This is a genomic window from Chimaeribacter coloradensis, from assembly GCF_002858715.1.
In the GTDB taxonomy this organism is placed as follows: domain Bacteria; phylum Pseudomonadota; class Gammaproteobacteria; order Enterobacterales; family Enterobacteriaceae; genus Chimaeribacter; species Chimaeribacter coloradensis.
On record NZ_PJZH01000009.1, the window covers coordinates 1 to 57,671 of the forward strand.

The 57,671-nt window shown below is 59.1% G+C and carries 50 protein-coding genes (1 of these 50 running past the window's edge); 32 read left to right on the forward strand and 18 right to left on the reverse strand.

The genetic code is table 11. The annotated features are described in order from the left end of the window. The first annotated feature begins 415 nt into the window (after nucleotides 1–415). The gene (locus CYR32_RS10645) at nucleotides 416–1,105 is read left to right on the forward strand and encodes a FadR/GntR family transcriptional regulator (protein ID WP_101824384.1); all 690 of its coding nucleotides are present in this window, start codon (nucleotides 416–418) and stop codon (nucleotides 1,103–1,105) included. On the opposite strand, the gene rbsR is transcribed toward CYR32_RS10645, so the two are convergent. The 7 genes from rbsR to kup form a co-directional block, all read right to left on the reverse strand. Beyond that, nucleotides 1,106–2,107: a ribose operon transcriptional repressor RbsR gene (rbsR, locus tag CYR32_RS10650; protein ID WP_101824385.1), complete on the reverse strand. Its 1,002-nt coding sequence runs from the start codon at nucleotides 2,105–2,107 to the stop codon at nucleotides 1,106–1,108. Nucleotides 2,108–2,110: 3 nt separating this feature from the next. Beyond that, on the reverse strand, nucleotides 2,111–3,037 hold the full coding sequence (gene rbsK / locus CYR32_RS10655) for a ribokinase (RefSeq protein WP_101824386.1): 927 nt from the start codon (nucleotides 3,035–3,037) through the stop codon (nucleotides 2,111–2,113). Between the two features lie 79 nt (nucleotides 3,038–3,116). Then, entirely contained in the window at nucleotides 3,117–4,004 is an 888-nt protein-coding gene (rbsB, locus tag CYR32_RS10660; protein WP_101824387.1) for a ribose ABC transporter substrate-binding protein RbsB, read from the reverse strand. A 35-nt stretch (nucleotides 4,005–4,039) separates the two neighbouring features. After that, nucleotides 4,040–5,008, reverse strand: a complete 969-nt coding sequence (gene rbsC / locus CYR32_RS10665; RefSeq protein WP_101824388.1) for a ribose ABC transporter permease — start codon at nucleotides 5,006–5,008, stop codon at nucleotides 4,040–4,042. Next, nucleotides 5,001–6,518 (reverse strand): ribose ABC transporter ATP-binding protein RbsA, encoded by a 1,518-nt coding sequence (gene rbsA / locus CYR32_RS10670; protein ID WP_101824389.1) that lies wholly within the window; start codon nucleotides 6,516–6,518, stop codon nucleotides 5,001–5,003. The genes rbsC and rbsA overlap by 8 nt, the downstream gene beginning before the upstream one ends. A gap of 8 nt (nucleotides 6,519–6,526) precedes the next feature. Further along, the gene (gene rbsD, locus CYR32_RS10675; protein ID WP_101824390.1) at nucleotides 6,527–6,946 is read right to left on the reverse strand and encodes a D-ribose pyranase; all 420 of its coding nucleotides are present in this window, start codon (nucleotides 6,944–6,946) and stop codon (nucleotides 6,527–6,529) included. A 191-nt stretch (nucleotides 6,947–7,137) separates the two neighbouring features. After that, entirely contained in the window at nucleotides 7,138–9,006 is a 1,869-nt protein-coding gene (gene kup, locus CYR32_RS10680; protein WP_101824391.1) for a low affinity potassium transporter Kup, read from the reverse strand. A gap of 263 nt (nucleotides 9,007–9,269) precedes the next feature. Here kup and ravA point away from each other — a divergent pair, with 263 nt between their 5' ends. From ravA to glmS, 17 genes are all read left to right on the forward strand, one after another. Next, nucleotides 9,270–10,781 carry an ATPase RavA gene (gene ravA / locus CYR32_RS10685; RefSeq protein WP_101824392.1) on the forward strand — a complete coding sequence of 504 codons (1,512 nt, stop codon included), beginning with the start codon at nucleotides 9,270–9,272 and terminating at the stop codon, nucleotides 10,779–10,781. Between the two features lie 3 nt (nucleotides 10,782–10,784). Further along, nucleotides 10,785–12,245 (forward strand): ATPase RavA stimulator ViaA, encoded by a 1,461-nt coding sequence (gene viaA / locus CYR32_RS10690; protein WP_101824393.1) that lies wholly within the window; start codon nucleotides 10,785–10,787, stop codon nucleotides 12,243–12,245. Nucleotides 12,246–12,344: 99 nt separating this feature from the next. Beyond that, nucleotides 12,345–12,806, forward strand: a complete 462-nt coding sequence (asnC, locus tag CYR32_RS10695; RefSeq protein ID WP_072927924.1) for a transcriptional regulator AsnC — start codon at nucleotides 12,345–12,347, stop codon at nucleotides 12,804–12,806. 91 nt (nucleotides 12,807–12,897) lie between these two features. Continuing rightward, nucleotides 12,898–13,341 carry an FMN-binding protein MioC gene (gene mioC, locus CYR32_RS10700; protein WP_101824394.1) on the forward strand — a complete coding sequence of 148 codons (444 nt, stop codon included), beginning with the start codon at nucleotides 12,898–12,900 and terminating at the stop codon, nucleotides 13,339–13,341. Nucleotides 13,342–13,719: 378 nt separating this feature from the next. Then, entirely contained in the window at nucleotides 13,720–15,609 is a 1,890-nt protein-coding gene (gene mnmG / locus CYR32_RS10705; RefSeq protein WP_101824395.1) for a tRNA uridine-5-carboxymethylaminomethyl(34) synthesis enzyme MnmG, read from the forward strand. Nucleotides 15,610–15,719: 110 nt separating this feature from the next. Beyond that, entirely contained in the window at nucleotides 15,720–16,340 is a 621-nt protein-coding gene (gene rsmG, locus CYR32_RS10710) for a 16S rRNA (guanine(527)-N(7))-methyltransferase RsmG (protein WP_101824396.1), read from the forward strand. A 637-nt stretch (nucleotides 16,341–16,977) separates the two neighbouring features. Beyond that, nucleotides 16,978–17,361, forward strand: a complete 384-nt coding sequence (atpI, locus tag CYR32_RS10715; RefSeq protein ID WP_101824397.1) for a F0F1 ATP synthase subunit I — start codon at nucleotides 16,978–16,980, stop codon at nucleotides 17,359–17,361. Nucleotides 17,362–17,399: 38 nt separating this feature from the next. Beyond that, a complete protein-coding gene (gene atpB, locus CYR32_RS10720; protein WP_072927856.1) occupies nucleotides 17,400–18,182 on the forward strand; it encodes a F0F1 ATP synthase subunit A in 783 nt (260 codons plus the stop codon). Nucleotides 18,183–18,230: 48 nt separating this feature from the next. Continuing rightward, nucleotides 18,231–18,470, forward strand: coding sequence for a F0F1 ATP synthase subunit C (atpE, locus tag CYR32_RS10725; RefSeq protein ID WP_004093904.1), 240 nt, complete (start codon nucleotides 18,231–18,233; stop codon nucleotides 18,468–18,470). A gap of 61 nt (nucleotides 18,471–18,531) precedes the next feature. Then, a complete protein-coding gene (gene atpF / locus CYR32_RS10730; protein ID WP_072927854.1) occupies nucleotides 18,532–19,002 on the forward strand; it encodes a F0F1 ATP synthase subunit B in 471 nt (156 codons plus the stop codon). A gap of 14 nt (nucleotides 19,003–19,016) precedes the next feature. Next, the gene (gene atpH / locus CYR32_RS10735) at nucleotides 19,017–19,550 is read left to right on the forward strand and encodes a F0F1 ATP synthase subunit delta (RefSeq protein ID WP_101824398.1); all 534 of its coding nucleotides are present in this window, start codon (nucleotides 19,017–19,019) and stop codon (nucleotides 19,548–19,550) included. Between the two features lie 12 nt (nucleotides 19,551–19,562). Then, nucleotides 19,563–21,104, forward strand: coding sequence for a F0F1 ATP synthase subunit alpha (gene atpA / locus CYR32_RS10740; protein WP_072927851.1), 1,542 nt, complete (start codon nucleotides 19,563–19,565; stop codon nucleotides 21,102–21,104). A gap of 61 nt (nucleotides 21,105–21,165) precedes the next feature. Next, the gene (gene atpG / locus CYR32_RS10745; RefSeq protein WP_101824399.1) at nucleotides 21,166–22,029 is read left to right on the forward strand and encodes a F0F1 ATP synthase subunit gamma; all 864 of its coding nucleotides are present in this window, start codon (nucleotides 21,166–21,168) and stop codon (nucleotides 22,027–22,029) included. Between the two features lie 32 nt (nucleotides 22,030–22,061). Further along, nucleotides 22,062–23,444 (forward strand): F0F1 ATP synthase subunit beta, encoded by a 1,383-nt coding sequence (gene atpD, locus CYR32_RS10750; RefSeq protein WP_101824400.1) that lies wholly within the window; start codon nucleotides 22,062–22,064, stop codon nucleotides 23,442–23,444. 20 nt (nucleotides 23,445–23,464) lie between these two features. Further along, complete coding sequence (locus CYR32_RS10755) at nucleotides 23,465–23,887, forward strand: F0F1 ATP synthase subunit epsilon (protein WP_101815816.1); 423 nt, start codon at nucleotides 23,465–23,467, stop codon at nucleotides 23,885–23,887. A gap of 306 nt (nucleotides 23,888–24,193) precedes the next feature. After that, entirely contained in the window at nucleotides 24,194–25,564 is a 1,371-nt protein-coding gene (glmU, locus tag CYR32_RS10760) for a bifunctional UDP-N-acetylglucosamine diphosphorylase/glucosamine-1-phosphate N-acetyltransferase GlmU (protein ID WP_101824401.1), read from the forward strand. Between the two features lie 206 nt (nucleotides 25,565–25,770). Continuing rightward, the gene (gene glmS / locus CYR32_RS10765; protein WP_101824402.1) at nucleotides 25,771–27,600 is read left to right on the forward strand and encodes a glutamine--fructose-6-phosphate transaminase (isomerizing); all 1,830 of its coding nucleotides are present in this window, start codon (nucleotides 25,771–25,773) and stop codon (nucleotides 27,598–27,600) included. Nucleotides 27,601–27,669: 69 nt separating this feature from the next. Here glmS and CYR32_RS10770 read toward each other — a convergent pair whose 3' ends face one another. Continuing rightward, nucleotides 27,670–28,623 (reverse strand): GlxA family transcriptional regulator, encoded by a 954-nt coding sequence (locus CYR32_RS10770; protein WP_101824403.1) that lies wholly within the window; start codon nucleotides 28,621–28,623, stop codon nucleotides 27,670–27,672. 191 nt (nucleotides 28,624–28,814) lie between these two features. On the opposite strand from CYR32_RS10770, the gene CYR32_RS10775 reads away from it, so the two are divergent. Then, a complete protein-coding gene (locus tag CYR32_RS10775; protein WP_101824404.1) occupies nucleotides 28,815–29,618 on the forward strand; it encodes an SDR family NAD(P)-dependent oxidoreductase in 804 nt (267 codons plus the stop codon). Between the two features lie 29 nt (nucleotides 29,619–29,647). After that, on the forward strand, nucleotides 29,648–30,190 hold the full coding sequence (locus CYR32_RS10780) for a carboxymuconolactone decarboxylase family protein (RefSeq protein ID WP_101824405.1): 543 nt from the start codon (nucleotides 29,648–29,650) through the stop codon (nucleotides 30,188–30,190). A 16-nt stretch (nucleotides 30,191–30,206) separates the two neighbouring features. Here the strand turns inward: CYR32_RS10780 and CYR32_RS10785 are convergent, their stop codons facing one another. Continuing rightward, a complete protein-coding gene (locus tag CYR32_RS10785) occupies nucleotides 30,207–30,794 on the reverse strand; it encodes a TetR/AcrR family transcriptional regulator (protein WP_101824406.1) in 588 nt (195 codons plus the stop codon). Nucleotides 30,795–30,933: 139 nt separating this feature from the next. On the opposite strand from CYR32_RS10785, the gene CYR32_RS10790 reads away from it, so the two are divergent. After that, complete coding sequence (locus tag CYR32_RS10790; protein ID WP_101824407.1) at nucleotides 30,934–31,332, forward strand: RidA family protein; 399 nt, start codon at nucleotides 30,934–30,936, stop codon at nucleotides 31,330–31,332. Between the two features lie 39 nt (nucleotides 31,333–31,371). On the opposite strand, the gene CYR32_RS10795 is transcribed toward CYR32_RS10790, so the two are convergent. From CYR32_RS10795 to CYR32_RS10815, 5 genes are all read right to left on the reverse strand, one after another. Then, a complete protein-coding gene (locus CYR32_RS10795; RefSeq protein ID WP_165698223.1) occupies nucleotides 31,372–31,962 on the reverse strand; it encodes a molecular chaperone TorD family protein in 591 nt (196 codons plus the stop codon). 11 nt (nucleotides 31,963–31,973) lie between these two features. Next, complete coding sequence (locus tag CYR32_RS10800; protein WP_165698224.1) at nucleotides 31,974–32,552, reverse strand: DUF362 domain-containing protein; 579 nt, start codon at nucleotides 32,550–32,552, stop codon at nucleotides 31,974–31,976. Nucleotides 32,553–32,853: 301 nt separating this feature from the next. Beyond that, nucleotides 32,854–33,714, reverse strand: coding sequence for a DmsC/YnfH family molybdoenzyme membrane anchor subunit (locus CYR32_RS10805; RefSeq protein WP_101824410.1), 861 nt, complete (start codon nucleotides 33,712–33,714; stop codon nucleotides 32,854–32,856). Further along, entirely contained in the window at nucleotides 33,707–34,336 is a 630-nt protein-coding gene (locus CYR32_RS10810) for a DMSO/selenate family reductase complex B subunit (RefSeq protein WP_101824411.1), read from the reverse strand. The genes CYR32_RS10805 and CYR32_RS10810 overlap by 8 nt, the downstream gene beginning before the upstream one ends. Next, entirely contained in the window at nucleotides 34,333–36,723 is a 2,391-nt protein-coding gene (locus tag CYR32_RS10815) for a DMSO/selenate family reductase complex A subunit (protein ID WP_101824412.1), read from the reverse strand. The genes CYR32_RS10810 and CYR32_RS10815 overlap by 4 nt, the downstream gene beginning before the upstream one ends. A gap of 516 nt (nucleotides 36,724–37,239) precedes the next feature. Between CYR32_RS10815 and pstS the strand changes: the two genes are divergently transcribed. The 5 genes from pstS (at nucleotide 37,240) to phoU (ending at nucleotide 41,832) form a co-directional block, all read left to right on the forward strand. Next, nucleotides 37,240–38,280 carry a phosphate ABC transporter substrate-binding protein PstS gene (gene pstS, locus CYR32_RS10820; protein ID WP_101824413.1) on the forward strand — a complete coding sequence of 347 codons (1,041 nt, stop codon included), beginning with the start codon at nucleotides 37,240–37,242 and terminating at the stop codon, nucleotides 38,278–38,280. Nucleotides 38,281–38,360: 80 nt separating this feature from the next. Beyond that, nucleotides 38,361–39,317, forward strand: a complete 957-nt coding sequence (pstC, locus tag CYR32_RS10825; protein ID WP_101824414.1) for a phosphate ABC transporter permease PstC — start codon at nucleotides 38,361–38,363, stop codon at nucleotides 39,315–39,317. Between the two features lies 1 nt (nucleotide 39,318). Then, complete coding sequence (gene pstA / locus CYR32_RS10830; protein WP_101824415.1) at nucleotides 39,319–40,206, forward strand: phosphate ABC transporter permease PstA; 888 nt, start codon at nucleotides 39,319–39,321, stop codon at nucleotides 40,204–40,206. A gap of 60 nt (nucleotides 40,207–40,266) precedes the next feature. Continuing rightward, entirely contained in the window at nucleotides 40,267–41,043 is a 777-nt protein-coding gene (gene pstB / locus CYR32_RS10835) for a phosphate ABC transporter ATP-binding protein PstB (protein ID WP_101824493.1), read from the forward strand. A gap of 54 nt (nucleotides 41,044–41,097) precedes the next feature. Beyond that, entirely contained in the window at nucleotides 41,098–41,832 is a 735-nt protein-coding gene (phoU, locus tag CYR32_RS10840; protein ID WP_101824416.1) for a phosphate signaling complex protein PhoU, read from the forward strand. Nucleotides 41,833–41,859: 27 nt separating this feature from the next. Here phoU and CYR32_RS10845 read toward each other — a convergent pair whose 3' ends face one another. Then, the gene (locus CYR32_RS10845; protein ID WP_241523805.1) at nucleotides 41,860–42,489 is read right to left on the reverse strand and encodes a TetR/AcrR family transcriptional regulator; all 630 of its coding nucleotides are present in this window, start codon (nucleotides 42,487–42,489) and stop codon (nucleotides 41,860–41,862) included. Between the two features lie 263 nt (nucleotides 42,490–42,752). Between CYR32_RS10845 and CYR32_RS10850 the strand changes: the two genes are divergently transcribed. Next, nucleotides 42,753–44,627, forward strand: a complete 1,875-nt coding sequence (locus CYR32_RS10850; protein ID WP_101824418.1) for a bifunctional sugar phosphate isomerase/epimerase/4-hydroxyphenylpyruvate dioxygenase family protein — start codon at nucleotides 42,753–42,755, stop codon at nucleotides 44,625–44,627. A gap of 9 nt (nucleotides 44,628–44,636) precedes the next feature. Here the strand turns inward: CYR32_RS10850 and yieH are convergent, their stop codons facing one another. Further along, the gene (yieH, locus tag CYR32_RS10855) at nucleotides 44,637–45,314 is read right to left on the reverse strand and encodes a 6-phosphogluconate phosphatase (RefSeq protein WP_101824419.1); all 678 of its coding nucleotides are present in this window, start codon (nucleotides 45,312–45,314) and stop codon (nucleotides 44,637–44,639) included. Nucleotides 45,315–45,546: 232 nt separating this feature from the next. Here yieH and CYR32_RS10860 point away from each other — a divergent pair, with 232 nt between their 5' ends. Next, entirely contained in the window at nucleotides 45,547–46,884 is a 1,338-nt protein-coding gene (locus tag CYR32_RS10860; RefSeq protein WP_101824420.1) for an NCS2 family permease, read from the forward strand. A gap of 66 nt (nucleotides 46,885–46,950) precedes the next feature. Here the strand turns inward: CYR32_RS10860 and CYR32_RS10865 are convergent, their stop codons facing one another. Further along, entirely contained in the window at nucleotides 46,951–47,520 is a 570-nt protein-coding gene (locus CYR32_RS10865) for an NADPH-dependent FMN reductase (protein WP_101824421.1), read from the reverse strand. Between the two features lie 104 nt (nucleotides 47,521–47,624). Continuing rightward, the gene (locus CYR32_RS10870) at nucleotides 47,625–48,344 is read right to left on the reverse strand and encodes a 4'-phosphopantetheinyl transferase family protein (protein WP_101824422.1); all 720 of its coding nucleotides are present in this window, start codon (nucleotides 48,342–48,344) and stop codon (nucleotides 47,625–47,627) included. 329 nt (nucleotides 48,345–48,673) lie between these two features. On the opposite strand from CYR32_RS10870, the gene CYR32_RS10875 reads away from it, so the two are divergent. The 4 genes from CYR32_RS10875 to CYR32_RS10890 form a co-directional block, all read left to right on the forward strand. Further along, nucleotides 48,674–50,569 carry a methyl-accepting chemotaxis protein gene (locus CYR32_RS10875; RefSeq protein WP_101824423.1) on the forward strand — a complete coding sequence of 632 codons (1,896 nt, stop codon included), beginning with the start codon at nucleotides 48,674–48,676 and terminating at the stop codon, nucleotides 50,567–50,569. A 399-nt stretch (nucleotides 50,570–50,968) separates the two neighbouring features. Then, nucleotides 50,969–54,985, forward strand: coding sequence for an Ig-like domain-containing protein (locus CYR32_RS10880; protein WP_165698225.1), 4,017 nt, complete (start codon nucleotides 50,969–50,971; stop codon nucleotides 54,983–54,985). A gap of 450 nt (nucleotides 54,986–55,435) precedes the next feature. Next, nucleotides 55,436–56,422, forward strand: coding sequence for a rhamnose ABC transporter substrate-binding protein (gene rhaS, locus CYR32_RS10885; RefSeq protein WP_165698229.1), 987 nt, complete (start codon nucleotides 55,436–55,438; stop codon nucleotides 56,420–56,422). Between the two features lie 65 nt (nucleotides 56,423–56,487). After that, a protein-coding gene (locus CYR32_RS10890) for a sugar ABC transporter ATP-binding protein (RefSeq protein WP_101824494.1) crosses the window boundary here: on the forward strand, nucleotides 56,488–57,671 show its 5' portion. 328 nt of this gene lie beyond the right edge of the window; 1,184 of the gene's 1,512 nt are visible here — the first part of the coding sequence; its start codon is at nucleotides 56,488–56,490; its stop codon lies off the right edge, out of view.

Here is a 57,671-nt window from a genome sequence, read left to right on the forward strand (position 1 = left end):
TTTTGTGCATCCGAAGATGCTGGATATCGTCTTGTGAGTGCCCACACAGATTGTCTGATAAATTGTTAAAGAGCAGTCGTTACCGGTATGTTTCTCGGTAACGCGGGAGGTGCATATTACGCTTTCCCGCTGAAGAGTCAAGCTTTATTCTCAAAAGAATTTGGCGTTTCCGCCGGCTTATCTCTTCCTGACCCGGCGACGTGTTGGTCGTTGTTCCCGGTCAGTGGAGGCGCATTATAGGGAGTTCCGCGCAGGCTGCAACCCCTAAATTCAAAAAAACATTCAACCGGCTAACGTTTAAACAAAGTGCGGTTTAAACCGGCAATTTCATGCTTTTTCTTACTTTCCAGGGCCGGTTTTGCCCATAATCGGTAAAGTAGAGGCTGCTTCACAGACGTCATTCAGGATAACCATCATGCCGATTAATGCGCAGCAACAGGCTGCCCAGCGCAATCTTTCCTATCTCCTCGCAGAGAAAATCGCTCAGCTGCTGCTGTCCGGGCATTATAAAGAAGGAAGTATTCTGCCGGGTGAGATGGAGCTGGCCGGAATCTATGGCGTCAGCCGCACTGCAGTACGTGAAGCGGTGAAAACATTGGCTGCCAAAGGCATGGTATTGCCGCGCCCCCGTATTGGTACGCGGGTCATGCAGCAGGCTAACTGGAATTTTCTCGATCAGGATTTGCTGGCGTGGTGGATGAACCGGGAGAACAGTGATGAAGTGATGCGGCACTTCCTGATTATGCGCACCGCTCTGGAACCGCAGGCCTGCTTTCTGGCTGCCACCCAGGCCACCGCAGACCAGAAACACCGTCTTTCTTTATATATGGGGGAAATGCGCGCGCTGGATGCCCAATTTGATCGTGAACGCTGGATTACGGTCGATGGCCAGTTCCACCAGCTGATCTATGAAGCCAGCGCCAACCCGTTCCTGACCTCCTTTGCCAATCTGTTCAGCTCGGTCTATCACCGCTACTTCCAGACCATCACCGGCAATGAAGTGATTAAGCTGCGCCACCACCATGCCATTGTTTCTGCCATTCTGGCATCTGATGGCCCGGCGGCGCAGGCAGCCTGCCTGGCATTGCTGACAGACGCGGGCTGATCAGCGGGTGCTGACGGAATCACGCACACGTAGCTCCGGCGTTAATACCAGAACCTGAGGCCCGGCCGTGGGGTTGTTCAGCCGGTGCAGCAAGGTATCAATCGCCAGTTCCCCTAAGTCATCTTTTGGCTGATGCACCGTGGTTAAGGGCGGCGTCATATATTGGGCCAGCTCAATATCGTCATACCCAATGACAGCCATATCCGCGGGGATCGACAGGCCGTGCTGATAAAGCGCCTGATAGACGCCGACGGCCATCGCATCATTACTGGTAAAGACAGCCTCCGGTGGCTGCGGCAGCGCCAGAAGCCGGGACATCGCCGTCATGCCGCCCTGAAATTCAAAATCACTATAGATGATGTACTCTTCCGGCACCGGCAACCCCGCCTGATCCATAGCACGCTGGAAACCGGCCAGCCGCGCCCGCGCCGGGGTTTTATCCTGCGGCCCGGCGATGCAGGCGATACGGCGGTAGCCCTGGCTGAGCAGGTAGCGCGTCGCCAGCTCTCCCCCCAGCAGCGAGTTATCCTGAATGATGTCGTTGGCATCGCCAAAAGGTGCCCAGTCCATCATCACTATCGGCAGGGAAGGGTAGCGGCGCAGGGCATCCTGAGACGGGATATGGGTCTCCGTGCACATCAGCAGTAATCCATCCACGCGCTTTTGCAGCAGCATCTCCAGATTACGGTTCATGCGGTCCACATCCCCTTCGGTATTACAGATAATCAAACTGTAACCACGCTCATAGCAGCTGCGCTCCACACCGCGCACCAGCTCCGCATAGAAAGGGTTGCTGCTGGCGGTCAGCAGCATACCGATAGTATGGGTCTGATTGATTTTCAGGCTGCGCGCCAGGGCGGAAGGGGCATAGTTCAGCGTTTCAATCGCCACCAGCACCTTTTCACGGATGCTGTCACTGACAAACCGGTTGTTATTGATGACATGGGAGACGGTGGAGGTCGAAACACCCGCCAGCCGGGCGACATCTTTCATTGTGGCCAAACATCACCCCTGTTGTTGTAGGAACGCGTCGATCTCGTTACGCCATGGTACGGAGGGCTGAGCACCCGGCCGGGTCACGGCAATGGCCGCCGCGGCATGGGCGAACCGTACGGCACCGGCCATGGGCTGCTGGTCAAGCAAGGCGGTGATCAGCGCCCCATTAAAGGTATCACCCGCGGCAATGGTGTCCACGGCATTCACCCGGAAACCGGGAATAAGCTGACCCACACCGTTTTCGCTCAGCCAGACGCCGCGGCTGCCCAGGGTAATCAATACTGTCGCGATCCCTTTGTCATGTAACCAGGCGGCAGCGCGGGCGGCCTCATCATTATTACTGACCGCGATACCGGTGAGCGCTTCCGCTTCCGTTTCATTGGGCGTAATCATATCCACGCAGGCCAGCAGCGCATCGGGCAGGGCGCATGCCGGGGCCGGGTTGAGAATCACTTTAGTCTGGTGCGCTTTTGCCAGTGCGGCCGCGGCCATCACGGTCTCCAGCGGCGACTCCAGCTGCATCAGCAGGGCGGAGGCGTCGATAATCTCCTGATGATAACGGGAAAGGTGCGCGGGTGTCAGCGCGGCATTGGCCCCGGCGTGAATACCGATGACGTTCTCCCCCTCGGCGTTGACCATAATCAACGCCACCCCGGTCGTGGTGTCAGGCACTGCTTCCACCGGCCGGATATCAATATTGTCTGCCGCCAGTTGCCGGCGCACGCGTTCGCCGATGTCATCAGCGCCTACGCAGGCAATAAAGGTAATCTCTGCCCCGCTGCGCCCGGCGGCGACCGCCTGGTTCGCCCCTTTACCGCCAAAGGCCACCTGATACTGAGACCCGATCACCGTCTCGCCGGGGCGTGGGAAGTGTGCCGTGTTCAGAATATGATCGGCATTGATACTGCCGATGACCACTAACTTGCCTCTCTTCATCGCTGTTCTTCCTGATCCCGTCTCTGATAAAAGTACGCCGCCTCACAGGGGGCGGCGCATTGTCCTGGCTCCTGCCGGATTATTTCGTCACCAGCGACAGATCAACCGGGTTAACCGCGGCGACCTTTTCACCTTTCAATACCTTATCCGCCGTCTGCACGCCAATCACACCGATTTGGTCAGGACGCTGGGCGACGGTGGCCGCCAGTTTACCACCCTGTACCGCTTTGATGCCGTCTGCGGTGCCGTCAAAGCCGACGATTAACACATCGCTTTTGCCGGCGGTTTGCAGGGCGCGCAGTGCACCGAGGGCCATCTCATCGTTCTGGGCAAACACGGCCTGCACATCCGGGTGGGCCGTCAGCAGGTTCTGCATCACGTTCAGCCCTTTGGTGCGGTCGAAATCGGCCGGCTGGCTCGCCAGCAGGGCAAAGTGGTTCTTCTCCTGCGCCTGTTTGAAACCTTCGCCGCGCTCACGGGCGACAGAGGTCCCGGCGATACCCTCCAGTTCGATCACTTTTGCGCCGTTGCCCAGTTTTTTGGCAATAAACTCACCGGCCATCGCGCCGCCTGCACGGTTGTCAGAGGCGATATGGCTGACGACCGTACCGTGGGTCGCCACGCGGTCGAGGGTGATAACCGGGATATTGGCCTGGTTCGCCATCTTCACCGCATTACCGACAGCGTCAGAATCCGTCGGGTTAATCAGCATCAGCTTAGTGCCGCGGACGGTCAGGTCCTGCACGTTGGCCAGCTCTTTCGCCGGGTTGTTTTGCGAGTCCAGCACCACCAGGTTATAGCCCAGTTTATCGGCCTCTTTTTGCGCCCCCTCTTTCATCGAAACAAAGAAGGGGTTGTTCAGCGTGGAGACCACCAGCGCCAGGGTATCTTTTGCCAGTGCATTGGCGCTGAAGGTCGCCGTCAGGGCCACTGCTGAAACCAGCGTCGCCAATTTTTTCATCATCATGGTAAGCGTCCTGTGTAGAAAGGTAATCGGAAAAGTTATTTGCTGCTTTTGTTATCCACCAGCACCGCCAACAGAATCACCACAGCTTTGACGATCATCTGGTAGTAGGAAGAGACGCCGAGCAGGTTCAGCCCGTTATTCAGGAAGCCGAGGATCAGCGCGCCAATCAGCGTGCCGACAATCCGCCCTTTGCCGCCCGCCAGGCTGGTGCCGCCCAGTACCACGGCGGCAATCGCATCCAGCTCGTAGCCGGTCCCGGCGGTAGGCTGGGCCGAGGAGAGGCGCGCCACTTCAATCAGGCCCGCCAGCGCTGACAGCAAACCGCTCAGCCCGTAGACGATGATTTTGACTTTATTGACGCTGATGCCGGAGAGGCGGGTCGCGGCTTCATTGCCGCCCAGCGCATAGATGTAGCGGCCCAGGCGGGTGTGGTGGAGCATGTACCAGGCAGCGAGGAACACGATGGCCATCAGCCAGACCGGGGTCGGAATGCCGAGCGGGCGGCCGATGCCGAGCCAGCCGAAGGTATCGGCAACCTCAGAGAAGCCGGTATTGACCGGGCTGCCGTTGGTGTAGACCATCGTCACGCCGCGTAACAGCAACATCATCACCAGGGTGGCGATAAAGGCCTGCACTTTGCCTTTTGCCACAATCGCCCCGGTGCCGGCACCGATCAGCGCCCCCAGCCCCAGCGCGGCGGCCCCGGCCAGGAAGGCGTTGGTTTCCATGCCCACCAGCGACGCGGCGACCGCGCCGGTCAGCGCCAGCAGTGACCCGACAGAGAGGTCAATGCCGGAGGTCAGTATCACCAGCGTCATTCCCACGGCCATGATGGCGTTGACGGAAGTCTGTTGCAGGATGTTGAACAGGTTATTCAGGCTGAAAAAGTTCGGGCTCATTGATGACACCACCGCGATCAATACCGCCAGCGCAATCAGTGACTTCTGTTCCAGCCACCAGGCTTTGTTGAACCAGCGCTTGGCCGGCAATACGTGACTACTCATGAGTTAATTCCTGTGTTGCGCCATAGAGCTTGCCGACAGCCGCAGCCATCAGCACTTCCTGGGTCACTTGTTCGCGGGTGAATTCGCCACTGATGCGCCCTTCATGCATAACCAGAATGCGGTCGCTCATGCCCATCACTTCCGGCATATCGGAAGAGACAAGAATGATGCTGAGGCCATCCTGCTTAAACTGGTTGATCAGCTGGTAGATCTCTTTCTTGGCCCCCACATCGACACCGCGGGTCGGCTCATCCAGGATCAGGACTTTGGGCCGGGTCATCAGGCCGCGGGCAATGGCCACTTTCTGCTGGTTCCCGCCGGAGAGCAGGCCGATAGGCTGCTCCATCGACGGGGTTTTGATATTGAACAGGCGGATGAAGTCGCTGACCGCCTGCTGCTCATCGGCATGGCGCAACCGCCCGGCCTCTTTGCTGAAATAGCGCAGTGCCGTCAGGGACATGTTCTCTTTCACCGACATCCCCAGCACCAGCCCATCGTGTTTGCGGTCTTCCGAGATATAGACGATGCCGTTTGCCAGCCCCTCCTGGGGCGTACGGGCGGTGACGTCGCGCCCGTCGATCTCGACAGAACCGCTGCGGCGGGGCAGGGCACCGTAAAGGATCTTCATCAGTTCGGTGCGGCCGGCCCCCATCAGGCCGGAGATGCCGAGGATCTCACCACGATGCAGGGTAAAACTGACCTGCTCCACGCCCGGGCCGCTGAGGTTCGCCACCCGCAGGCGGCGCTCCCCTTGCGGCAACAGCAGGCGAGGGTACTGATCCTCCAGTTTCCGGCCGACCATCATCTCAATCAGCGTGTCTTCGTCCAGCGAGCTGACGGCACGCTCCGCGATAAACTGCCCGTCCCGGAAGACGGTAACGTCATCGCAAATATCGAAGATCTCTTTCATCCGGTGGGAGATGTAGACAATCCCACACCCCTGCGCACGCAGCTCACGGATCACGCTGAACAGGGAGGCGGTTTCGGTATCGGTCAGGGCATCGGTGGGCTCATCCATGATGATGACGCGCGAGTCAAAGCTGAGGACTTTGGCAATCTCCACCATCTGCTGATCGCCAATTGACAACTCGCCCACCAGCCGGTCACTGCGGTGGCGGACATTGAGCCGCGCCAGTAACTTGCCGGCTTCTGCGTGCATCTTCTTCCAGTCGATACAACCGAACCGGTTTACAAACTCGCGGCCCAAAAAGATGTTTTCCGCAATGGTGAGCTGCGGGATCAGGTTCAGCTCCTGATGAATGATGCCGATGCCCGCCTCCTGGGACGCTTTCGGCCCGGCAAAACTGGCCTCTTTCCCCAGAAACTTCAGGCTGCCCGCCTCTTTCTGGTAGATGCCGGTCAGCACCTTCATCATGGTGGACTTCCCGGCCCCGTTCTCCCCCACCAGCGCCATCACGCGGCCGGGGTAAACAGACAGCGCCGCGCCCGACAGGGCTTTGACGCCGGGGAAGGATTTCACAATGCCTTTAAGTTCCAGCAACGCTTGCATAAGGGGCCTCAGAAGGTCACGCCGGCACAGAGGATGACATTGGCGTAAGGCGAGCATTCGCCGGTACGCACAACGGCACGGCTCTGCCCGCTTTGTGCTTTGAATGCCTCATGAGGGATGTAGCCAACCTCAATGGCGTTGCCCTGCCGTTCGCCCAGCTGCGCCAGGTGTTCACACAGCTGCTGGTGGATGGCAGGGTTATGCGCTTTCAGCTCCTCAGCCAGGATGACGCGCTCTACCTGCATCTCCTGCGTCACCACGCTCAGCACCGCCATAAAACCGGGTACGCCATGGGTCAGCGCCAGGTCGATGCGCTGCGTGGTGGCAGGCACCGGCAACCCGGCATCAGCAATCACCACCTGATCGGTATGCCCGAGTTTGGCGATCACATAAGAGAGTTCAGCATTCAGTAAGGCGGCTTTTTTCATGGCTAGGCTCCGTCAGCGAAACGTTTCGCTGCCAGCAGTGTAAAAAAACCGGTTAAGAAGGCAAAAGGAAAGAGAGAGAAATGTGATCACCATCGAAACGTTTCGCTGGCAGATAAGAAAAGCGGGCCTGACGCGGGGCGAACAGCGCGGTACGCGCCATAAAAAAGGGCTTCCGGAGAAGCCCTTTGTCGTCAGATTTCGACCTGGGTGCCGAGTTCAATCACCCGGTTAGGCGGGATTTCAAACTGGTCAGGCGCGCGCAGGGCGTTACGGCTGAGCGTGACAAACAGCTTGCCGCGTAACCGGAGATACCAGGGGCGTTTGCCCACAATCAGCGATTCATGGGACATAAAGAAGGAGGTTTCCATCATCCGGCACGGCAGCCCCTCAAGGCCGCAGCGGTGGAAGATCTCCTCCACGTTAGGCGTCTCTTTAAAGCCATAGCTGGCGACCACGCGCCAGAAAGTCGGCGAAAGCTGTTCAATCGCCACCCGGCGGACGTTATGCACGAAAGGCGCATCTTCCGTGCGCAGGGTCAGCAGCACCACGCGCTCATGCAGCACTTTGTTGTGCTTGAGGTTGTGCAGCATGGCAAACGGGATCACGTTAATAGCGCGTGACATATAGACCGCCGTCCCCGGTACCCGCACCGGCGGGGATTTCTCCAGCGATGCGATCATCGCATCCAGGGAGTTACCGTGCTCATGCATGCGGCGCAGCAGGCGGAACCGCTCGCTTTTCCAGGTCGTCATGATGACGAACATCACCAGCCCCAGCACCAGCGGCAGCCAGCCACCGGAGAAGAGTTTGGTGGCGTTGGCCGCAAACATCGGCACATCAATAATCAGCAGGGCCGCCAGCAACGCGCCCACCAGCACCACATTCCAGTGCCAGTTTTTCAGCGCCACGGTGCAGGAGAGGATACTGGTCAGCACCATGGTGCCGGTCACGGCGATGCCGTAGGCCGCTGCCAGATTACTGGAGTGCTCAAAGCTGACAATCACGATCACGACCGCCACGTAGAGCGTCCAGTTGATCACCGGGATATAGATCTGGCCCGATTCCATCTCAGAGGTGTGGATGATGCGCATCGGCGGCAGGTAGCCCAGCCGCACGGCCTGGCGCGTCAGGGAGAAGACGCCGGAGATCACCGCCTGCGAGGCGATAACCGTGGCCAGCGTTGCCAGCAGCATCAGCGGAATCAACGCCCAGTCAGGCGCGAGCAGGAAGAACGGGTTCTTGATCGCTTCCGGGTTTTTCAGCAGCAGCGCGCCCTGGCCAAAGTAGTTCAGCACCAGCGAAGGCAGCACCACGCTGAACCACGCCAGCCGGATAGGGAACTTCCCGAAGTGGCCCATATCGGCATACAGCGCTTCGACCCCGGTAATCGACAGCACCACTGCGCCCAGCGCAAAGAAGGAGGCGGCTTTGTGGGTGACGAAGAAGTTAATCGCCCAGGCCGGGTTCAGGGCCTGCAACACTTCCGGGTTGTCCATGATGCTGCGCGCGCCCAGCAGTGCCAGCGCCAGGAACCAGACCAGCATCACCGGCGCGAACAGCTTACTGACGCTGCCGGTGCCGTGCTTCTGAATCATAAACAGCAGCGTCAGCACGGCGATGGAGCAGGGAACAATATAGGGATCGAGGGAAGGCGCGGCGATCTCCAGGCCTTCAATCGCTGACAACACCGACACCGCCGGGGTGATCACCACCTCGCCATAGAAGAAGCTGCCGCCAATCAACCCAAGGATCACCAGCACCGCGGTGGTCCGGGCGGACGTGTTGCGCCCCGCCAGCGACATTAATGTCAGAATCCCGCCTTCCCCGGCGTTATCTGCCCGCATCACATACGAGAGATATTTCAGGGAAACCACCAGGATCAGCATCCAGAAAATCAGGGAGAGAAACCCGAACACGACGTCGGGCTGAACATCAAAACCGTAATGGCCGGAAAAACACTCTCTTAAGGTATAGAGAGGGCTGGTACCAATATCACCATAGACAACCCCGATAGCGGCCAGGGTCATGGCTGACAATGACTGTTTATGCGCTGTGCTCATAACTCGTTTCTTTTGCTGGAACATCCATAAGCGATGCGTGCGCTGATTCCGTTACGCCCACCCAAAACCGCACAGTATGCATGATTTACCATGATTGCCTATCCTTATATTCCCGCGCAAACCCGGCAGCCGGGCGCGCTCCGGGATTTACTGAGAATAGAAAATTACTGAGAATCAACAAGCTAACGCAGTAAAAAATAAGTGTGGATTATTCTTATACCGCAAACCAGAATGCGGTAACTGAAAGAAAACGAAGAGTAATCATGGTGAACGCAACGGGGTTGGCTGACCGCATCGCACGGCTCAGCAATGCGCTTGAGAGTGGTCTTTATGAACGCCAGGATGCCATCCGGCTCTGCCTGCTGGCAGCGCTATGCGGTGAGAGTGTTTTTCTGCTGGGGCCGCCGGGCATTGCCAAGAGCCTGATCGCCCGCCGGCTGAAGTATGCGTTCCGCCATGCACGGGCGTTTGAATACCTGATGACCCGTTTCTCCACGCCGGAAGAGGTGTTCGGGCCGCTGTCGATCCAGGCGCTGAAAGATGAGGGGCGTTACCAGCGCCTGACGCGCGGCTACCTGCCGGAGGCGGAGATCGTCTTCCTGGATGAGATCTGGAAAGCCGGCCCGGCGATTCTGAATACCCTGCTGACCGCCATCAACGAGCGCCGTTTCCGCAATGGTGATGATGAGGCTGCCATCCCGCTGCGGCTGCTGGTGACCGCCTCCAACGAACTGCCGGAAGCGGACAGCAGCCTGGAAGCGCTGTATGACCGGATGCTGATCCGCCTGTGGCTGGATAAAGTGCAGGAAAAGCAGAATTTCCGCGCCCTGCTGACGCACCGCACCGCTGAAAATGAGAACCCGGTGCCGGAGAGCCTCAGCATCACCGACGAGGAGTTTCACCAGTGGCAGCACGACATCAATGCCGTTACCCTGCCGGATGCGTGCTTCGAACTGATTTTCCAGCTGCGTGAGCGGCTCGATGCGCAGGAAAGCGCGCCTTACGTCTCCGACCGGCGCTGGAAAAAAGCGCTGCGTCTGTTGCAGGCCAGCGCCTTCTTCAGCGGCCGCCGCGCCATCTCGCCGGTGGATCTGATCCTGCTCAAAGATTGCCTCTGGCACGACCTCAACACCTATACCCTGTTCCAGCAGCAGCTTGAGCAGGTGATCACCACCCAGGCCTATCAGCAGCAGAGCCTGATGCTGCAAATCCATCAGCTTCACCAGCAATGGCAGCGTGAACAGCAGCAGCTCAGCGACAGCCAGGCGATCAAAGTCAGCAAAAAGGCGGCCATGTTCAGCCGGACGCCCCATTACGTGCTGGTGCTGGAGAGCGAGGAGACCTCGCTGACGCTGCTGCTGCATACCCCGCTGCACCTGCATGAGATTCAGGTGACGCACCTGCTGGTGGAGAGGGCCGAGCTGGACAGCTGGCTGCAAAAAGGCGGCCCGATGCGGGCGAAGCTTAACGGCATCGGGTTTGCCCAGAATGTGGAGCTGGAGGTGGATGAAAAACTCCAGTTGTCGGTGCTGGACGTCAGCCGCCAGCGCTCGGTGCTTTCCCTGCCGGGGGAGCAGCAGCAGGCCACGGTCTCCCCTGAAATCAGCGCCCAGCTTGATACCCTGGCGGAAAAACTGGCCCAGCAGCGCCGGCTTTTCTCCTCGCACCAGCCCTGCCTGTTTGTGCCCGCCGCCTGGCTGGCCAAAATTGAAGCCAGCCTGATGCAGGTCGCGGAGCAGATAAAACAGCAGCAACAGACCTTCCGCGGTAAATAGATCATGATGAGCCTGCATACGCTGGATATGCTGCTGGCCATCAATCAGGGTGAGCTGATTGAGGAGATCATCATCAGCCTGCTGGCCACGCCGCAGCTGGTGGTGTTCTTTGAGAAATTCCCGCGGCTCAAGCGCGCCCTGCTGAAAGATCTACCCGCCTGGAAACAGACCCTCTCCCGGCGCATCAATGAGGCGACCGTTCCCCCGGCGTTGGCGAAAGAGTTCTACTTTTATCAGCGCAGCATGACGGAAAGCCCCACGGCATTTTACCAGCATCTGCCCGGCATCGTGCGCGATCTCAATGCCATGGACTCCCCCTTCGCCCCGGAAGCGCAGACACTGCTGGAGAGCGCCGATCTCCGCCACCCGGCCGGCGACAGCCTGCAGACCCTGTTTATCCAACGCTGGCGTCTGAGCCTGACCCTGCAGGCGATCACGCTGCACCATCAGCTGCTGGAGCAGGAGCGCGAACAATTGCTGGCCGATCTCCAGCAGCGGCTGGCGATGAGCGGCGCGCTGGCCCCGCTGCTGGCGGAAAACGACAGCGCGGCCGGGCGGCTGTGGGATATGAGCCGGGGTGAACTCCATGCCGGGAATTACCGGCAACTGCTGGACTACGGCGCGTTCCTGCAACAGCAGCCGGAGCTGAACCGGCTGGCAGAGCAACTGGGCCGGAGCCAGGCCGCGAAAAGCGTCCCGCAGGATAATGCGGCGATGGAGCCTTACCGTACGCTGGTGCGTGAGCCGGCCGCCGTACCGGAGCAGGTCGGCGGCATTCACCAGAGTGATGACATCCTCAGGCTGCTGCCCACCGAACTGGCAATGCTGGGGCTGAGCGAGCTGGAGTTTGAGTTTTACCGGCGCCTGCTGGAGAAGCAGCTGATGACCTATCGGCTTCAGGGCGATGCCTGGCATGAGCGGGTTATGATGCGCCCGGTCACCCACCATCAGCAGGAGGAGCAGCCGCGCGGCCCCTTTATTGTCTGCGTGGATACCTCCGGCTCTATGGGCGGCTTCAATGAACAGTGCGCCAAGGCGTTCTGCCTGGCGCTGCTGCGGATCGCGCTGGCCGACAAGCGCCGCTGCTTCATTATGCTGTTTGCCACAGAGATCGTGCAGTATGAACTCACCGCCGGCAGCGGGATCGAACAGGCGATCCGCTTCCTCGGCCAGCACTTCCGCGGCGGCACCGATCTGGCGGCCTGTTTGACGGCCACGCTGACCAAAATGGAGGATCGCGCCTGGTTTGATGCCGACGCGGTGGTGATCTCCGACTTCATCGCCCAGCGCCTGCCCGACCCGGTGGTAGAGCAGATCCGCCGGCACCGGCAGATCCATCAGCAACGTTTCCATGCCGTGGCGATGTCATCCTACGGCAAACCGGGGATCATGCGTATTTTCGATCACATCTGGCGCTTTGACACCGGGCTGAAAAGCCGCCTGATGCGCCGCCTGCACCGTTAGCCCCGCCCGGTACGCCTTCCCCAGCGATAACCATAGCCCTGCCGCAGCAGATCCTCTATCTTCTGGGACATTGTATGTCCTGACGCTGAGGTGGAAAAAGTGACAGAAGTTTATCAAATCGACGATCTCGATCGCGGCATCCTGAACGCCCTGATGGAGAACGCCCGTACCGCCTATGCCGAGCTGGCCAAGGTATTTAACGTCAGCCCCGGCACCATTCATGTGCGGGTAGAGAAGATGAAGCAGGCGGGCATCATCACCGGTGCCTGTGTGCAGGTGAACCCCAAGCAGCTGGGGTATGACGTCTGCTGCTTTATCGGCATCATCCTGAAAAGCGCCAAAGATTACCCCTCCGCCCTGAAAAAACTCGACAGCCTGGAAGAGGTGGTGGAAGCCTATTACACCACCGGGCACTACAGCATCTTTATTAAGGTGATGTGCCGATCGATAGATGCCCTGCAACAGGTACTTATCAACAAGATCCAGACCATTGATGAGATCCAGTCCACGGAGACGCTAATCTCCTTACAGAACCCGATCATGCGGGCGATCTCGCCCTGATCGTAAAAAAGCCATACCCATATTGTCCACAGGTAGATCCCAGCTGATTCACAGCGTACAATACGCCCTCTTTATATCAGGTGGGATCATTATGGCTGACATTACCCTGATCAGCGGCAGCACCCTCGGCAGTGCCGAGTATGTCGCTGAACATGTGGCTGAGAAACTGGAAGAGGCGGGGTTTTCAACGGAAACGCTGCATGGCGCAGAACTGGCTGACCTTACCCCGTCAGGGATCTGGCTGCTGGTGACCTCAACGCACGGTGCCGGTGAACTGCCTGATAACCTCCAGCCATTGCTGGATGAGATCGAGGCGCAACAGCCGGATCTCTCCCAGGTCCGTTTTGGGGCGATCGGGCTGGGCAGCAGCGAATACGATACCTTCTGTGGCGCGATCAAAACGATCGAGTCGGCATTGATCGCCCGTGGGGCTAAAAAGATCGGTGATCGCCTTGAGATCGACGTGACGCAGCATGAGATCCCGGAGGACCCCGCTGAAGAATGGGCGGTCAACTGGATTAATTTACTCAAATAAGCTCAAAGATCACGCGATCAGTTGTGGATAACTACCGTTTAAAGCTGGGTAAAACCCGTAGTTATCCCAATAACAACCTTACCCCCCAAACAGGCCTGTGTATAAAGTGCCGATCTGATCCCAGCTTATACGCGCCAGGATCACCGATCATTCACAGCTAATGATCCGTGCTAATCCGTTGGATCAGATAGAGAATCCAGAGTTATACACAGAGGATCGCGATCCTAATAAGAGATCTAATAAAGAGATCTTTAAATAAAAAGATCTTCTTTTAATTACCTGCGATCCTAAGCTGCTTGGTTGCACGGCTAAACTTCAGTAGAATCCCCGACCCCAGGGCAAACCACGATCATTCGCATAACCGCGAGGTGCAGTACCATGTTTTATCCAGACCATTTTGACGTCATCATTATCGGCGGAGGCCATGCCGGTACCGAGGCTGCCATGGCGGCTGCCCGGATGGGTCGTCAAACCCTATTATTAACGCATAACATTGATACGCTTGGACAAATGTCCTGCAACCCGGCGATCGGTGGCATCGGAAAAGGACATCTGGTTAAAGAAGTGGACGCCCTTGGCGGGTTAATGGCCACTGCCATCGATCATGCAGGGATTCAGTTTAGGATACTAAACGCCAGCAAAGGGCCGGCAGTCCGGGCAACGCGTGCACAGGCCGACCGGGTGCTTTACCGCCAGGCGGTACGCACAGCGCTGGAGAACCAGCCGAACCTGATGATCTTCCAGCAGGCCGTTGACGATCTGATCGTGGAAAACGATCGGGTCGTGGGTGCCGTAACCCAGATGGGCCTCAAATTCCGCGCCAAAGCGGTGGTGCTGACTGTGGGCACCTTCCTTGATGGGAAGATCCACATCGGCCTTGAAAACTTCAGTGGGGGCCGCGCAGGCGATCCTCCGGCGATCTCGCTGTCACGCCGTCTGCGTGAGCTGCCGTTGCGCGTTAACCGCCTCAAGACCGGTACCCCGCCGAGGATCGATTCCCGTACCATCGATTTCAGCGTGCTGGATGAACAGCATGGTGATACTCCGGCACCGGTGTTCTCGTTCATGGGCAATGCATCACAGCACCCACGGCAGATCCCGTGTTACATCACCCATACCAACGAGCAGACGCACGACGTGATCCGCCAGAACCTGGATCGCAGCCCGATGTACGCCGGGATCATCGAAGGGATCGGCCCGCGTTACTGCCCGTCGATCGAAGACAAGGTGATGCGCTTTGCCGATCGTAACGCCCACCAGATCTTCCTGGAGCCGGAAGGGCTGACCAGCAACGAAATTTACCCGAACGGCATCTCCACCAGCCTGCCGTTTGATGTGCAGATGCAGATTGTCCGTTCCATGCGCGGCCTGGAGAATGCGCGCATTGTGCGGCCGGGTTACGCCATCGAGTATGATTTCTTCGATCCGCGCGATCTGAAACCGACGCTGGAGAGCAAGTTCATCCAGGGCCTGTTCTTTGCCGGGCAGATCAACGGTACCACCGGTTATGAAGAAGCCGCCGCGCAGGGGCTGCTGGCCGGTCTGAACGCCGGCCGTTACGCCAATGAGGATGAAGGCTGGGCACCGCGCCGCGATCAGGCTTACCTCGGCGTCCTGGTGGATGACCTCAGCACCCTGGGCACCAAAGAGCCGTACCGCATGTTTACCTCGCGGGCGGAATACCGCCTGATGCTGCGTGAAGACAATGCCGATCTGCGTCTGACGGAGAAGGGACGTGAGCTGGGCCTGGTGGATGATGTGCGCTGGGCGCGCTACAGCGAGAAAGTCGAACAGATTGAGCAGGAGCGTCAACGCTTGCGCAGCCTGTGGGTGCACCCGCACTCTGAACAGGTGGAGCAGGTCAACGCCCTGCTGAAAGCACCGCTTTCACGTGAAGCCAGCGGCGAAGAGCTGCTGCGCCGTCCTGAGATGACCTATCAGCAGATGATCGGCATGCCGATGTTCGCACCGGGCCTGAGCGATCCGCAATCGGCTGAGCAGGTTGAGATCCAGGTCAAGTACGAAGGCTATATCGCCCGTCAGCAGGATGAGATCAACAAGCAGCAGCGTAACGAAAATACCCTGTTGCCGGCGGATCTGGACTACCGTGAGGTGTCCGGCTTGTCGAATGAGGTGATCGCCAAGCTCAACGATCACAAACCCAGCTCGATTGGCCAGGCTTCACGCATTTCGGGGATCACCCCGGCCGCCATCTCCATTTTGCTGATCTGGCTGAAAAAACAGGGCCTGCTGCGCCGCAGCGCCTGAGCCTGACTGGCTGAGCCGTCAGCCTGTGTGCCGGCGGCTCTTCTCCCTTGTGTGACCTTCCCTGAATGATGATTAGCCACAGCCCTGACGCTGTGCCAAAGGAATTACCCGTGCTGCAAAAACTCGACGCGTTGCTCAACCAGGCCGGCATTGTGTTACCCGATCAGCAGAAGCACCAGTTGCTGGCTTACGTAGGGATGCTGGATAAGTGGAACAAAGCCTATAATCTGACGTCGGTGCGTGATCCGCGTCAGATGCTGGTGCGCCACATTCTCGACAGCATTGTGGTGAACCCGCACCTGCAAGGCAGCCGCTTTATTGACGTCGGTACCGGGCCGGGCCTGCCGGGCATCCCGCTGGCGATCGTGCGCCCCGATGCCCACTTCACCTTGCTGGACAGCCTGGGCAAGCGCGTGCGCTTTTTACGGCAGGTGCAGCATGAGTTAGGGCTTACTAACATTACGCCGGTGCAGAGCCGCGTGGAGGCGTTCCCGGCAGAGCCGCCGTTTGACGGCGTGATCAGCCGTGCCTTCGCCTCCCTGCAGGATATGGTTTCCTGGTGCCATCACCTGCCGGCCGCGGGCCACGGGCGTTTCTATGCCCTGAAAGGGGTTCGCCCGGATGATGAACTCGCGACGTTACCCGAGAGGGTAGGGGTGGAGCAGGTCGTGAAATTGACGGTGCCTGAGCTTGAAGGTGAGCGTCACCTGGTGATCCTGAAAGCGCAGTGATTTTGCGCTTTATCAAGAAAGCGTCACTCTGGCAGCCGTTGCGGGCGTTAACATAAGCTTGCTAATTATATTGGCCGATATGCGCAACGGTTACCAATATTTCACAGAGTCGTAGCATGGTTATTTAGCGGTTTACTTCGGCAGCGGAAAATAGGCCAGTTTGTTAATGAGAGTAGTTCTCAAATAAGCCGATTAAATGTAATATTTTTGTTGCTTATTTTTGGGGTGAAATGTCACAAAAAGGTTTGAATTAAGTATTTATCTTATTTTTGCCGGTTCGCAATTTAGCGGATTGATTTTTATAAGGTTTAAAAATCAATGTGGCGTTGCATCCGCGCCCGGCGTGCATTTGCTTAATGTGACGAACCTATTTTCTGTGATCTTGTGCACACTTATATGCACGGTAGTGGAATAATCAGACAATTATTATCTTGTCATTCCGGGGATAGTTTCCTTAGGAAAATAGCCCTACAGAATTAAATTTAAATAATTGTTCACCTTTTCGCTACTTATCGATTGAATTCGCTTGAGTGAACCGTATAATTTGCTCGGTTTTTGCTGCTTGACTCGGTCTTACAAAGGCAGTTTTATACGACACTCAGCATACCTCCACTGAGTTACGGAGAGAACAAACGTCATGTCTGCGTCCCTTTACAGCGGGAAGGTTGCCGTAAAACTGCTGTTGGTGCAGTTATTGACCTTTGTTCTGCTCAGTGCCGTATTTGGGCTAAAAGGCCTGGAATGGAGTGTTTCTGCTTTAGCCGGCGGGTTAGCCGCCTGGTTACCGAATGCACTGTTTATGCTGTTTGCGTGGCGTCACCAGGCAAATACGCCACTCTCTGGCCGAGTCGCCTGGTCGTTCGCCATCGGAGAAGCGTTGAAGGTTGTCATCACCATTGTGTTGATGATAATCGCCCTGGGTGTGCTCAAGGCGGTGTTCATCCCGCTGGGTATAACCTATCTCTCGGTGTTGCTCACGCAGATACTGGCACCAGCCGTGATTAACAGTTACCGCTCATAGCGGTTTTTGTATCTAACTACAAAAGGGTAAGAGGCATCATGTCTGCATCTGGAGAAATCTCTACTCCTCAAGAGTATATCGGTCACCACCTGACTCAGCTGCAGGTGGGAACGGGATTCTGGTCGATAAACATCGATTCGATGTTTTTCTCCGTGGTCCTCGGTCTGCTCTTTCTGGTTATTTTCCGTAAAGTAGCAAAAAACGCCACCAGTGGCGTCCCTGGCAAACTGCAAACAGCCGTTGAGCTGGTTGTCGGGTTTGTCGACAGCAGCGTGCGTGATATGTATCACGGCAAGAGCAAGGTGATTGCACCGCTCGCGCTCACCGTTTTCGTCTGGGTTTTCCTGATGAACATGATGGACCTGCTGCCTATCGACCTGCTGCCTTATCTCGGTGAACATGTCCTCGGGCTTCCTGCCCTGCGTGTGGTGCCTACCGCTGATGTGAACATCACATTGTCGATGGCATTGGGCGTATTCATTCTGATTCTGTTCTACAGCATCAAAATGAAAGGGGTTGGCGGCTTCGTTAAAGAATTGACGATGCAGCCGTTCAACCACCCGGTATTCATTCCAATCAACCTGATCTTGGAAGGTGTCAGCCTGCTGTCCAAACCTGTTTCTCTGGGTCTGCGACTGTTCGGCAACATGTATGCGGGTGAGTTGATCTTCATCCTGATTGCCGGTTTGCTGCCGTGGTGGTCACAGTGGGTTCTGAGTGTGCCGTGGGCCATTTTCCACATCCTGATCATTACGCTGCAAGCCTTTATTTTCATGGTTCTGACGATTGTTTATCTGTCGATGGCGTCTGAAGAACACTGATTTTCTTTCAACACTACTGCGTTTAACTGAAACAAACTGGAGACTGTCATGGAAAACCTGAGTATGGATCTGCTGTACATGGCTGCCGCTGTGATGATGGGCCTGGCGGCAATCGGTGCTGCGATCGGTATCGGCATCCTGGGTGGTAAATTCTTGGAAGGCGCTGCTCGTCAGCCTGACCTGATTCCTCTGCTGCGTACACAATTCTTCATCGTTATGGGCCTGGTTGACGCCATCCCGATGATCGCTGTTGGTCTGGGCCTGTACGTGATGTTTGCGGTCGCCTAGTAGAGATTTTTCTCGACCGTAGACCACATCAAACTATTAACTTTGAAAGAGGCATTGTGCTGTGAATCTTAACGCAACAATCCTCGGCCAGGCCATCGCGTTCGTCCTGTTTGTCTGGTTCTGCATGAAGTATGTATGGCCGCCGATTATGGCTGCCATCGAGAAGCGTCAGAAAGAAATCGCTGACGGTCTCGCTTCAGCAGAACGTGCCAAAAAAGATCTGGACCTCGCGCAAGCCGATGCGACCGACCAGCTGAAAAAAGCCAAGGCCGAAGCCCAGGTGATCATTGAGCAAGCCAACAAGCGTGGCTCTCAGATTGTCGAGGACGCAAAAGCCGAAGCAGAGCAGGAACGTAACAAAATCGTGGCGCAAGCACAGGCTGAGATCGAAGCCGAACGTAAACGCGCTCGTGAAGAGTTGCGTAAGCAAGTCGCTGTACTGGCAATTGCTGGCGCCGAGAAGATCATTGAACGTTCCGTGGATGAAGCTGCTAACAGCGACATCGTTGATAAACTGGTCGCTGAACTGTAAGGAGGGAGGGGCTGATGTCTGAATTTGTCACGGTAGCTCGCCCCTACGCCAAAGCAGCATTTGACTTTGCCGTTGAGCACCAATGCATCGACCGCTGGCAGCACATGCTGGCGTTTACCGCTGAAGTGACGCGCAACGAACAGATTAAAGCCTTGCTTTCCGGTGCTGTTGCACCGGAAACCATGTCTGCAACGTTCATTGCCGTATGTGGTGATCAACTCGACCAAGCCGGCCAGAACCTGATTAAGGTCATGGCCGAGAACAACCGTTTATCCGTCCTTCCTGAAGTGTTAGAGCAATTTATTGCGCTGCGTGCCTCTCTTGAGGCCACGGTCGAAGTCGAAGTGATTTCCGCCACCACACTGAATGATGCCCAGCTGGTAAAAATTACCGCTGCGATGGAAAAACGTCTGTCACGCAAAGTTAAGCTGAATTGCAAAATTGATAAGTCTGTCATGGCCGGCGTCGTAATCCGCGCGGGTGACATGGTGATCGACGGCAGCGTACGCGGCCGCCTGGATCGCCTGGCAGACGTCTTGCAGTCTTAAGGGGACTGGAGCATGCAACTGAATTCCACCGAAATCAGCGAACTGATCAAGCAGCGCATTGCTCAGTTCAATGTAGTGAGCGAAGCTCACAATGAAGGTACTATTGTTTCCGTCAGCGACGGGATCATTCGCGTACACGGCCTGGCCGATGTGATGCAGGGTGAGATGATCGCCCTGCCCGGCAACCGTTACGCCATTGCACTTAACCTGGAACGCGACTCTGTCGGTGCTGTAGTGATGGGCCCGTACGCGGACCTGGCTGAAGGCATGAAGGTGAAATGCACCGGCCGTATCCTGGAAGTTCCGGTTGGCCGCGGCCTGCTGGGCCGTGTGGTCAACACCCTGGGTGCGCCTATCGATGGTAAAGGGCCGGTCGACAACGACGGCTTCTCCCCGGTTGAAGCTATCGCTCCGGGCGTTATCGCCCGTCAATCCGTTGATCAGCCGGTTCAGACCGGTTACAAATCTGTGGATGCGATGATTCCAATCGGCCGTGGCCAGCGTGAGCTGATCATCGGCGACCGCCAGACCGGTAAAACCGCGCTGGCGATCGATGCGATCATCAACCAACGCGACTCCGGCATCAAATGTATCTACGTGGCTATCGGCCAGAAAGCGTCCACCGTGTCTAACGTGGTACGTAAACTGGAAGAGCACGGCGCACTGGCCAACACCATTGTTGTGGTAGCGACCGCGTCTGAATCCGCTGCATTGCAATACCTGGCTCCGTATGCCGGTTGCGCCATGGGCGAATACTTCCGTGACCGCGGTGAAGATGCCCTGATCGTTTACGATGACCTGTCCAAACAGGCTGTGGCTTACCGCCAGATCTCCCTGCTGCTTCGTCGTCCGCCGGGCCGTGAAGCGTACCCGGGTGACGTGTTCTACCTCCACTCCCGTCTGCTGGAGCGTGCTGCGCGTGTTAACGCTGAGTACGTTGAAGCTTTCACCAAAGGTGAAGTGAAAGGTAAAACCGGTTCTCTGACAGCGCTGCCGCTGATCGAAACGCAGGCGGGTGACGTTTCCGCGTTCGTTCCGACCAACGTAATCTCGATTACCGATGGTCAGATCTTCCTGGAATCCAACCTGTTCAACTCCGGTATCCGTCCTGCGGTTAACCCAGGGATCTCCGTATCCCGTGTGGGTGGTGCAGCACAGACCAAGATCATGAAGAAACTGTCCGGTGGTATCCGTACCGCACTGGCACAGTATCGTGAACTGGCTGCGTTCTCTCAGTTCGCTTCCGATCTGGATGACGCGACGCGTAAACAGCTGAGCCACGGTCAGAAAGTGACCGAGCTGCTGAAACAGAAACAGTACGCGCCGATGTCCGTTGCTCAACAGGCCCTGGTGCTGTTTGCTGCTGAGCGCGGTTATCTGGAAGACGTCGAAGTGTCCAAAGTGGTGAGCTTCGAAGCTGCCCTGATGGCCTTCGCCGATCGCGAACACGGTGATCTGCTGAACCAAATCAACCAAACTGGCGGTTACAACGATGAGATTGAAGGCAAGCTGAAAGGCCTGCTGGATACCTTCAAAGCAACCCAGTCCTGGTAACGCTGAACGGTCCTGCTGTTTGAAAGAACAGCAGGCCGTCTGGCAATGAGGAGAAGCAGAGATGGCCGGCGCAAAAGAGATACGTGGTAAGATCGCAAGCGTGCAAAACACGCAGAAGATCACAAAAGCGATGGAGATGGTCGCCGCCTCCAAAATGCGTAAATCGCAGGAGCGCATGGCAGCCAGCCGTCCTTATGCAGAGACCATGCGCAATGTGATTGGTCACCTTGCGTTAGGTAATCTGGAATACAAACACCCCTACCTGGACGACCGCGATGTGAAGCGCGTTGGGTATCTGGTGGTGTCTACTGACCGTGGTCTGTGCGGCGGCTTGAACATTAACCTGTTCAAGAAACTGCTGGCAGACATGAAAGGTTGGTCCGATAAAGGCGTTCAGGCCGATCTGGCTGTGATTGGTTCGAAAGCGGCCTCTTTCTTTGGCGCCGTAGGCGGCAACGTGGTTGCCCAGGTCACCGGCATGGGGGATAAACCTTCCCTGTCTGATCTGATTGGCCCGGTGAAAGTGATGCTGCAAGCCTACGACGAAGGTCGTCTGGACAAGCTTTACATCGTCAGTAACAAGTTTATCAATACGATGTCCCAGGTTCCGCAGGTTGTTCAACTGCTGCCGCTTCCGCCTGCGGAAGATGGCGTGCTGGAGAAGAAATCCTGGGATTACCTGTATGAACCCGACCCGAAAGCGCTGCTGGATACCTTGCTGCGTCGCTATGTGGAATCACAGGTTTATCAGGGCGTCGTGGAAAACCTGGCCAGCGAGCAGGCCGCACGAATGGTCGCGATGAAAGCCGCAACCGATAACGGCGGTAGCCTGATCAAAGAGCTTCAGTTGGTATACAACAAAGCCCGTCAGGCCAGCATCACTCAAGAACTTACCGAGATCGTCTCGGGGGCCGCTGCGGTTTAAGCTAGGTTTACGAATTACGTAGAGGATTCAAGATGGCTACTGGAAAGATTATCCAGGTAATCGGCGCCGTAGTGGACGTCGAGTTCCCTCAGGATGCCGTACCGAACGTGTACGAAGCACTTGAGGTTGACAACGGCGCGTCCAAACTGGTGCTGGAAGTTCAGCAACAGCTGGGTGGCGGTGTTGTCCGTTGTATCGCAATGGGTACCTCCGACGGCCTGCGCCGTGGGTTGAACGTTCTCAACCTGGAACACCCGATCGAAGTACCGGTAGGTAAAGCTACCCTGGGCCGTATCATGAACGTATTGGGTGAACCCATCGACATGAAAGGCGACATTGGTGAAGAAGAGCGTTGGGCTATCCACCGCGCGGCACCAAGCTACGAAGAGCTGTCCAGCTCCCAGGAACTGCTGGAAACCGGCATCAAGGTTATCGACCTGATGTGTCCGTTCGCTAAGGGCGGTAAAGTCGGTCTGTTCGGTGGTGCGGGTGTAGGTAAAACCGTAAACATGATGGAGCTGATCCGTAACATCGCGATCGAGCACTCCGGTTACTCCGTGTTTGCAGGCGTGGGCGAGCGTACCCGTGAAGGTAACGACTTCTACCACGAAATGACCGACTCCAACGTTATCGACAAAGTATCCCTGGTGTATGGCCAGATGAACGAGCCGCCGGGTAACCGTCTGCGCGTGGCACTGACCGGCCTGACCATGGCTGAGAAGTTCCGTGACGAAGGCCGTGACGTTCTGCTGTTCGTGGACAACATCTACCGTTACACCCTGGCCGGTACTGAAGTATCCGCACTGCTCGGCCGTATGCCGTCTGCAGTAGGTTACCAGCCGACCCTGGCGGAAGAGATGGGCGTTCTGCAGGAGCGTATCACCTCGACCAAGACCGGTTCTATCACCTCCGTACAGGCCGTTTACGTCCCTGCGGATGACTTGACTGACCCGTCTCCGGCGACCACCTTCGCCCACCTGGATGCTACCGTGGTACTGAGCCGTCAAATCGCTTCTCTGGGTATCTACCCGGCGGTTGACCCGCTCGACTCCACCAGCCGTCAGCTGGACCCGCTGGTTGTTGGTCAGGAACACTATGATGTGGCGCGTGGCGTGCAGTCTCTGCTGCAACGTTACCAGGAGCTGAAAGACATCATCGCGATTCTGGGTATGGACGAGCTGTCTGAAGAAGACAAGCTGGTTGTTGCCCGTTCCCGTAAGATTCAGCGCTTCCTGTCCCAGCCGTTCTTCGTGGCAGAAGTATTCACCGGTGCACCGGGCAAATACGTCTCCCTGAAAGACACCATCAGCGGCTTCAAAGGCATTATGGACGGTGATTACGACCACCTGCCGGAGCAGGCGTTCTACATGGTTGGCTCCATTGATGAAGCAGTGGAAAAAGCCAAGAAACTGTAACGCTTTGAGAGGAGGGTGACATGGCTGCAATGACTTACCATCTGGATGTCGTCAGTGCTGAAAAACGGATGTTTTCCGGTCTGGTGCAAAAAATCCAGGTGACGGGTAGCGAAGGTGAGCTGGGTATTTTCCCTGGCCATGCGCCGCTGCTCACTGCCATTAAGCCTGGCATGGTGCGTATTGTTAAACAGCACGGTGAAGAAGAGTATATCTACCTCTCCGGCGGCATCCTTGAGGTGCAGCCGAGTGCGGTAACCGTTCTGGCTGACACCGCCATTCGTGGGCAGGATCTTGACGAAGCTCGCGCGCTGGAAGCTAAGCGCAAGGCGGAAGAACATATCCATAGCTCTCACGGTGACGTCGACTATGCTCAGGCGTCGGCTGAACTGGCCAAAGCGATCGCGAAACTGCGCGTCATCGAATTGACCAGAAAAGCGATGTAATGGCGACTTCCCTGCGCAAGCAGGGGTGAACCGTCATCTCGTCATTGGAAAAGCGGCCTGCGGGCCGCTTTTTTTTCGCCTTTAAAAAAGCACCGGCACGCTATGATCCCAACAGGTAATCCCCTGGATTTCCCCCTGAAAGCGCGATCTTTTCCGCCACTTCAGGCTGGAATCCAACGGCGTGGGCAGAATGCGCGCACGCCTTGCCCGGCGCGCCTTACGCAGCATTTTCACTGAAAAATATGTAGTATTTGGCTCAGCGAACAGGTTTACTTTTCACTTCCTAATAAGGCTATCAGATTGCTTATGTCGAACAGCTCATTGAGCGTTGTGATCCTTGCTGCCGGCAAGGGGACGCGCATGTATTCCGACCTCCCAAAAGTTCTGCACCCTCTGGCGGGTAAACCCATGGTTCAGCATGTCATCGATGCCGCGACCCAGCTGGGGGCCGCCCAGGTGCACCTGGTATATGGGCACGGCGGTGACCTGCTGAAGGAGCGCCTGTCACATGCACCGCTGAACTGGGTGCTTCAGGCGGAACAGCTCGGCACCGGCCACGCCATGCAGCAGGCTGCACCGCATTTTGCGGACGATGAAAATATCCTGATGCTGTACGGCGACGTGCCGTTGATCTCGGTGGAAACGCTGCAACAGCTGCTGAGCGCGAAACCTGAGGGCGGCATCGGCCTGCTGACGGTGAAGCTGGATGACCCGACCGGCTATGGCCGCATCGTGCGGGAAGGCGGCGACGTCACCGGGATTGTGGAGCAGAAAGATGCCACCCCGGAACAGCGCGCGATCACGGAAGTGAATACCGGCATTCTGGTGGCCAACGGCGGCGACCTCAAACGCTGGCTGGGCCGCCTGTCGAATAACAACGCGCAGGGTGAATACTACATCACGGACATCATCGCGATGGCGCATGCGGAAGGCCATACCATCGCCGCCGTGCACCCGGAGCGGTTGAGTGAGGTTGAGGGCGTCAACAACCGCCTGCAACTCTCCCGCCTGGAGCGTATCTACCAGGCCGAACAGGCTGAAAAGCTGCTGCTGGCCGGGGTGATGCTGCTCGACCCGGCACGTTTTGACCTGCGCGGCACCCTGGAGCATGGCCGTGATGTGGTGATCGACGCCAATGTGATCATCGAAGGCCGGGTCAAACTCGGCAACCGGGTGAAGATCGCGGCGGGCTGTGTGCTGAAAAACTGCGAAATCGGCGATGACAGCGACATCAGCCCCTACACAGTCATTGAAGATGCCACGCTGGCGGCTGCCTGTACCGTTGGCCCGTTTGCGCGGCTGCGCCCCGGCAGTGAGCTGGCAGAGAGCGTGCATGTCGGTAACTTTGTCGAAGTGAAAAAAGCCCGCCTGGGGAAAGGCACCAAAGCCGGCCACCTCTCCTACCTCGGTGATGCCGAGATCGGCAGCAACGTCAATATCGGCGCGGGCACCATCACCTGCAACTACGACGGCGCGAACAAGCATAAAACGGTGATCGGGGATGATGTGTTTGTCGGTTCCGATACCCAGCTGGTGGCACCGGTCAGCGTCGGTAACCACGTCACCATCGCCGCAGGCACGACCGTCACCCGCGACGTACCGGACAACGGCCTGCTGATCAGCCGCGTACCGCAGCAGCATAAACCGGGCTGGCAACGCCCTGTAAAAAAGCGCTGATGAAAAAGCGCTGAGTACCCTGAGTCGGGGGCGGCCCGCCCCTGATTCCTTCGCCTGCCATCATGTTTTGGCCTGTGTTCTGCCGCGAGCACAGGCCAAAACATAATAACCCCGCACTCTACAAGGCTCGGGGACCCCGGAAACACCGGGATATCAGGTCGAAGACATCGTAGGCCATTCAGTGGCCTTAATAGGAATTAACATCCATGTGTGGAATTGTTGGCGCAGTAGCGCAACGTGATATTGCTGAGATCCTGATCGAAGGGTTGCGTCGTCTGGAGTATCGCGGTTATGACTCCGCGGGCCTCGCGGTGGTGGACAGCCAGGGCCACATGGCGCGTGTGCGCCGGGTGGGGAAAGTGCAGAAACTGGCGGAAGCGGTTGAGGCTGAGCCGCTGACCGGCGGGACCGGCATCGCCCATACCCGCTGGGCCACGCACGGCGAGCCTTCCGAGGCGAACGCCCACCCGCATGTCTCTGAGTACGTCAGCGTGGTACACAACGGCATCATTGAGAACCATGAGCCGCTGCGTGAAATCCTGATCGAACGCGGTTACCGCTTTGCATCAGAAACCGACACCGAAGTGATCGCGCATCTGGTGCACTGGGAGCTGCAACAGGGCGGTTCACTGCTGGAGGTAGTACAGCGGGTGATCCCGCAACTGCGCGGTGCCTACGGCACGGTGGTGATGGACAGCCGCAACCCCGGCGTGCTGGTGGCCGCCCGCTCCGGCAGCCCGCTGGTGATTGGCCGCGGCATGGGCGAAAACTTCATCGCCTCTGACCAGCTGGCCCTGCTGCCGGTGACCCGCCGCTTCCAGTTCCTGGAAGAGGGCGACGTGGTGGAAGTGACCCGCCGCAGCGTCACCATTTTTGACAAACAGGGCAACCCGGCCGAACGCCCGGAGATCGAATCTCAGGTGCAGTACGACGCCGGTGACAAAGGCGCCTACCGCCACTACATGCAGAAAGAGATCTACGAGCAGCCGCAGGCGATCAAAAACACCCTGGCCGGGCGTTTCAGCCACGGCCAGATTGATCTGAGCGAGCTGGGCCCGCAGGCTGACGATATTCTGGCGCGCGTGCAGCATGTGCAGATCATCGCCTGCGGTACCTCTTACCACTCCGGTATGGTGGCGCGTTACTGGTTTGAGTCGCTGGCCGGTGTGCCCTGTGATGTCGAGATCGCCTCGGAATTCCGTTACCGCAAATCCGCGGTGCGCCCCGGCAGCCTGATCATCACCCTCTCCCAGTCTGGTGAAACCGCCGATACGCTGGCCGCCCTGCGCCTCTCCAAAGAGCTGGGCTACCTCGGTTCGCTGGCAGTGTGCAACGTGGCCGGCTCGTCGCTGGTGCGTGAGTCCGACCTGGCGCTGATGACCAAAGCGGGCACCGAAATTGGCGTCGCCTCGACCAAAGCCTTCACCACGCAGTTGACCGTACTGCTGATGCTGGTGGCGCGCCTGGGCCACCTGAAAGGGATGGACGAGAGCGTCGAGCATGAGATTGTCCATGCGCTGCAGGCGTTGCCGGCCCGTATTGAGCAGATGCTGTCGCTGGACAAGTCGATCGAGCCGCTGGCCGAGGGCTTCTCTGACAAGCATCACGCGCTGTTCCTGGGCCGTGGCGATCAGTACCCGATCGCGATGGAAGGGGCGCTGAAGCTGAAAGAGATCTCCTACATCCATGCGGAGGCCTATGCTGCCGGTGAGCTGAAACATGGCCCGCTGGCGCTGATTGATGCCGATATGCCGGTGATTGTGGTCGCGCCGAACAATGAACTGCTGGAGAAGCTGAAATCCAACATTGAGGAAGTGCGCGCCCGTGGCGGCCTGCTCTACGTCTTCGCCGATCAGGATGCCGGTTTCAGTGACAGTGAAGGCATGAAGATCATCCCGCTGCCGCATGTGGAAGAGATTGTCGCGCCGATCTTCTACACCGTGCCGTTGCAGTTGCTGGCTTACCACGTGGCCCTGATCAAAGGCACCGACGTCGATCAGCCGCGCAACCTGGCGAAATCGGTCACCGTCGAGTAATCCTCCCGCCTCTTACACCCGGTTCCGGCGCTGCATCAGGCCGGAACCGGGCAAAGAGATCGCTGCCGCTTACCCGGCAATATTCTCTCTTTTCCCGGTGCGCAGGGACTGCGGCGGAATGCCGTAGCCGCGTACAAACACATCGCGCATATGCCGGCGATCCCTGAACCCGGCTTCACGGGCAATCACATCCAGCGAAAGGCGGCTTTTCTCAATCATCAGCCGGGCGGCTTCCAGCCGGATGCTTTCAATGGCCCGGGCGGGTGACTTTCCTGTTTCCGCCAGAAATAGCCGGTTGAGCTGCCTCGCACTGAGGTAAACCGCATCCGCCACATGCTCAACGGTCAGGGATTTGGTGAGATTGTTCCGGATGAACGCCAGCGCCGTCTGCAGACGGTCGCTTTGCGGGGTGTACGCCAGCAGCTCTGAATGTTGCCGCTGCCCACCGGCCCGCCGCTGATTCATCACCATCCGTTGCGCCACACTCCTGGCAACCTCTGCGCCCAGATCTTTTTCCACCATCGCCAGCACCATGTCCAGCCCGGCTGTCATACCGGCGGACGTCCAGATTTGATCGTCGATAATGTAGATCCGGTCATCTTCGGTTTTGACCGTGGGATGCAGGGCTTTCATGCTCTGCGCATAGGCCCAGTGCGTGGTGGCGCGCCGCTCGGCCAGTAACCCGGCCTGTGCCAGGACAAACGCGCCGGTACAAATGCCCGCCACCCGCCGCGCACGCCGGGCTGACGTCTGGAGAAACTGGATGACGCCGTCGGTGGCCGGGCATTTCACCGGCATCAGTACGCCGCCGACCAGCCAGGTATCCGCTTCTGCCTCCGCCGACAGCGCCACGCTCCCTACACTGATGCCATAGGAGGAGGAGACCGGCCCGCCAGACTCCGAGTAAACGGTGCATTGATAGAAAGGCTCCGCGATGACTAAATTCGCGAACTCGAAAATGCTCAGTGTCGACAGCGCCAGTGACTGGAACTGATCGGCAATTAAAAGTCCTACCTTGTGCATATCAACATCCGGTGTGCGTTACGTTAACGTTAAACCCATCCTGACCGCGGATGCGTTGGCCCCCTGCTCTTCACCCTCACCCAAAACGATGGGGCAGGATGTCTTAAATGACCCCCTTATGCGTCATTTTTCGTCATCCGGCATCCCGTAATCTGGGTTCATCCCATACAGAGAGTCAAGAGGTGAACACGATGAGTGCAGTGAAAGGTACGGCAGTTGTTACCGGTGCATCCACCGGCATGGGGGCGATTTATGCGTCCAGACTGGCACAAATGGGTTATGACCTGATTATCGTCGCCCGCGATCACAACCGGCTCAATCAACTGGCCAGCCATATCACCACCGACACGGAGCGGAGTGTGGAAGTCGTGGCTGCCGATCTCAGCGATCCCCACGGGCTGGCCATCGTGGAAGCGAAATTACGCGAAGACAACAGCATCACCCTATTGGTCAACAACGCCGGGATGGGCACCCACACCGCGCTGGTGGACAGCGATATCGACAAGATGACAGCCATGATCGCGCTGAACGTCACCGCCCTGACCCGCCTGACCTATGCCGCAGTGCCGGGTTTTGTGGCGCGCGGGAGAGGGGCCATCATCAATATCGCGTCGATTGTCGGCATCGCCCCTGAGGTGCTGAACGGCGTATACGGCGCCAGTAAAGCCTATGTGCTGGCCTTCAGCCGGTCGCTGCATCACGAACTGGCCGGGAAGGGCATCCAGATCCAGGCGGTGCTGCCGGGGGCGACGGCGACACCTTTCTGGGAAAACGGCGGGCTGTCACTGGATAAGGTCGACCCCGGCATTGTGATGAACGCCCAGGAGATGGTCGATGCCGCACTGGCGGGCTTCCGGCAGGGGGAGTTGATCACCATTCCTTCCCTGCATGATGAGACCCGGCTGAAGGCGTGGGAACAGGCCCGGCAGGCCGTTATCGGTGATTTCTCCCATAACGTCCCTGCCGCGCGCTATCAGGCGTCGTCTGCGAACTGATCCAACCCCTGTCCACTGGAGGCCCAACCATGAACCGTTTGCCTGTTATCACCCCTGACGACGCCGGCGGCAAAACCGCCGGACTCTTCAGCAGCATTAAAAGCGCGATGGGCAAAGTGCCCAACGCTTATCTGGCTATCGGCAGCCACGCCCCCGATATTCTGGCGCAGGCGCTGCAACTTAACGCAGCGCTGGCCAGAAGCAGCCTGAGCGCGCGTGAACGTGAAGCCATTAACCTGATTGTCAGTGAAGAGAGCGGCTGTGATTACTGCCTCGCCGCGCATACGCCATTAGCCCGCAAGGCGGGTTACACGGAAGCGCAAACCCTTCAGTTGCGCCAGGGGTACATTGAAGGGGACAGCAAAATCGATGCGCTGGTCAGGTTCGTGCAGATTTTGGTTTCCACACGCGGCACTTTAGCCGGGGACCATGTTGGGGCGTTCAAAGCGGCGGGGTTCACTGACCAGCAGGTAGTGGAAACCGTCGGGGCGGTGACGGCCATCCTGTTCACCAATATGTTCAACCGTATCAACGATACCGAGGTGGATTTCCCCGCGGTCAAAGCCCTGTGACCTCTCCGGCCTGCGCTCAGCGGCGCAGGCCGGAAAGCAGCAGTTCGAACGCTGCCAGCGCTTTTGGCAGGGTTAGGGAGGCCTCCTCACTGGCCGCCACCCACAGGGCCGCGTTCATGGCCGCACCGTTAATCAGCCTGGCGGCCGCTTCTGCATCCACCGGCTTCAGGCTGTGGTCAGCCAGCATCTTTTTGACCGCCAGGATCGTCTCCTGTAAACAGGCATTCTGCCCCGGCCATTGCGAAGGATCGCCCAGAAAGGCCGGGCCATCCCGCAATACAATCCGCTGTACTTCCGGGTCCAGCGCCATCTCAATGTAGGCGCGCCCCTCTGCGAGCAGCCGGTCCCAGTCGGTTGCGGCAGCGGCGCCCGCCGCTTTTGCCCGGCTTACCATTTCCGTATCCAGCTGATCGATAACGGCCGCCAGCAACCCTTTCTTGTCACCGAAATTATGGTAGAGCGCGCCCCGCGTCAGGCCTGCGGCAGCGGTCAGGTCGTCCATTGAGGAGGCGGCAAACCCTTTCTCTGCAAAGGCTTTACGGGCAGCCGAAATCAGCCGGTTCCGGTTCTGTTCCATCGTGTCGGCACGGCGGGTAGGGCGCATAGGATCTCCTCTTTTTCACATACGCTGCGTATTTGAATTGACATACGCCCCGTATCTGTAATTAACTGGCATACGAAGCGTATATGAATATGCGCGGCTTATCCACACTTACCGCATTACTACCAAGAAGGTGTATGTCATGACATCACGCCAGGCCGTATTTCCCGCTCATCGCCATGCCCTCTATGACGCCCACGGTTATTCCGCGGCCATCATTTCGGGCGATCATCTGTTTGTCTCCGGGCAGGTCGGCAGCCGTGCCGATGGAACAGCCGAACCTGAGTTTGCCGCCCAGGTCAGGCTGGCATTTGACAACCTCAGCGCCACACTGGCAGCGGCAGGCTGCACGTTTGACGATATTGTGGACGTCACGACCTACCACACTGACCCTGAAAAGCAGTTTGATACCATCATGGCGGTCAAAAACGCGATCTTCCCGCAGCCACCCTATCCCGCCTGGACAGCCGTCGGGGTGAACTGGCTGGCAGGGTTTGATTTTGAGATCAAAGTGACCGCGCGGCTTCCCGCTAAAGCCTGATTCCCTGTGGGGGTAATGGTGATCGGCCCTCGATACCGCTCAGGCCGGTTTTTTCAGGGCCGCAACCGCGTTCTGTACCGTCATCAGCGTCAGCTCCGCCAGCGCCGGGTAGAAACCGCCGCTTTCACCCTGCGACAGCCGGCGGACGAACAGCGGCAGCCAGCTCAGCAGGTGCACGTCCAGCAGTTCAGCCAAGGCTGCCTGCCGATTCTCCTCTGCCAGTACCGCAGCCTGAAACAGCATCAGTCCCAGATGATCGGGCGGCTCCGGCGAGTCCGTATGCAAATGCAGCCCTTCACGTTGCAGAAAGCGGCTTAACGCCACGGTGGAACCGCCGCGCAGCACCTGATCCGGGTCGAGATAGATCGATCCCCACGGCGGCGCAGGGTACGCGCCCGGCCCGGCAAACAGCCGCTGCCACGCCATCGTTATCGCCCCGCGATCCGGTGACCTAAGCTGTGGCACCAACGGGGCAAGATCGGCGGCCGCGACGCCGGGCCAGCTTTCTGCCCATGCAGGCAACGCAAAAAAAGCTAGCACGCTTTCTGTCTCAGGGGAAGCAGGCGGAAAACGGAAACCGCAGCCCAGCAGGTTTACCTGCCGGGAAAGAATCAGGAAATCAGGTGTCATCAGGCATCTCATCAGGTCAGGGCGCGCATACCGTGCGTATGGCGGCGGCAGAGCGGGCAGAGGGTTTCATCGGCGGAAAAACTGACAAAGGGGGTACGGCAGTTCCGGCAGTGGCAGCGCGTCACCGGCAAGCGGCGCAGCCGGGCAGGGGCGGCCCAGGGTTTCACATGGACCGCCCGGGGAAAACAGACCCCCTCACAGGCCAGGCAACCGGTGCAGCGGGCAGGGTCGATCTGAAGATCGTCACCGGTCAGCGTGATTGCCTGTTCCGGGCAGAGGCGGGTACAGGCTCCGCACAGCACACAGGCAGCCGGATCGAGCGACACCTGAAACCAGCTGATGCCGGGGAACGCGTCCCGCACCGCCCGCTGCCCGGCAGGCACGGTGCCTGAGGAACGATCGTGATTAAACGGCCGGCCGAGCCAGCGCCGGCGGTGATGATCGACCTGTTCACCATCGGGGTGGACGATCTGCCAGATCGGCTCACCGATGCGGCTGAGCACACAGTTCAACGCCACCACGGCGGACTGCCAGGCCGTGTTTCCATGATCCAGCGAGACCTGCCGGATCCCACGCAACGCGTGCCACATCAGTAATTCATTCACCGAAGGCACAAACCGGTTTCCCTGGCCGAACAGGGTGTTACCTTGGTAAATCCTCTCTATTGGGGATAGGGAGTCAATAGCATCGGCAGGGCAGGTGAATAAACAGTCGCCACACTTCAGGCATTTTTCCGCCTCCAGCACCGGCTGACGCGCCGCAAACGTGATCCCATTGGTCGGGCAGGCCGTGCCGCAGGCGGTACAGCCGCCGTGCTGGGTTTTAGTCCGGATACAGCGTCCGCTGATGCCGGGCGGCATCAGCGGAGAGGGAAAGGGCAAAATACGCATATCAGTGAAGGGTGAAGAAAGCGTAGCGGCTGCCGATCTGTGCCAGCAACACCAGCAGTGCCGCAGCCAGAAGCCCGCCGCGTTGTATCATGCCGACGCGCTGGCGCGCCGGGCCGAGCAGCAGCACCAGCAGCACAATGGCCCCCATCAGCAGCGCGGCGCTGGCCACCCGCAACGGGGCCGTGCGCAGGAATGCCGCGACGGCATCAAACGGCAGCATGACCGGCTGTGCCGCCCCGGCCTGCGCCAGAAAGCGCAGGTAACCGGGCGTCACCAGCCAGTGGGCCGCCGCCGCCACGATGCAGCCCAGCAGGGCGGTCAGCAGCAGGCGCTGCATCAGCTCCGGGCTGACCGGCCCCCGGCACAATACTGCCGCGCCCAGCATCACGCCCAGGCTGATCACGGTGCCGTAGAACATCACCGCAGTATTGAGGTGCATCCAGGTGATCACAGCGCTGTTGATGTAAATCCCGGCCATGCAGCCCACATCTGCCAGCCCCACCAGCCCGCCCAGCAGCAGCAACAGCAGGGAGACGCGGCGCGTCAGCAGTGCCAGCAGCGCGGCCAGCCCCACAATGCCCAGATAGAGGCTCGCCAGCAGAATTTCCCGGCTCAGCCAGGAGCTGGCAACATGGCGCAGCGCATGGAACGCATTCAGCGGGTAACCGAGGTGCGCCACCGACGCCAGCAGCCCGAGCGCGGCCAACACAGGCGCGAGCAGCAGCAGCGGGCGCAGTGCCGTAAAATGCTGCTCCGCCGTGAGCACCCGGCGCAGCCAGCCGCCCGCCAGTGCGCCCATCAGCACCATCCCCACCGACGCCTGCACCAGCAGGGTAAATACCAGTAACGGCCACTCATTCATCGTTGTTTACCTCTTGTTGTGCGCCCTGATGCGCTTTCACCACCAGATTGGGCCGGGTCAGCGCAGAGTCAGGCAGGCCGTTGACGTCACACAGCGTGCCGTACCGGGCGCGCAGTTCATCGATCGGGCCGAACTTGATGGCACCCAGCGGGCAGGTCGCCACACAGACCGGCATTTCCCCCCTGGCTTGCAGGTCGATGCAGAAATCGCATTTGGACATCTGCCCGGTTTCGGTGTTGAGCTGGGGTGCGCCGTAGGGGCAGGACCAGGCGCAGTAGCCGCAGCCCACGCACTTATCGGTATTGACCCGGACAATGCCGTCACCGGGGCGTTTGTGCATCGCGGTGGTGGGGCAGTTTTTGGTGCAGACCGGGTCGCTGCAGTGGTTGCATGAAATCGACAGGGTGTAAGCGAAGACGTTATTACGCAGGCCGCCGTTGCCGGTCGGGATAAAGCCGCCGCCCTGCACCTCATACACCCGGCGGAAGCGCCGCCCGACTTCCAGATTGTTTTTATCTTTGCAGGCCACCTGGCACGCTTTGCAGCCGGAGCAGCGGGAAGAATCGATATAAAACCCCAGTTGCCGATCGCTGACCGGGGGGAATTCCTGAAATCTGCTCATGCTTTGTTTACCTCAACCAACAACGTCTGGTGGGAGTTCCCTTTTGCCAGCGGGGTAATGCGCGCGGAGGTCAGCACGTTCGGGCAGCCGCCGCGATCCACGCCCTTCTCATCCGGCAGCCACCAGGCCCCGGCCTGAAGCGCCACCACGCCCGGCATAATGCGCGCAGTCAGGTGCGCCGGGATCGCCATCACGCCGCGATCGTTAAAGATGCGCACGGTTTCGCCCTGCTGAATGCCGCGTTCGCGGGCATCCTGCGGGTTGATCCAGAGCACCTGCTCCTGCACTTCCTGCATCCACGGGTTCGGGTACTGGGTGGAGTTGGCGCGGTTTTTCCCTTTCCAGGTGATCAGCTGCAACGGGAAGCGCTGGCGTAACGCATCCTCCGGCCCCTCATGGGCAGGCACATAGTGGGAGAGCGCGGGGATTTCCGGGTGCTGCATCTCATACAGCCGTTTTGAGAACAGCTCGATTTTGCCGGAGGGCGTCGGGAACGGGTTGTTGGCCGGGTCTTCAATGTTTTTTTCAAAGGCGATATGCGGCGCGCCTTTGAACAGGTGGCGGCGTTTGACGCACAGCTCCTCAAAGGTCGGGAAGTTCTCCTCCGGCATCGCCTGCCGGGTGGTCTCGACGATATGCGCAATCCACGCTTTTTCCGAGCGGCCTTCGCTGAACTGCGGCTCCACGCCGAGTTTGGCCGCCACTTCGCGCAGCCACTCGTAGTCGGAGCGGCGTTCAAAGTCCGGCTCGACCAGCTTCTCGGACAGGATGATGTAGTTGCCGGTGCCCCAGGTTTCGCCGATATTCCAGCGCTCCATAAAGCTGGTTTCCGGCAGCAGCAGGTCGGCATAGCGCGCGCTGGGGGTCAGGTAGAGATCGCTGTTAACGATGAACTCGATGCGCGACTCATCTTCCAGCACGCTCACCGCCTGCAGCAGATCGGGGTTCTGGTTTGCCAGGTAGTTGCTGCCGAGCGAGAAGAGGATGCGGATGTTGCTCTCCAGCCGGTCGGCCCCTTTCAGCCCCATCTCCGGGGTGATTTTTGAGGCGTCATCCGCCGCCTGTACCCAGTTCATGATGGAGATTTTCGCCGCCACCGGGTTTTCCAGGCTCTCCGGGCCGGTCATGAATTTGCGGTTACCGATGCCGCCATACCCGGCCGCCCAGCCGCCGCGCACCCCTACGTTGCCGGTGATCGACGCCAGCAGGGTGGAGCCGCGCGCGGTGCGCTCGCCGCAGTTATGGCGCTGCGGCCCCCACCCCTGGATCAGGGCTGCGGGTTTGGTGGTGGCGTAGTCGCGCGCAAGCTGAAGAATTGTCTGCGCTGGGACGCGTGTAATTTTTTCCGCCCATTGCGGTGTTTTTTCGATGCCATCTTTCAGTCCAAACAGGTAGGCCACCAGCGACTCATTCGGCGGCACGCCCTCAGGCATGGAGGCCTCATCAAAGCCGAGGGTGTAGCGGTCAATGAATGCGCGGTCGTGCAGGTTTTCGCTGATGATGACGTACATCATCGCGTCCATCAGGGCGTTGTCGGTGGTGGGCAGCAGCGGGATCCACTCATCCGCCAGCGAGGCCGCCGTGTCGGAGTAGCGCGGGTCAACCACCACAAAGCGCGTGCCGTTGGCTTTCATCTGCTGGTAGTAGTGGTTGGTGTGGCCGAACACGGTTTCATTCGGGTTATGGCCCCAGAGGATCACCAGCTTGGTATCGGCCAGGGTGTCGAGGGTGCTGCCGCTGGCGGCGGTGCCGTAGGTATAGGGCGTGGCGGCGGCGGTGTTGCCCATGCTGACGGAGTGGTAGTGCTCCAGGTAGCCGCCGGTGAGGTTAAACAGGCGGCGCAGCATCTTGTCGCCGGAGAATGCGCCGCCGCTCACGGCGGTGTTGGTGTGGGCGAAACGCGCCGCCGGGCCATATTTCGCGGTAATGCGTGTTAAGTTATCGGCGATCATCGTGGTGGCTTCGTCCCAGCTGATGCGCTCAAACTTGCCTTCGCCGCGCTTGCCGACCCGCTTCATCGGGTATTTCAGCCGGTCAGGGTGGTAGACGAACTTCCGGTAGCCGCGGCCGCGTACGCAGGCGCGCATGATCGGCATCTCCGGGTCTAAGGCGTCATCAGACCGGGTGGCGATGCGGGTCACCATACCCTGCTCGACATGGGCGCGGATGTCACATTTGCCGCCGCAGTCAAAGGTGCTGCACGTGGGGATAATCTGCGCCTCAGGCGTGGCCGGGGCGGGGGAGGTGGCATCAGCGGGCTGGGCCGAGACGCTGCGCCCGGCGATAAAGGGTACCGCCATCAGGGCACTGCCGGCCTGAACGAACTGCCGCCGGCTCAGCGGCAACCCTCCCAGAGGCAACGGGCCGGATCTGTTTTGCGTTGACATAGGCTCTATCCAAAAAAAAGGAAAGAGCCTATAAAGGCAGGTGGGCGCCCACTATGATGAACGTCAATATAATGACGGTAAGCCGGGAATCGCGGGAAATAAAGCGGCGTCGGAGCGGAGAGAAATATTTTATATTTATATTATAGGGTTATATATTTATGTGATGAATAATATAGCCGGGCCGTTCAGTAAAGGCTGCCATGTCTGAGGCCGGGATAATCAGGCCCTTTTATCGTTTATTTGTTTAATAAAAGTGAAAAATCAATTCGCCCCGCCAGTTTTGGTGAGATGGCGTAAATTGATGATTTTTCTCCGCAGTTACGCCTCTGAAGCGTGTAATACGCCCTCTCTTTATGCCGCCCTTTAAGGGGCAGGACGCACTGCGCCCGGCATGTCATAAAACTGTCATATTACCTACATTTTACTGTCACCAAACTGTCCTATTTTGCCATCAGCAGCAATTCACATACTCAAAAAACGGCTTAAGCCGGAGTGCCATTTCCCCCAGGAGAAATTATGAAACTGATGCGTACCACCGTCGCCGGTATTGTGGCAGCCACCTTTTCGTTAACCACGATGTCCGCTTTTGCCGCCGCCAGCCTGACCGGCGCAGGCGGCACGTTCCCGGCACCGGTATATGCCAAATGGGCGGACAGCTATCAGAAAGAGACCGGCAACCAGGTCAACTATCAGGGGATCGGCTCCTCCGGCGGCGTGAAACAGATCATCGCCAAAACCGTGGACTTCGGCGCGTCTGACGCCCCGATGGCGGAAGACAAGCTCAACAGCAACGGCCTGTTCCAGTTCCCGACCGTGATCGGCGGCGTGGTGCTGGCGGTAAACCTGCCGGGCGTGAAATCGGGTGAGCTGACGCTCGACGGCCAGACCCTGGGCGACATCTACCTCGGCAACATCAAAAAGTGGAATGACCCGGCCATCGCGAAGCTGAACCCAGGCGTAAAACTGCCGGATCAGAACATCGCCGTGGTACGCCGCGCAGACGGCTCCGGCACCTCCTTCGTCTTCACCAGCTACCTGGCGAAAGTCAACGCCGCCTGGAAAGAGAAAGTGGGCGCGGGCAACACCGTTAACTGGCCGGCCGGTCTGGGCGGTAAAGGCAACGACGGCGTCGCCGCCTTCGTGCAGCGCCTGCCCGGCTCCATCGGCTACGTAGAATACGCGTATGCCAAACAGAACAACCTGGCCTACACCAAGCTGGTGAACGCCGACGGTCAGGCCGTCAGCCCGACGGAAGAGGCCTTCAGTGCCGCGGCGAAAGGCGCAGACTGGACCAAATCCTTCGCGCAGGATCTGACCAACCAGAAAGGCGGTGACGCCTGGCCGATCACCTCCACCACCTTCATCCTGATCTATAAGAACCAGCAGAACGCCGGTAAAGGCGCTGAAGTGCTGAAATTCTTCGACTGGGCGTACAAAAACGGCAATCAGGTGGCGAACGACCTGGATTACGCGACCCTGCCGGACGCCGTGGTGACGCAGATCCGCGCCTCCTGGAAAGAGAACATCAAAGACAGCAGCGGAAAATCCCTGTTCTGATCCGCATGTCGCGACCCGGCATTGCCGGGTTATCAAGCCCGGCCCCGGCCGGGCAGCATTGTTAATGAGAAGAGCGTCGTATGGCTGAGTACAAGCCGGCTATCAAACCACCGGGCAAGCACGGTGATTATCTCTTCAGCGCGCTGGTCAGACTGGCGGCGCTGATTACCCTATTGCTGCTGGGCGGCATCATCGTCTCCCTGATCGTGGCCTCCTGGCCCAGTATGCAGAAGTTTGGTTTCGCCTTCCTCTGGACGAAAGAGTGGGACGCCCCCGCCGAGCAGTTCGGCGCGCTGGTGCCGATCTACGGCACCATTGTGACCTCCCTGATCGCCCTGATTATCGCGGTGCCGGTGAGTTTCGGCATTGCCCTGTTCCTGACTGAGCTGGCGCCGAACTGGCTGAAGCGCCCGCTGGGCGTGGCAATTGAGCTGCTGGCGGCGATCCCGAGCATCGTGTACGGCATGTGGGGGCTGTTTGTGTTCGCTCCGCTGTTCGCTACCTACTTCCAGCAGCCGGTGGGCGATGTGCTCTCCGGCATCCCGATTGTGGGTGAGCTGTTCTCCGGCCCGGCGTTCGGCATCGGCATCCTGGCGGCCGGGGTGATCCTCGCCATCATGATCATCCCCTATATCGCGGCCGTGATGCGTGACGTCTTCGAACAGACGCCGGTGATGATGAAAGAGTCTGCCTACGGCATCGGCTGCACCACCTGGGAGGTGATCTGGCGCATCGTGCTGCCCTACACCAAAAACGGCGTGATCGGCGGCGTGATGCTGGGGCTGGGGCGCGCACTGGGCGAAACCATGGCGGTGACCTTTATTATCGGCAACACCTACCAGCTCGACAGCGCCTCGCTCTACATGCCGGGCAACAGCATCACCTCCGCACTGGCCAACGAATTCGCGGAAGCGGAATCGGGCGTGCACACCTCCGCGCTGATGGAGCTGGGCCTGATTCTGTTCGTGATTACCTTTATCGTCCTGGCACTGTCGAAACTGATGGTGATGCGCCTGGCGAAGAATGAGGGCCGCTGAGATGACGACGATGGACATGCAACAAACCGCGGCGCTGCGTGAATCGCGCCGCAAAAAACAGGCCTGGCGGCGTCAGAAAAACCGCCTGGCGCTCTGCCTGTCGATGGCGACCATGGCCTTCGGCCTGTTCTGGCTCTGCTGGATCCTGCTGACCACCCTGATGAAAGGGTTCGACGGCATGTCGCTGGCGCTGTTCACCGAGATGACCCCGCCGCCGAACACCGCCGGCGGCGGCCTGCTCAACGCCATTGTCGGCAGCGGGATGCTGATCCTCTGGGCGACGCTGGTGGGCACGCCGCTCGGCATTATGGCCGGCATCTACCTGGCGGAGTATGGCCGCAAATCCTGGCTGGCGGAGGTGATCCGTTTCATCAACGACATCCTGCTCTCTGCGCCGTCGATTGTGGTGGGGCTGTTTGTCTACACGCTGGTGGTGGCGCAGATGGGCCACTTCTCCGGCTGGGCGGGCGTGATGGCGCTGGGGCTGTTGCAGATCCCGATTGTGATCCGCACCACTGAAAACATGCTGAAACTGGTGCCGGACAGCCTGCGTGAAGCAGCTTACGCCCTGGGCACGCCGAAATGGAAAATGATCTCCGCGATTACGCTGAAGGCGTCGGTGTCCGGGATTATCACCGGGGTGCTGCTGGCGATTGCCCGCATCGCCGGGGAGACCGCACCGCTGCTGTTTACGTCGCTCTCCAACCAGTTCTGGAGCACCGACCTGCTGCAGCCGATCGCCAACCTGCCGGTAACCATCTTTAAATTTGCGATGAGCCCGTTCGCGGAGTGGCAACAGCTGGCGTGGGCCGGTGTGCTGCTGATTACCTTGTGCGTCCTGCTGCTGAACATCGTGGCGCGCATCATTTTCGCCAAAAAGAAACATTGATTGGCCACCGTATCGCCCGGCGGGGATGACGTCCGCGCCGGCAAACCGAGAGACAGAGTGATGAGTATGGCAACTGACGTAGCAGCGAGCAAAATCCAGGTCCGCGACCTCAACTTCTATTACGGCAAATTCCACGCGCTGAAAAATATCTCGCTGGATATCGCCAAAAACAAGGTGACCGCCTTTATCGGCCCGTCGGGCTGCGGCAAATCGACCCTGCTGCGCACGTTTAACAAAATGTACCAGCTCTACCCGGAGCAGGTGGCCAAAGGGGATATTCTGCTCGACGGCGAAAATATCCTGACCGACAAACAGGACATCGCCCTGCTGCGCGCCAAAGTCGGCATGGTGTTCCAGAAGCCGACGCCGTTCCCGATGTCGATCTATGACAACATCGCTTTCGGCGTAAAGCTGTTTGAGAACCTCTCCCGCGCGGAGATGGATGAGCGCGTGCAGTGGGCGCTGACCAAAGCCGCGCTGTGGACTGAGTCCAAAGACAAACTGCACCAGAGCGGCTACAGCCTCTCCGGCGGCCAGCAGCAGCGTCTCTGCATCGCGCGCGGCATCGCCATCCGCCCGGAAGTGCTGCTGCTGGATGAGCCCTGCTCCGCCCTTGACCCGATCTCCACCGGGAAAATCGAGGAGCTGATCACGGAGCTGAAACAGGATTACACCGTGGTGATCGTCACGCACAATATGCAGCAGGCGGCACGCTGCTCCGATCACACGGCGTTTATGTATCTGGGTGAACTGATTGAGTTCAGCGATACTGATACCCTGTTTACCTCCCCGGCCCAGAAACAGACCGAAGATTACATTACCGGCCGTTACGGTTGATCCCGCCGTGGGTACGGCAACGCATCCGCCTGACAGCGCCAACAGGATAAGCACATGGACAATCTGAATTTAAACAAACACATCTCCGGTCAGTTCAACGCCGAGCTGGAGCATATCCGTACCCAGGTATTAACCATGGGCGGGCTGGTGGAGCAACAACTCACCGACGCCATCACCGCCATGCACAATCAGGACGCCGACCTCGCCACCCAGGTGATTGAGGGCGACCGCAAGGTCAACATGATGGAAGTGGCGATCGATGAGGCCTGCGTGCGCATCATCGCCAAGCGCCAGCCCACCGCCAGCGATTTGCGGCTGGTGATGGCGATCATCAAGACCATCTCGGAGCTGGAACGCATCGGCGATGTGGCAGACAAGATCTGCCGCACGGCGCTGGAGAAGTTCTCCCACCAGCACCAGCCGCTGCTGGTGAGCCTGGAGTCGCTGGGCCGCCACACGGTGCAGATGCTGCACGACGTGCTGGACGCCTTCGCGCGGATGGACCTGGACGAAGCGGTGCGGATCTACCGCGAAGACAAAAAGGTCGATCAGGAGTACGAGGGCATTGTGCGCCAGCTGATGACCTACATGATGGAAGATTCCCGCACCATTCCCAGCGTGCTGACCGCGCTGTTCTGCGCCCGCTCAATTGAGCGGATCGGCGACCGCTGCCAGAACATCTGCGAATTTATCTTCTACTTCGTGAAAGGGCAGGATTTCCGCCACCTCGGCGGCGACGCGCTGGATGTGCTGCTGGCCGGTGACAAAGACAACGCGCCGTCGGCCTGACCACGGCAGCCCTGCCCGGGGCGGGCACTACAGCGTGACAAAACGCAGCGTCACCTGCACCGCCATCTGGCGGAAGTGGGCGATGTAGTTCTCGTCCTGGGAATTCCCTTCAAACAGCGTGTCGAAGGTGTACTGGTTGGCAGCCTGATGGAAACTCATGCTGCTGATCAGCCGGTGCACATCGCGCGCGGCCACATCCGCCCGGAACAGCCCGCCCTGTTTGCCGCGGCTTAAAATATCCTCCAGCACCGTGAGCGCGCTGCGGTTCAGCGTCTTGATCTGCGTTGACTGGCGGATATAGCGCCCGCGCATCATGTTCTCCATGCAGATCACCCGGATGAAGTCGGCATTCTGCACATGGAAGTTAAAGGTGGCTTCCACCAGTTTGACCAGCGCCTCGGCGGGCGGCAGCGCCGCCAGGTTCAGGCTCACCTCATGCCGGCGGATCTGGCTGTAGACGTGCTCCAGCACGCTGATATAGAGCGCCTCTTTATTCTTGAAGTGGTACACCACCATGCGCTTGGTGGTGTCAGCGTGTTCGGCAATCTTCTCCATGCGCGCGCCGTTCAGGCCTGACTCGGCAAACTCCGCCAGCGCGCTGTCAAAAATCCGTTTTCTCAACCCGACCGGATCGTTTTTCCGCCCGGCGGACGGCATCTCTTGGCTGCTCAGAACAGGCTCCTTACTTACAGCAGGGGAATAACGCATAACCGAAAGAGTAGCGACTCTGCCCCGGCGATACAATTGCGCAACCGGGCGCGATTGAAACGGACTGTTACGCCGCCCCGCCTTGACGAAATGAACCCTGTGGTTCAAAACTTAACAGATATGCTGCCGGTCCCCGCAGTTTTTGCGGCCTTCCCCTGAGCCCGGCCAGCCGGTTTTGTTGTCCGATTAGCCTGACTGACAAGGGGAAAATGATGCAACGTTCTATCGCTACGGTCTCGGTTTCGGGGTCGTTGCCGGAAAAATTAACCGCGATCGCCGCCGCCGGGTTTGATGGCGTCGAAATCTTTGAAAATGATCTGCTCTGCTATCCCGGCTCACCGGCGGAGATCCGCCAGCGCTGCGATGACCTGGGGCTGGCGATTACGCTGTTCCAGCCGTTCCGCAATTTTGAGGGGAACCCGCGCGATCAGCTGGAGACCCACCTGGCGCGCGCACGCCTGAAGTTCGGCCTGATGGAGCAGCTCGGCTGTGACACCCTGCTGGTGTGCAGCCATGTCTCGCCACAGAGCAGCGCGGAGCGCGACGTGCAAATCGCCGATCTGGCGCGCCTCGCCGCGCTGGCGGAGCAGCACGGGATGCGTGTCGGCTATGAGGCACTGGCCTGGGGCGCGCACGTCAACCATTACCGGCAGGCGTGGGATCGCGTACGCGAGGTAGACAGCCCGGCGATGGGCATCGTGCTCGACAGCTTCCATGTGCTGGCGCTGGGCGACACGCTGGACGGGCTGGATGCGATCCCGCTGGAGAAGATCACCTTCCTGCAACTGGCCGATGCGCCGATGATGCAGATGAACACGCTGGAGTGGAGCCGCCACTTCCGCTGTTTCCCCGGCCAGGGCGAACTGCCGCTGGTGAAATTCGCCACGCAATTAACGCAAAAGGGCTACCGCGGGCCGTGGTCACTGGAGATTTTCAACGATACTTTCCGCGCAGAACCGGCCACGCCCACCGCGCAGGACGGCTACCGCTCGTTGCTCTATCTGGAGGAGCAGACCCGGCAGGCCCTGGCGCAGGCCAACGCCCCTGACATCCCGGAAGGGCTGTTTGCCTCCGCTGCGCTGCCGCATTACCACGGCGTCGACTTTATCGAATTCAGCGCCGGGGCGGACGACGCCCCTCTACTGGACGCGGGGCTGCAACAGCTCGGGCTGGCGCACCGGGGTGACCACCGCACCAAAGCGGTGTCGCTGTACCAGAACGGCGCGGTTAACCTGATCGTCAACCGTGAGCCGGACAGCGCCGCCGCGGCTTACCATGAACGCCACGGCCTCTCGATGTGTGCGCTGGCGCTGAAGGTCGGGGGCGCGCCGCGCCTGCTGCAACGGGCGCAGGCATTCGGCTATGCCATTTATCCGCCGCAGGCCGGCCCGAATGAGCGGCCGATCCCGGCGGTCTGCCTGCCGGACGGCGGCCTGATCTACCTGATTGAGCAGGGCGGGCAGGCGGGCTGGTCACAGGATTTCCACCTGTATGATGCGCCGCCGCCTTCTGACAGCTGGCAAGGCATCGATCATCTGGCAATCGCTATCCCGGAAGGGATGCGCCAGAACTGGGTAATGTTCCTGCGCAGCGTGCTGGGTTTTGAACTGGAAAGTATGCAGGAGATGAATGACCCGTTCGGCATTGTGCGCAGCCAACTGGCCCACAGCCCGGAAAACCGGGTGCGGCTGCCGCTGAATATCTCCCAGAGCCGCGAGACGCTGATCGCCCGTGCGGTGCAGCGTTACCACGGGGCGGGGCTGCAACACGCCGCCTTCGCCACCCGGGATATTTTCAGCGCCGTGCGCGCCGCCCGTGAGCGGGGGATGGGGCTGTTGCCGGTGCCGGAGAACTACTATCAGGATCTGGCCGCCCGCTTCGGGCTGGAGCAGGCATTTCTTGATGAGCTGGCGGCGCACCACCTGCTTTATGACCGGGACGGGCAGGGCGGCGAGCTGCTGCACGCTTACACCCAGCCCGTGGCCGACGGGCGCTTCTTCTTCGAGCTGCTGGAGCGGCGCGGCGGTTACGCCGGTTACGGCGAAGCCAACGCCGGGGTACGGCTGACGATGCAGCAGCAGCCGTAGCGGCGCGGCTCAGCGCGTCAGGCGGTAGCCCTGCTCACGCCACAGGCCGGGCAGGGCGCGCATATCGCGGAACGGCGTCACCAGTGGGTGGTCAATCACCGGGTTATGCGGGTCGGCACAGTAGTAGAATACCGGGATGCCTGCCGCGATCCCGGCCTGCGCACCGGCCACGGAGTCCTCTACCAGAATGCAGCGCGCCATCGGCACATCCATCTCACGCGCCGCATGGTGCAACAGGGCCGGGTCCGGCTTCCAGCGCTGCACATCATAGCCGCTGAACAGCCGGTGGCGGTCACCGTCGGTAAAGAACGGCAGTAACCCGGTGAGGCCGAGAGAGTGCTGCATCTTGCTGACCGGCCCGTTAGACACCACGCACACCGGCACCTCAATCTGCGCCAGCAGCTCGCGCGCGCCTTCAATCGCCACCAGCTCCTGATCAAACAGCCGCGCTACCTCCTGCCGGTAACGCGCCTCCATCTCCGCGACCGGGGCGTGTAAAGGATACTGCCGCCCGACCTGCTCAATGATGTCGTAAAGCTTCACCCCTTTGTATTTCTTAAACACCTCTTCCAGGGTCAGGGTGATGCCGTAATGCGCGAACATCTGCACATAGCCGCGGCTGCACAACACTTCGCTGTCTACCAGCGTCCCGTCACAATCAAAAAAGACACACCCGGTATCACGCATTCCGTTCTCCTTTTTCCCTGCCGGTCTGGCGGGGTGAATCACACCATTATTCCGTTCGCCGCCGTAATGACAATAAAAAAGGGTTCAGTGCCGCTTATGCATTTTTTGCGCGGCGGAAACGTTATCCTGCGGGAAAAATCCGCGAAAAAAAGTGTGAGGGCTGCGTCAAAACTCCTATTTTTTGTTATAGGATAGCCCCGACCCTCCTTTTCCCTCTTCGGAAATTTGATAAATGAGCAAACCACAACCAAGCGCGGCTGATGATCACGGCCTGCTTGAGCGCGTATTCAAGCTGAAGCAGCACGGGACCACGGCACGTACTGAAGTGATTGCCGGCCTGACTACTTTCCTGACCATGGTCTATATCGTGTTTGTTAACCCGCAGATCCTCGGGGTGGCAGGCATGGATGTCCGGGCCGTGTTCGTCACCACCTGCCTGATTGCCGCGTTCGGCAGCATCTTTATGGGCCTGCTGGCCAACCTGCCGGTCGCCCTGGCCCCGGCGATGGGCCTGAACGCCTTCTTCGCCTTTGTGGTGGTCGGCGCGATGGGCATTTCATGGCAAGTGGCAATGGGTGCTATTTTCTGGGGCGCAATCGGTTTCCTGCTGCTGACCCTGTTCCGCATCCGCTACTGGATGATTGCCAACATCCCGGTCAGCCTGCGCGTGGGGATCACCAGCGGCATCGGGCTGTTTATCGGCATGATGGGGCTGAAAAATGCCGGCATCATCGTGGCGAACCCGGACACCATTGTGACCATCGGCAACCTCGCCTCCCATAACGTGCTGCTGGGCATCCTGGGCTTCTTTATCATTGCCATTCTGGCCTCGCGCAATATCCATGCGGCGGTGCTGGTGTCGATTGTGGTCACCACGCTGTGTGGCTGGGCAATTGGTGACGTGAAGTACGGCGGGATTGTGGCGCTGCCGCCGAGCATCACCTCCGTGGTGGGCCAGGTCGATCTGGCCGGGGCGCTCAATATTGGGCTGGCGGGCGTGATCTTCTCCTTTATGCTGGTGAACCTGTTTGACTCCTCCGGCACCCTGATTGGCGTCACCGACAAAGCGGGCCTGGCGGATGCCAAAGGCAAATTCCCGCGCATGAAACAGGCGCTGTTTGTGGACAGCATCAGCTCGGTGGTGGGCGCGTATGTCGGCACCTCTTCGGTCACCGCCTATATCGAAAGCTCCTCCGGCGTCTCCGTGGGCGGCCGCACTGGCCTGACGGCGGTGGTGGTCGGCATCCTGTTCCTGCTGGTGATCTTTATCTCGCCGCTGGCCGGGATGGTGCCGGCCTATGCCGCTGCCGGGGCGCTGATCTACGTCGGCGTACTGATGACCTCCAGCCTGGCGCGCGTCACCTGGGACGATTTGACCGAAGCCGTTCCGGCCTTTATCACCGCGGTGATGATGCCGTTCAGCTTCTCAATCACCGAAGGCATTGCGCTGGGCTTTATCTCCTACTGTGTGATGAAACTCGGCACCGGGCGCTGGAAAGAGATCAACCCGTGCGTGATCGTGGTTGCGCTGCTGTTTGTGCTGAAAATCGCGTTTATCGACGCCCACTAAGGGTTGCACTGACACACAAAAAGGCCGATCGTCCGATCGGCCTTTTTTATGGGCGGCGGGCGGTGATCAGCCGCTGACTTTCTGAATATACTGGCCGAACGCCGTGAGCTGGCCGCGGAGGAAATCGAGCGTGCTCTGGTCAATGACTTCGCCGAGCTGCTCATCCACTTTGTTCTGAATCACCCCACCCATAAACTCCGGTTTGTTCATCACCAGCGCATCGAGATAGACCAGAATCTGGCGCAGATGGTATTGGCAGCGCGCGCCGCCAATCGCCCCCATTGAGCTGGTCTGGATCGCCACCGGCTTCTTCGCCAGCGGCTGTTGCGGCAGGCGCGAGATCCAGTCAATCGCATTTTTCAGGCCGCCCGGCACCGAATAGTTATATTCCGGGGTCACGATGATCACGCCGTCCGCTTTCTGGATCTGCGCCGCGATCTCCTCAACCTGTGAGGGGAACCCCTCTTCCTGCTGGTGGTCGGCGTCATACACCGGGATGCCGCCAATAGAGGGCAACGCGCTGATGGTCATGCCCTCCGGGGCCAGTTTCGGCAGGGTGCGCGCCACCATCGCGTTGTATGAACCTTTGCGCAGGCTGCCGAGCAGGGTAACGATATGCAGGGGTTGAGCAGACATCCGGGACTCCTTATAAAAAGAGAAAAGGGCGGGCCGGAAAAGGCGCGCCGGAGAAGTTTCCTGATTAAGCGTAGCAGATAGCGGAAACGGCCCCGGCGACGGGATCAGCGGGTGGGCGGCAGGCTGAGCAGCTTCATAAAGTGCGAGGAGAGGGGCTGCTGGGCGTTCTCCTGAATCTGGCTGAAGCCGCGGTCGGGGTGGAAGCGCCACTGCACCATCCGCCCCAGCGTCGGGGACTGCGCGCAGGCCCAGGCAAACAGGGAGTCGCTGTCGCTGGCGACCTGCACATCGGGCAGCACGCTGGAGCGCAGCCGCCCCGAGGCCGGGTGCAGCCGCACCGTCTCCAGCCCGCTGTTACCCAGCCCGGAGAGCTTCAGGATGCTCTGGCGGATGCACCAGAGCTGGGTGGCGGCTTCCATTGGCTCATTCTGCTCCGCCACCCACGCCAGCTCGGCAGAGCTCAGGTTCTCTTTGTGCAGTTGCAGGATGCGGCTGCTGCGCGCGCGGATCACTTCCATATCCAGCCCCACTTTGCCTTCGCTGCTCAGCATCACGCCCAGCGTGTTCCCGGCGTAAGCCAGGCTGAAGTCGGGCAGGTTGGTGTCGGCAAAACAGGGGCGGCCGCTGGGCGGGGTGATCATTTTCGGCAAGAGCGGGATGCCATAAAAATAGGCCATCATTTCAGCCAGCAGCACGCGGCCATACAGGTAGCGCTGCCGCCGTTTCACTGAAAACGCCGCCGCAGCAGCCACCAGCTCGGGATTAAGCCGCCGCACGTCCGGCATGGTGTCGGACAGGGTCCATTTCGCGTAATGGCACGCCATTGTTCACTCCCTGATAATGGTTCGCACATAAATTGACGTATTTTACTAAAAATATCACCCGCCGGGTGAGGGCTGCACGGGGATGACCGGGACAGGCGGGAAAACCACCACACTTTACGCCTGACGGCTCCGGCTGGGCAGCGGCAAAGGTGACGGCGCTCGCATAATTATAATTAAAACTCACGGCTCTGCCGACCCTTTCTGCTCATCCCCTTGATTACAGTAGCTTACATGGAAAGTGAGTATTTACTATCAAAATAAAGTTGTGGGTTTACCCGCCGATATCCGTTGCACAGCTATTTGGCTTCTTGTCGGTGAGTATCGCGAACATGTTAAAAACAACGCAGGCCCGGTTTACTCTGTTAATCAGCGTGCTTTTTGCTGCGCTGCTGATTATTACGCTGATAGTGATTCAGATATTTATTGCCCCCAAACTCAAGCACAGCGAAAGCGTGCTGGTCTCCGGGAACGTCGAGCGCATCGCGACAGCGGTCAACGACCGGATGAACCGGGTCGAGACGCAGGCGCGCAGCATCACCCAGACCGCCACGCTGATGGACAGCGTCTCTATCGACGCCCTGTTGCCGGGGCTGATTGACCAGTACGGTGACACCAACGTGTTCGGCGGCGGCGTCTGGCCGCTGCCCTACATGCGCGATGCGGTGCGCGACAAGTTCAGCACCTTCTATGCCCGCGGTGAGGACGGCAAACTGCTGTTCAATGAAACCTGGAACGGCGGCGCCTCTCCCAATTACTACGACCAGCCCTGGTTCCGTGACGGCATGAAAGCCTCGCGCGGGGCGTGTGCCTGGGCAAAAGCCTATCAGGACAGCGCCAGCCCGCAGCCGCGCACCAACTGTGCGATGGCGATCTATAAAGGGGACAAGGCGTGGGGCGTCTCCACCATCGACGTGACGCTCGGCTTCTTTAATACGCTGGTGAAAGAGCAGGAGCAGGTGATTCAGGGCCGCATCCTGATTGTCGAGCAGGACGGGAAAATCGTCGGCAGCAGCGACACGGCACAGACCGGCAGCCTGAAAAACCTGGCGGACCTCCGCTCCCCGATGGCGCGGCAGGTGAAAGAGATGCTGGCGACCATCGGCGAAAAGCGCCAGGCTGAGGCGGAATTTGAGGTGGACGGCGAATCGCACACCCTGTTCCTGCGGAATATCGAACACAGCCCGTGGTTTATCGCCACTGACTTGCCGACCCGCCTGCTGGTGAAGCAGAGCAACAGCGTGCTGCTGAGCCTGGCGGCGGTGCAGGTGCCGGTGATGCTGATCCTGCTGGCGTTCCTGATCGTCACCCTGCGGCTGTTTATGCGGCGTCTGGCGGCGTTGCGCGACAATATCACCGCGCTTTCGGCAGGCGGCGCGGACTTAACCCAGCGGCTGCCGGAGAGCACCAGCCCGGAATTCAACGCCATTAATCACAGCTTCAACGGCTTCCTGGCCCACCTGCAACAGATCCTGCGGCAGGTCGGCGAAAGCAGCCTGACCATCGCCTCCGCCGCGCGCGAAATTGCCGGCGGCAATATGGATTTGTCCGCGCGCACTGAAGATCAGGCCAGCTCGATTGAAGAGACCGCCGCCTCGATGGAGCAGCTCACCAGCACCGTGAAGCAGAACGCCAACAACGCCGAACATGCCAACCAACTGGCGCGCGACGCCTCCGGCGTGGCAGAAAAAGGCAGCAGCGTGGTGAGCCAGGTGGTGGACACCATGGGGTCGATCAACCGTTCGTCGCAGAAGATTGTGGACATCATCAGCGTGATCGACAGCATCGCCTTCCAGACCAATATCCTGGCGCTGAACGCGGCGGTGGAAGCGGCGCGCGCCGGTGAACAGGGGCGCGGCTTCGCGGTGGTGGCAGCGGAAGTACGCAGCCTGGCACAGCGGTCGGCCACGTCTGCGCGTGAGATCAAGAAACTGATTGAGGACTCGGTGGCAGACATCACCCTCGGCACCGAACTGGTGGCGACGGCGGGCCACACCATGCAGGATCTGCGGCAAGGGGTGAATAATGTGGCAACGCTGATGAATGAGATCCTCTCCTCCAGCCAGGAGCAGAGCCTCGGCATTGAGCAGGTCAACCTGGCGATTAACCAGCTCGACGGTACCACCCAGCAAAACGCCGCGCTGGTGGAGCAGGTCTCCGCCGCCGCCCAGGCGATGCAAGAGCAGACGCAGCAACTCGAGAGTGTGGTGAACGGCTTTAAACTCTGACTTTCCTTATTTTCCCTCCCCGGCCGGCCTGTTTATCAGGCCGGTTTTTTATAATGAGATAAATAGTTATTGGTCTCAGTGATATTTTATATCTAATTAATAAAAGTGTTATTAGATATAAATAATGAAATTCTTATCTTTTTATTAAAATGCGCGTTTTACACCCAAATTATCGCCTTGATCAATAGATCATCAATGACGCATTTTATAAAGGGTAGGATCGTGAGACTTATCGCATTACTTCAGGTATTTTTACAATTAATTAACCCCTTATTTCTGGCCTCTCTGTTTTCCTTTTCTGCACAAGCAGAAGAACGCCCGGCGGTTTTTTCCGATCCGGCAAAAAACAGCCCAGCGGGAAAAGAGAAAACAGAGAGTACACAAGAGAGGCTGGCTACCGTGGCGGCCGAGTCCGGCGCACTGCTGCAAAGTGACTCCGCCTCAGACAGCCTGAAAAACCGGGCGATCTCTGCCTCCACGGCCGCCGCTGCGGACAGCGTTGAAGGCTGGCTTAACCAGTTCGGCACGGCGCGGGTCAAGGCCATGACCGATGAAGACTTCAGCTTTGACGGCACCGAAGCGGATGTGCTGGTGCCGCTGTATGATAATCAGCGTAACCTGCTGTTTACTCAGTTAGGCGCGCGCCGGGTTGATGACCGCAATATTATTAATATCGGCCTGGGCCACCGTTATTTCTCGGATAACTGGATGGCCGGTACCAACGTCTTTTACGACCGGCAAATTTCCGGTAATGGTCACCAGCGCCTGGGTCTCGGCGCAGAATTAGGCTGGGATTATTTTAAACTCGCCACGAATGGTTATTTCCGCTTATCTGACTGGATGGCCTCTTCCCGGTATCAGGATTATGACGAACGTGCCGCGAATGGGTTTGATATCCGTGCCGAAGGCTATTTCCCGAGCTGGCCGCATCTGGGTGCCAGCGTGATGTATGAGAAATATTATGGCGATCAGGTGGCGCTGTTTAATGAAGATGAGCGCGAGAAAGACCCTTACGCCTTTAACCTTGGGCTGAATTACACGCCTTTCCCGCTGCTGACCGTCGGCGTTAACCAGAAGTTAGGCAAAGCCGACCAGCAGGATACCCAGTTTAACCTGGCCCTGACCTATGCACCCGGGGTGGCACTGGATAAGCAGCTCGACCCGGGCCAGGTGGCGGCGCGCCGCACGCTGCGCGGCGGCCGCCTGGATCTGGTAGAGCGTAACAACAATATTGTGCTGGAGTACCGCAAAAAACAGACCCTTTCCCTGGCCCTGCCGGAGAAAGTGGAAGGCAATGAAGCGGCAGTGCTGCCGCTGGCGGTCACGGTAAAAAGCCAGCATGGGCTGGATTACATCGAGTGGCAGGATGCAGAACTGGTGCGTCAGGGTGGCGCGATTCTCACCACGGCACCGGGGCAGTATGCCATCCGCCTGCCGCACTACCAGTTCAGCGGCGTGAACAGCTACACCGTCTCCGCGGTGGCCCATGATAAAGAGGGCAACACCTCCAACAGCAGCAGCATGGTCGTGAACGTCACCGGCTTTGATCTTCAGTCAATCCGCTCTGCGACCACGTCGTCCTCCGCTGCGTTGCCGGCTGACGGCAAGTCGCAGGCGGATATTCAGGTCGCACTGACCTCGGCCGGCGGCCAGCCGGCCACCGGGCTGGCCGATCAGTTAAGCGCCATCGTGACGCCGCGCAACGCCGGCCTGAAGGCCAATGTCAGCGCGGCTCCTGCCGTAAGCCGCAGCCCGGTGCTGACCGGCTTCACCGAAGGGGCGGCCGGGGTCTATCACAGTACCTTTACCAGCGGCACCGAAGCAGGCACGGCAGAGATTCAGCCGCTGCTGATGAACGTGAAGCTGGCAAAAACCACCATCACGCAACAGAGCGTGGCGATTATTCCGGCCATTGAGGCTGTGACGGCATCCGGCATTACCGCGCTGGCGAATGACAGCGACCCGATCACCGTCACTGCCCGCGTCCTGACGCAAAACGGCACGCCGCACGCCGGGGCCACCGTGTTCTGGCAGGCTGACAATGCTGCCGCTACGCTCTCCGCCGCGCAAAGTGTCAGTGATGAAAACGGGCTGGCGACCGTCATGGTACGCAGTAAACAGGTGATCGCGACGACCGTTTCTGCCCGGCTGGAGCAGGGCGAGGCGAAAAACAGTGAGCGGCTGGCCTTTACGGCCGACAGCGCCACCGCGCTGGTGAAACAGCTGGATCTCAGTAAAACGCAGGCGGTGGCCAATAACAACGATCAGGTCGTTGTGACAGCGCAGGTCACGGATGCCACCGGCCACCCGCTGGAGAAGAGCAGCGTGAAATGGGCCGTTGATCAGGGCAGCGCGACGCTGAGCGCCGCAGAAACGGAAACCGATGCGCAGGGCAATGCCACCGTTACCCTGACTTCGGCGAAAGCCGGGCAGGTGGTGATTTCTGCCCAGACCGGCAACAGCGCCGCCGTCACCAGCGCACCTGTGACCTTTGCGGGCGACCACGCCACGGTGAAAGTTACTGCCGTGACGCCGGGCAAAACCGCCGCCGTGGCGGATGGCCAGGAGAGCATCATCTACACCGCAACCGTCACCGACAGCCAGGGTAACCCGCTGGCGGACGCTGTGGTGAACTGGCAGAGCACCCCGGCAACGGCGCAGCTTTCCGTTGCCAGTTCCACCACCAACGCCCAGGGTCAGGCGCAGGTCAGCGTCAGCGTCAGCTCAACCGTCGCCGGTAAGGTGGTAGTGACGGCCCAAACCGGGCAGAGCGCCGCGTACTACGCGCCGGAGGTGATGTTTACCGCTGACAGCCGCAGCGCGAAAGTCAGCGCACCGCAGGCCAGTAAAACCAGTGCCGTGGCCAACACCACCGATTCGGTAGTGCTGACCACCACGGTCACCGATGCCCATAACAACCCGGTACCGAACCAGCCTGTGGACTGGCAGGTCAGCCCGGCGACCGGCTCGCTCTCGTCTGCCCAGACCACCACGGACGAGCAGGGTGTGGCGCGCGTGACGCTCACCTCCGGCACTGCCGGCAGTTATCAGGTGACCGCCGCCGTGGGTTCACAGCAGGCGACCTCCGGCAGCCTCACCTTTACCGCTGATGCCCAGAGTGCGCGTCTGGCCGCCCTGAACGCGGATAAAACCACCGGCATCGCCGCCGGGAAAGATAAGGTGACGCTGCAGGCGAAAGTCACGGATGCCAACAATAACCCGCTGCGCGATGTGAAGGTTGACTGGCGCAGCGACAACAGCAGCGGCGTGTTTACCCCGGCGCAAAGCACCACGGACAGCAACGGCATCGCTACCGCCACCTTCAGCGCCTCGCTGGCGGCAGACACGCTGATTACCGCCGGCGTCAACGGCAGTGAAATGCAGCAGGCCGTGAGTATCGTGGCGGACAGCAGCACGGCCGCGCTGAAAACCGTGGTTGCGGATAAACCGCAGGCAGTGGCTGACGGGCAGGAGACGGTCATCTGGACGGCCACGGTCGTTGACGCCAACCAGAACCCGGTCAACGGGGCGACGGTAGAGTGGAACAGCAGCAGCGCGCTGGCGTTTTCGGCGGCCAGCAGCAGCACAGACAGTGACGGCATCGCCACCGTATCCGCCACCGCCACCAAAGCGGGCAGTGCCGTCGTGACGGCGAAAGTTGCCCAACAGAGCCTCAGCGCCTCTGCGGTCTCCTTTATGGGTGACGTGAAGAGTGCGGTGATCGGCACGCTGGCCGTTGATAAAACGGTGGTGCTGTCTAACAACAGCGATAAGGCCACCTACACCGCCACGGTGCTGGATGCCAACCAGAACCCGGTCGCGGATGCGGAGGTTAACTGGACCACCACCCTGAATGCGCTGGAGGCCGCCACCAGCAAGACCAACAGCCAGGGGCTGGCGACAGTCACGCTGAAAGGCAATGAAATGGGGGCGGTGACGGTGACGGCCGGTATCAACCAGAGCACGGTTGAGAATACGCAGGTGAAATTCATCAATACCCTGACGGATAGCTGGGCGATTACGGCACCATCAGGCGTTTATACATCCAGTACCATTTATGGCTACCCCAGTTTAGGCTTTGTGGTCGCGGCACCGACAGAGGGGCCAACTGAACTGATATGGGCAGCCTCGGGGGATGCAATAGTGAAAACGCCGATGAAAGATGAACAAGGTAACGAAGTGATGGTTACTTTCCGCGGCGAACGGATCACAGGGTGTACCGTCCGGCCGTTTAACGCCTCTATAGGTTGTCAGTCCGGCAGTGGAACCAGTGCCCGCTTCCGCTATAACGCAGCAGATAACCCGGATCTGCCGGCAGGTAACTACAGCGGTGTGATTCACTTTATGGGCAAAGATGCTTACACCAGCTACGCCTTTGAATTTATCCTCAACACTACGCTGGCCGTGCCGAACTAAGCCACAGCGTGATTAACCCGCCTGACGCCGGTTTGCCCCAGCGTCAGGCTTTTTTTATCCCTGCCGCTTTTCGCCATGATCAGAAAGCCGCCGGTATTTCAGGAACGCCGCGGGTTTTCAGGAAACTAAACCGCGCCGCGCCGGTATTCTCTTTTCTTAAAACAGCAATTTGTGACCCTACTCACGCCCACCTTTACTTCTTTGCCAGTGCCGGAAAAGTGCTGTCATTCACAAGAAGGTGGTGCGTGGCATTACTTTCTAGAGTGAAAGTAAGTATTTTCAAAAGGGACACATAATAACCTGACGCCAACACCTTGCGATTCTATCGTCCCCGCTGAACGTGCCGGCGTAATACCTTTTGCCACCTTGTGATCGTGACCCAATAAAAAAACATTAACTGCCTACCCCCCTGCAATCCGGGACCCTACATGTGGAGTACCAGCAATGAAAATGAAAACACTCGCAGGTTGTACACTCACCCTCGTCGCTCTGGCGCTGTCCGGTTCTGCCCTGGCGGAGGTGAAGATCGCCCTGGTGGCGAAATCCCTCGGTAACGGCTTTTTTGAAGCGGCCAACGTGGGGGCGCAGCAGGCCGCCAAAGAGATCGGCGATGTGAAAGTGATCTACACCGGCCCGACCACCACCACCGCCGAAGCGCAGATCGAAGTGCTCAACGGGCTGATCGCCCAGGGCGTGGACGCCATCGCCATCTCCGCCAACGACCCGGACGCCGTGGTGCCGGTGCTGAAAAAAGCGATGCAGCGCGGCATCAAGGTCGTCTCCTGGGATTCCGGCGTGGCGAAAGCGGGCCGCCAGATCCACCTCAACCCCTCCAATAATGCGCTGATTGGCGAAACCAACGTCAAACTGGCGGCAGATGCGCTGAAAGCGCTGAACCTGGAAAAAGGCGACGTGGCGGTACTGAGCGCCACGCCCACCTCCACCAACCAGAACGTCTGGATTGAGGAGATGAAAAAGGTGCTGCCGAAGTACCCGTCGGTGAATCTGGTAACCGTGGCCTACGGCGACGACCTGTCGGACAAGAGTTACCGTGAAACGGTGGGGCTGCTGAAGTCCTACCCTGACCTGAAAGTGATCGTCTCCCCGTCGTCGGTCGGCATCGTGGCCGCGGCGCAGGCGGTGAAAGATCAGGGCAAAATCGGCCAGGTCTATGTCACCGGGCTGGGGTTGCCGTCTGAAATGGCGGGGGCAGTGAAATCGGGCGCGTCAAAGAGCTTCGCCATCTGGAACCCGATCGACCTCGGCTATGCCGCCACCTATTTAGCGGACGATCTGGTGAAAGGCACCGCCACCAAAACCGAGGCCAGCATGGGCAAACTCGGCAAAGTGAAGCTGGACGCTGACGGCAGCGGTGCCATGGCGGAACCTTTCGTCTACGACGCCGCTAACATCGATAAATTCTCCAAAATCTTCTGATGACGCAACCGGCGGCCGGCGCAGATGCCGCCGCCCTTTTTGCTTTTTGGCTGGGGATGTTAACCATGACAATCGCCACACCGCTGCTGTCGCTTAAGGGGATCACCAAAACCTTCCCCGGCGTGCGCGCGCTTGAAAACGTACAACTGGATCTCTGGCCCGGCAAAGTCACGGCGCTCATTGGTGAAAACGGGGCCGGGAAATCCACGCTGGTGAAAGTGATGACGGGCATTTATCAGCCCGATGAGGGTGAACTGCTCTACAAAGCGATTCCGATTACCCTGCCGACGCCCGAGGCGGCGCACAAAGTCGGCATCACCGCCATCCACCAGGAAACCGTGCTGTTTGATGAGCTTACGGTGACGGAAAACATTTTTGTCGGCCACTACCGCTACCGCGGCCTGTTCAAAAAACTCGACTGGCCCGCCATGCACCAGCAGGCGCGCGAAATCCTCACCCGCCTGGAAGTGCAGATTGACCCGCGCGTGACGCTGAAAACCCTGAGCATCGCCCAGCGGCATATGGTGGCGATTGCGCGGGCACTGTCGTTTGATGCGCAGGTGGTGATCCTGGATGAGCCGACCGCCGCGCTGTCACAGCATGAGATCGTCGAGTTTTATCAGATCGTCGAACGGCTGAAACGCGAAGGGAAAGCCATTCTGTTTATTTCGCATAAATTCGATGAGATTTTCGCGATTTCCGACCACTACACCATCCTGCGGGACGGCGTGTACATCAGCTCCGGCGAGATCAGCGACATCACCGAAAACCGCATGGTCACCATGATGGTTGGGCGTGAAATCACCCACGCTTACCCAAAAATCCATACCGAACCGGGCGAGACGGTGCTGGAGGTGAAAAACCTCTGCCACCCCACCGAATTCGCCCATATCAACTTCTCCCTGCGCAAAGGGGAGATCCTCGGCTTTTACGGGCTGGTCGGGGCGGGGCGTACTGAACTGATGCAGGCGCTCTCCGGCGTAACGCAGCCCTCCCAGGGCGAGATCCGGCTTAACGGCCAAGTGCGGCATTTCCACCAGCCCGCGGATGCCATCAACGCCGGGATTGTCTGTGTGCCGGAAGAGCGCCAGAAACAGGGGGCAATCATCCAGTTGCCGATCAGCCAGAACATCAGCCTGCCGCAGCTGAGCCGCCTGAACCCGAACGGCATCCTGAATGATGCCCGCGAATGGCAGCTCGCCGACGACTACGCCAGACGGCTCCAGGTTAAGGCGTTCAGCTGGAAACA

What these genes read in the sequence shown, in the direction of transcription:
- CYR32_RS10860 (WP_101824420.1), top strand. Translation starts at nt 45,547, where the DNA reads ATGAGCAAACCACAACCAAGCGCGGCTGATGATCACGGCCTGCTTGAG.
- atpD (WP_101824400.1), top strand. Translation starts at nt 22,062, where the DNA reads ATGGCTACTGGAAAGATTATCCAGGTAATCGGCGCCGTAGTGGACGTC.
- CYR32_RS10755 (WP_101815816.1), top strand. Translation starts at nt 23,465, where the DNA reads ATGGCTGCAATGACTTACCATCTGGATGTCGTCAGTGCTGAAAAACGG.
- ravA (WP_101824392.1), top strand. Translation starts at nt 9,270, where the DNA reads ATGGTGAACGCAACGGGGTTGGCTGACCGCATCGCACGGCTCAGCAAT.
- rbsC (WP_101824388.1), bottom strand. Translation starts at nt 5,008, where the DNA reads ATGAGTAGTCACGTATTGCCGGCCAAGCGCTGGTTCAACAAAGCCTGG.
- yieH (WP_101824419.1), bottom strand. Translation starts at nt 45,314, where the DNA reads ATGCGTGATACCGGGTGTGTCTTTTTTGATTGTGACGGGACGCTGGTA.
- CYR32_RS10875 (WP_101824423.1), top strand. Translation starts at nt 48,674, where the DNA reads ATGTTAAAAACAACGCAGGCCCGGTTTACTCTGTTAATCAGCGTGCTT.
- CYR32_RS10805 (WP_101824410.1), bottom strand. Translation starts at nt 33,714, where the DNA reads ATGAATGAGTGGCCGTTACTGGTATTTACCCTGCTGGTGCAGGCGTCG.
- pstC (WP_101824414.1), top strand. Translation starts at nt 38,361, where the DNA reads ATGGCTGAGTACAAGCCGGCTATCAAACCACCGGGCAAGCACGGTGAT.
- rbsA (WP_101824389.1), bottom strand. Translation starts at nt 6,518, where the DNA reads ATGCAAGCGTTGCTGGAACTTAAAGGCATTGTGAAATCCTTCCCCGGC.
- CYR32_RS10865 (WP_101824421.1), bottom strand. Translation starts at nt 47,520, where the DNA reads ATGTCTGCTCAACCCCTGCATATCGTTACCCTGCTCGGCAGCCTGCGC.
- viaA (WP_101824393.1), top strand. Translation starts at nt 10,785, where the DNA reads ATGATGAGCCTGCATACGCTGGATATGCTGCTGGCCATCAATCAGGGT.
- CYR32_RS10775 (WP_101824404.1), top strand. Translation starts at nt 28,815, where the DNA reads ATGAGTGCAGTGAAAGGTACGGCAGTTGTTACCGGTGCATCCACCGGC.
- pstA (WP_101824415.1), top strand. Translation starts at nt 39,319, where the DNA reads ATGACGACGATGGACATGCAACAAACCGCGGCGCTGCGTGAATCGCGC.
- CYR32_RS10845 (WP_241523805.1), bottom strand. Translation starts at nt 42,489, where the DNA reads ATGCCGTCCGCCGGGCGGAAAAACGATCCGGTCGGGTTGAGAAAACGG.
- mioC (WP_101824394.1), top strand. Translation starts at nt 12,898, where the DNA reads ATGGCTGACATTACCCTGATCAGCGGCAGCACCCTCGGCAGTGCCGAG.
- rbsK (WP_101824386.1), bottom strand. Translation starts at nt 3,037, where the DNA reads ATGAAGAGAGGCAAGTTAGTGGTCATCGGCAGTATCAATGCCGATCAT.
- CYR32_RS10800 (WP_165698224.1), bottom strand. Translation starts at nt 32,552, where the DNA reads ATGTGGCACGCGTTGCGTGGGATCCGGCAGGTCTCGCTGGATCATGGA.
- pstS (WP_101824413.1), top strand. Translation starts at nt 37,240, where the DNA reads ATGAAACTGATGCGTACCACCGTCGCCGGTATTGTGGCAGCCACCTTT.
- CYR32_RS10790 (WP_101824407.1), top strand. Translation starts at nt 30,934, where the DNA reads ATGACATCACGCCAGGCCGTATTTCCCGCTCATCGCCATGCCCTCTAT.
- pstB (WP_101824493.1), top strand. Translation starts at nt 40,267, where the DNA reads ATGAGTATGGCAACTGACGTAGCAGCGAGCAAAATCCAGGTCCGCGAC.
- atpI (WP_101824397.1), top strand. Translation starts at nt 16,978, where the DNA reads ATGTCTGCGTCCCTTTACAGCGGGAAGGTTGCCGTAAAACTGCTGTTG.
- rbsD (WP_101824390.1), bottom strand. Translation starts at nt 6,946, where the DNA reads ATGAAAAAAGCCGCCTTACTGAATGCTGAACTCTCTTATGTGATCGCC.
- CYR32_RS10785 (WP_101824406.1), bottom strand. Translation starts at nt 30,794, where the DNA reads ATGCGCCCTACCCGCCGTGCCGACACGATGGAACAGAACCGGAACCGG.
- phoU (WP_101824416.1), top strand. Translation starts at nt 41,098, where the DNA reads ATGGACAATCTGAATTTAAACAAACACATCTCCGGTCAGTTCAACGCC.
- CYR32_RS10780 (WP_101824405.1), top strand. Translation starts at nt 29,648, where the DNA reads ATGAACCGTTTGCCTGTTATCACCCCTGACGACGCCGGCGGCAAAACC.
- rhaS (WP_165698229.1), top strand. Translation starts at nt 55,436, where the DNA reads ATGAAAACACTCGCAGGTTGTACACTCACCCTCGTCGCTCTGGCGCTG.
- CYR32_RS10850 (WP_101824418.1), top strand. Translation starts at nt 42,753, where the DNA reads ATGCAACGTTCTATCGCTACGGTCTCGGTTTCGGGGTCGTTGCCGGAA.
- atpH (WP_101824398.1), top strand. Translation starts at nt 19,017, where the DNA reads ATGTCTGAATTTGTCACGGTAGCTCGCCCCTACGCCAAAGCAGCATTT.
- atpE (WP_004093904.1), top strand. Translation starts at nt 18,231, where the DNA reads ATGGAAAACCTGAGTATGGATCTGCTGTACATGGCTGCCGCTGTGATG.
- CYR32_RS10815 (WP_101824412.1), bottom strand. Translation starts at nt 36,723, where the DNA reads ATGTCAACGCAAAACAGATCCGGCCCGTTGCCTCTGGGAGGGTTGCCG.
- CYR32_RS10810 (WP_101824411.1), bottom strand. Translation starts at nt 34,336, where the DNA reads ATGAGCAGATTTCAGGAATTCCCCCCGGTCAGCGATCGGCAACTGGGG.
- glmS (WP_101824402.1), top strand. Translation starts at nt 25,771, where the DNA reads ATGTGTGGAATTGTTGGCGCAGTAGCGCAACGTGATATTGCTGAGATC.
- glmU (WP_101824401.1), top strand. Translation starts at nt 24,194, where the DNA reads ATGTCGAACAGCTCATTGAGCGTTGTGATCCTTGCTGCCGGCAAGGGG.
- atpG (WP_101824399.1), top strand. Translation starts at nt 21,166, where the DNA reads ATGGCCGGCGCAAAAGAGATACGTGGTAAGATCGCAAGCGTGCAAAAC.
- atpA (WP_072927851.1), top strand. Translation starts at nt 19,563, where the DNA reads ATGCAACTGAATTCCACCGAAATCAGCGAACTGATCAAGCAGCGCATT.
- mnmG (WP_101824395.1), top strand. Translation starts at nt 13,720, where the DNA reads ATGTTTTATCCAGACCATTTTGACGTCATCATTATCGGCGGAGGCCAT.
- CYR32_RS10795 (WP_165698223.1), bottom strand. Translation starts at nt 31,962, where the DNA reads ATGACACCTGATTTCCTGATTCTTTCCCGGCAGGTAAACCTGCTGGGC.
- rbsB (WP_101824387.1), bottom strand. Translation starts at nt 4,004, where the DNA reads ATGATGATGAAAAAATTGGCGACGCTGGTTTCAGCAGTGGCCCTGACG.
- CYR32_RS10870 (WP_101824422.1), bottom strand. Translation starts at nt 48,344, where the DNA reads ATGGCGTGCCATTACGCGAAATGGACCCTGTCCGACACCATGCCGGAC.
- kup (WP_101824391.1), bottom strand. Translation starts at nt 9,006, where the DNA reads ATGAGCACAGCGCATAAACAGTCATTGTCAGCCATGACCCTGGCCGCT.
- CYR32_RS10645 (WP_101824384.1), top strand. Translation starts at nt 416, where the DNA reads ATGCCGATTAATGCGCAGCAACAGGCTGCCCAGCGCAATCTTTCCTAT.
- atpB (WP_072927856.1), top strand. Translation starts at nt 17,400, where the DNA reads ATGTCTGCATCTGGAGAAATCTCTACTCCTCAAGAGTATATCGGTCAC.
- CYR32_RS10770 (WP_101824403.1), bottom strand. Translation starts at nt 28,623, where the DNA reads ATGCACAAGGTAGGACTTTTAATTGCCGATCAGTTCCAGTCACTGGCG.